This is a genomic window from Erwinia sp. HDF1-3R (assembly GCF_039621855.1).
Lineage (GTDB): Bacteria > Pseudomonadota > Gammaproteobacteria > Enterobacterales > Enterobacteriaceae > Erwinia.
The window spans coordinates 2702249-2758049 of record NZ_CP155071.1 but is presented as its reverse complement, the minus strand read 5'-3'; the positions used below and the strand labels follow the sequence as shown (position 1 = coordinate 2758049).

General features: G+C 53.0%; 60 protein-coding genes and 2 pseudogenes (1 of these 62 only partly in view). 24 read left to right on the top strand and 38 right to left on the bottom strand.

Annotation, left to right across the window (positions count from 1 at the left end; all coding sequences use genetic code 11):
* Positions 1-92: 92 nt before the first annotated feature.
* The gene (locus tag AAGR22_RS12640; protein ID WP_345827838.1) at positions 93-902 is read left to right on the top strand and encodes a hypothetical protein; all 810 of its coding nucleotides are present in this window, start codon (positions 93-95) and stop codon (positions 900-902) included.
* Between the two features lie 1117 nt (positions 903-2019).
* Here the strand turns inward: AAGR22_RS12640 and AAGR22_RS12635 are convergent.
* The 6 genes from AAGR22_RS12635 to AAGR22_RS12610 all read right to left on the bottom strand — a co-directional run bounded on the left by AAGR22_RS12635 (position 2020) and on the right by AAGR22_RS12610 (position 7166).
* Complete coding sequence (locus AAGR22_RS12635; protein ID WP_345827836.1) at positions 2020-3117, bottom strand: glycerol dehydrogenase; 1098 nt, start codon at positions 3115-3117, stop codon at positions 2020-2022.
* 248 nt (positions 3118-3365) lie between these two features.
* Positions 3366-4334 carry a tRNA 5-methoxyuridine(34)/uridine 5-oxyacetic acid(34) synthase CmoB gene (cmoB, locus tag AAGR22_RS12630; RefSeq protein ID WP_345831591.1) on the bottom strand — a complete coding sequence of 323 codons (969 nt, stop codon included), beginning with the start codon at positions 4332-4334 and terminating at the stop codon, positions 3366-3368.
* Positions 4331-5071, bottom strand: coding sequence for a carboxy-S-adenosyl-L-methionine synthase CmoA (cmoA, locus tag AAGR22_RS12625; protein ID WP_067701113.1), 741 nt, complete (start codon positions 5069-5071; stop codon positions 4331-4333). The genes cmoB and cmoA overlap by 4 nt, the downstream gene beginning before the upstream one ends.
* 117 nt (positions 5072-5188) lie before the next feature.
* Positions 5189-5584, bottom strand: coding sequence for an MAPEG family protein (locus AAGR22_RS12620; RefSeq protein WP_345827834.1), 396 nt, complete (start codon positions 5582-5584; stop codon positions 5189-5191).
* A 105-nt stretch (positions 5585-5689) separates the two neighbouring features.
* Positions 5690-6514 (bottom strand): DUF72 domain-containing protein, encoded by an 825-nt coding sequence (locus AAGR22_RS12615; protein ID WP_345827832.1) that lies wholly within the window; start codon positions 6512-6514, stop codon positions 5690-5692.
* Between the two features lie 88 nt (positions 6515-6602).
* Positions 6603-7166 carry a hydrolase gene (locus tag AAGR22_RS12610; RefSeq protein ID WP_345827830.1) on the bottom strand — a complete coding sequence of 188 codons (564 nt, stop codon included), beginning with the start codon at positions 7164-7166 and terminating at the stop codon, positions 6603-6605.
* Between the two features lie 282 nt (positions 7167-7448).
* On the opposite strand from AAGR22_RS12610, the gene aspS reads away from it, so the two are divergent.
* The 6 genes from aspS (at position 7449) to ruvB (ending at position 12814) form a co-directional block, all read left to right on the top strand.
* A complete protein-coding gene (aspS, locus tag AAGR22_RS12605) occupies positions 7449-9248 on the top strand; it encodes an aspartate--tRNA ligase (RefSeq protein ID WP_345827828.1) in 1800 nt (599 codons plus the stop codon).
* A complete protein-coding gene (nudB, locus tag AAGR22_RS12600; RefSeq protein WP_345827827.1) occupies positions 9249-9695 on the top strand; it encodes a dihydroneopterin triphosphate diphosphatase in 447 nt (148 codons plus the stop codon).
* Positions 9696-9784: 89 nt separating this feature from the next.
* Positions 9785-10528, top strand: coding sequence for a YebC/PmpR family DNA-binding transcriptional regulator (locus tag AAGR22_RS12595; protein WP_345827825.1), 744 nt, complete (start codon positions 9785-9787; stop codon positions 10526-10528).
* A gap of 43 nt (positions 10529-10571) precedes the next feature.
* Positions 10572-11096 carry a crossover junction endodeoxyribonuclease RuvC gene (gene ruvC, locus AAGR22_RS12590; RefSeq protein ID WP_067701134.1) on the top strand — a complete coding sequence of 175 codons (525 nt, stop codon included), beginning with the start codon at positions 10572-10574 and terminating at the stop codon, positions 11094-11096.
* A gap of 87 nt (positions 11097-11183) precedes the next feature.
* Positions 11184-11801 carry a Holliday junction branch migration protein RuvA gene (ruvA, locus tag AAGR22_RS12585; RefSeq protein WP_067701137.1) on the top strand — a complete coding sequence of 206 codons (618 nt, stop codon included), beginning with the start codon at positions 11184-11186 and terminating at the stop codon, positions 11799-11801.
* 8 nt (positions 11802-11809) lie between these two features.
* Positions 11810-12814 (top strand): Holliday junction branch migration DNA helicase RuvB, encoded by a 1005-nt coding sequence (gene ruvB / locus AAGR22_RS12580; RefSeq protein WP_345827822.1) that lies wholly within the window; start codon positions 11810-11812, stop codon positions 12812-12814.
* Positions 12815-12974: 160 nt separating this feature from the next.
* Here ruvB and znuB read toward each other — a convergent pair whose 3' ends face one another.
* Positions 12975-13760: a zinc ABC transporter permease subunit ZnuB gene (gene znuB, locus AAGR22_RS12575; RefSeq protein WP_067701144.1), complete on the bottom strand. Its 786-nt coding sequence runs from the start codon at positions 13758-13760 to the stop codon at positions 12975-12977.
* Positions 13757-14509: a zinc ABC transporter ATP-binding protein ZnuC gene (gene znuC / locus AAGR22_RS12570; protein WP_067701147.1), complete on the bottom strand. Its 753-nt coding sequence runs from the start codon at positions 14507-14509 to the stop codon at positions 13757-13759. Before znuC ends, znuB begins: the two co-directional genes overlap by 4 nt.
* Before the next feature lie 77 nt (positions 14510-14586).
* Between znuC and znuA the strand changes: the two genes are divergently transcribed.
* The 3 genes from znuA to lpxM all read left to right on the top strand — a co-directional run bounded on the left by znuA (position 14587) and on the right by lpxM (position 17971).
* A complete protein-coding gene (gene znuA, locus AAGR22_RS12565) occupies positions 14587-15534 on the top strand; it encodes a zinc ABC transporter substrate-binding protein ZnuA (RefSeq protein ID WP_067701150.1) in 948 nt (315 codons plus the stop codon).
* A gap of 13 nt (positions 15535-15547) precedes the next feature.
* On the top strand, positions 15548-16873 hold the full coding sequence (gene mepM / locus AAGR22_RS12560; protein ID WP_345827819.1) for a murein DD-endopeptidase MepM: 1326 nt from the start codon (positions 15548-15550) through the stop codon (positions 16871-16873).
* 129 nt (positions 16874-17002) lie between these two features.
* Positions 17003-17971 (top strand): lauroyl-Kdo(2)-lipid IV(A) myristoyltransferase, encoded by a 969-nt coding sequence (lpxM, locus tag AAGR22_RS12555; RefSeq protein ID WP_067701156.1) that lies wholly within the window; start codon positions 17003-17005, stop codon positions 17969-17971.
* Between the two features lie 92 nt (positions 17972-18063).
* Here lpxM and pyk read toward each other — a convergent pair whose 3' ends face one another.
* Positions 18064-19506, bottom strand: a complete 1443-nt coding sequence (gene pyk / locus AAGR22_RS12550) for a pyruvate kinase (protein WP_067701157.1) — start codon at positions 19504-19506, stop codon at positions 18064-18066.
* A 111-nt stretch (positions 19507-19617) separates the two neighbouring features.
* Positions 19618-20478, bottom strand: coding sequence for a MurR/RpiR family transcriptional regulator (locus AAGR22_RS12545; protein WP_067701161.1), 861 nt, complete (start codon positions 20476-20478; stop codon positions 19618-19620).
* 382 nt (positions 20479-20860) lie between these two features.
* Between AAGR22_RS12545 and zwf the strand changes: the two genes are divergently transcribed.
* Positions 20861-22336, top strand: coding sequence for a glucose-6-phosphate dehydrogenase (gene zwf, locus AAGR22_RS12540; protein WP_067701163.1), 1476 nt, complete (start codon positions 20861-20863; stop codon positions 22334-22336).
* Positions 22337-22465: 129 nt separating this feature from the next.
* On the opposite strand, the gene purT is transcribed toward zwf, so the two are convergent.
* Entirely contained in the window at positions 22466-23644 is a 1179-nt protein-coding gene (purT, locus tag AAGR22_RS12535; protein ID WP_345827814.1) for a formate-dependent phosphoribosylglycinamide formyltransferase, read from the bottom strand.
* Positions 23645-23782: 138 nt separating this feature from the next.
* Here purT and AAGR22_RS12530 point away from each other — a divergent pair, with 138 nt between their 5' ends.
* Entirely contained in the window at positions 23783-24208 is a 426-nt protein-coding gene (locus AAGR22_RS12530; protein WP_345827812.1) for a YebG family protein, read from the top strand.
* A gap of 134 nt (positions 24209-24342) precedes the next feature.
* On the opposite strand, the gene AAGR22_RS12525 is transcribed toward AAGR22_RS12530, so the two are convergent.
* A complete protein-coding gene (locus AAGR22_RS12525) occupies positions 24343-25170 on the bottom strand; it encodes a sugar phosphate isomerase/epimerase family protein (protein ID WP_345827810.1) in 828 nt (275 codons plus the stop codon).
* 220 nt (positions 25171-25390) lie between these two features.
* Here AAGR22_RS12525 and AAGR22_RS12520 point away from each other — a divergent pair, with 220 nt between their 5' ends.
* The gene (locus AAGR22_RS12520; protein ID WP_345827808.1) at positions 25391-27457 is read left to right on the top strand and encodes a prolyl oligopeptidase family serine peptidase; all 2067 of its coding nucleotides are present in this window, start codon (positions 25391-25393) and stop codon (positions 27455-27457) included.
* Here AAGR22_RS12520 and exoX read toward each other — a convergent pair.
* The 3 genes from exoX to AAGR22_RS12505 form a co-directional block, all read right to left on the bottom strand.
* Positions 27454-28116 carry an exodeoxyribonuclease X gene (gene exoX / locus AAGR22_RS12515; RefSeq protein WP_345827806.1) on the bottom strand — a complete coding sequence of 221 codons (663 nt, stop codon included), beginning with the start codon at positions 28114-28116 and terminating at the stop codon, positions 27454-27456. The two genes, AAGR22_RS12520 and exoX, sit on opposite strands and share 4 nt — an antisense overlap.
* A gap of 27 nt (positions 28117-28143) precedes the next feature.
* A complete protein-coding gene (locus AAGR22_RS12510) occupies positions 28144-28887 on the bottom strand; it encodes a carbon-nitrogen hydrolase family protein (protein WP_345827805.1) in 744 nt (247 codons plus the stop codon).
* An 84-nt stretch (positions 28888-28971) separates the two neighbouring features.
* The gene (locus tag AAGR22_RS12505; RefSeq protein ID WP_067701181.1) at positions 28972-29202 is read right to left on the bottom strand and encodes a DNA polymerase III subunit theta; all 231 of its coding nucleotides are present in this window, start codon (positions 29200-29202) and stop codon (positions 28972-28974) included.
* A gap of 163 nt (positions 29203-29365) precedes the next feature.
* Between AAGR22_RS12505 and yobA the strand changes: the two genes are divergently transcribed.
* The 3 genes from yobA to AAGR22_RS12490 are packed head-to-tail and all read left to right on the top strand — an operon-like array spanning position 29366 to position 31000.
* On the top strand, positions 29366-29728 hold the full coding sequence (gene yobA / locus AAGR22_RS12500; protein WP_345827802.1) for a CopC domain-containing protein YobA: 363 nt from the start codon (positions 29366-29368) through the stop codon (positions 29726-29728).
* Between the two features lies 1 nt (position 29729).
* Positions 29730-30605 (top strand): copper homeostasis membrane protein CopD, encoded by an 876-nt coding sequence (gene copD, locus AAGR22_RS12495; protein ID WP_345827800.1) that lies wholly within the window; start codon positions 29730-29732, stop codon positions 30603-30605.
* A gap of 56 nt (positions 30606-30661) precedes the next feature.
* The gene (locus AAGR22_RS12490) at positions 30662-31000 is read left to right on the top strand and encodes a YebY family protein (RefSeq protein ID WP_067701190.1); all 339 of its coding nucleotides are present in this window, start codon (positions 30662-30664) and stop codon (positions 30998-31000) included.
* A 400-nt stretch (positions 31001-31400) separates the two neighbouring features.
* Here AAGR22_RS12490 and AAGR22_RS12485 read toward each other — a convergent pair whose 3' ends face one another.
* From AAGR22_RS12485 to AAGR22_RS12435, 11 genes and pseudogenes are all read right to left on the bottom strand, one after another.
* Complete coding sequence (locus AAGR22_RS12485; RefSeq protein ID WP_345827798.1) at positions 31401-32477, bottom strand: tyrosine-type recombinase/integrase; 1077 nt, start codon at positions 32475-32477, stop codon at positions 31401-31403.
* Between the two features lie 105 nt (positions 32478-32582).
* Positions 32583-32801: a DNA-binding transcriptional regulator gene (locus tag AAGR22_RS12480; protein WP_103058276.1), complete on the bottom strand. Its 219-nt coding sequence runs from the start codon at positions 32799-32801 to the stop codon at positions 32583-32585.
* Positions 32802-32882: 81 nt separating this feature from the next.
* Entirely contained in the window at positions 32883-34034 is a 1152-nt protein-coding gene (locus tag AAGR22_RS12475; protein WP_345827795.1) for a phage late control D family protein, read from the bottom strand.
* Complete coding sequence (locus tag AAGR22_RS12470; RefSeq protein WP_345827794.1) at positions 34031-34537, bottom strand: phage tail protein; 507 nt, start codon at positions 34535-34537, stop codon at positions 34031-34033. The genes AAGR22_RS12475 and AAGR22_RS12470 overlap by 4 nt, the downstream gene beginning before the upstream one ends.
* Positions 34538-34539: 2 nt before the next feature.
* On the bottom strand, positions 34540-37002 hold the full coding sequence (locus AAGR22_RS12465) for a phage tail tape measure protein (protein WP_345827793.1): 2463 nt from the start codon (positions 37000-37002) through the stop codon (positions 34540-34542).
* Positions 36995-37117, bottom strand: a complete 123-nt coding sequence (locus tag AAGR22_RS12460) for a GpE family phage tail protein (RefSeq protein ID WP_345827791.1) — start codon at positions 37115-37117, stop codon at positions 36995-36997. The genes AAGR22_RS12465 and AAGR22_RS12460 overlap by 8 nt, the downstream gene beginning before the upstream one ends.
* 32 nt (positions 37118-37149) lie before the next feature.
* A complete protein-coding gene (locus AAGR22_RS12455) occupies positions 37150-37428 on the bottom strand; it encodes a phage tail assembly protein (protein WP_345827790.1) in 279 nt (92 codons plus the stop codon).
* A gap of 60 nt (positions 37429-37488) precedes the next feature.
* Positions 37489-37998 carry a phage major tail tube protein gene (locus AAGR22_RS12450; RefSeq protein WP_345827789.1) on the bottom strand — a complete coding sequence of 170 codons (510 nt, stop codon included), beginning with the start codon at positions 37996-37998 and terminating at the stop codon, positions 37489-37491.
* Positions 37999-38010: 12 nt separating this feature from the next.
* Positions 38011-38154 (bottom strand): annotated as a pseudogene (locus tag AAGR22_RS12445) (phage tail protein); the annotation flags it as partial.
* 4 nt (positions 38155-38158) lie between these two features.
* Positions 38159-38872 (bottom strand): annotated as a pseudogene (locus AAGR22_RS12440) (P2 family phage major capsid protein); the annotation flags it as partial.
* Positions 38873-38929: 57 nt separating this feature from the next.
* The gene (locus AAGR22_RS12435; RefSeq protein WP_345827788.1) at positions 38930-39775 is read right to left on the bottom strand and encodes a GPO family capsid scaffolding protein; all 846 of its coding nucleotides are present in this window, start codon (positions 39773-39775) and stop codon (positions 38930-38932) included.
* A 143-nt stretch (positions 39776-39918) separates the two neighbouring features.
* On the opposite strand from AAGR22_RS12435, the gene AAGR22_RS12430 reads away from it, so the two are divergent.
* Genes AAGR22_RS12430 through AAGR22_RS12420 form a run of 3 tightly spaced genes read left to right on the top strand, consistent with a single transcriptional unit; the run spans position 39919 to position 42888 of the window.
* Positions 39919-41682 carry a terminase ATPase subunit family protein gene (locus tag AAGR22_RS12430; RefSeq protein WP_345827786.1) on the top strand — a complete coding sequence of 588 codons (1764 nt, stop codon included), beginning with the start codon at positions 39919-39921 and terminating at the stop codon, positions 41680-41682.
* Positions 41682-41870 (top strand): hypothetical protein, encoded by a 189-nt coding sequence (locus tag AAGR22_RS12425; protein WP_345827784.1) that lies wholly within the window; start codon positions 41682-41684, stop codon positions 41868-41870. Before AAGR22_RS12430 ends, AAGR22_RS12425 begins: the two co-directional genes overlap by 1 nt.
* On the top strand, positions 41863-42888 hold the full coding sequence (locus AAGR22_RS12420; RefSeq protein WP_345827783.1) for a phage portal protein: 1026 nt from the start codon (positions 41863-41865) through the stop codon (positions 42886-42888). The genes AAGR22_RS12425 and AAGR22_RS12420 overlap by 8 nt, the downstream gene beginning before the upstream one ends.
* A 36-nt stretch (positions 42889-42924) precedes the next feature.
* On the opposite strand, the gene AAGR22_RS12415 is transcribed toward AAGR22_RS12420, so the two are convergent.
* From AAGR22_RS12415 to AAGR22_RS12365, 11 genes are all read right to left on the bottom strand, one after another.
* Positions 42925-43992 (bottom strand): DUF6575 domain-containing protein, encoded by a 1068-nt coding sequence (locus AAGR22_RS12415; protein WP_345827782.1) that lies wholly within the window; start codon positions 43990-43992, stop codon positions 42925-42927.
* A complete protein-coding gene (locus AAGR22_RS12410) occupies positions 43989-44489 on the bottom strand; it encodes a hypothetical protein (RefSeq protein ID WP_345827780.1) in 501 nt (166 codons plus the stop codon). The genes AAGR22_RS12415 and AAGR22_RS12410 overlap by 4 nt, the downstream gene beginning before the upstream one ends.
* A gap of 483 nt (positions 44490-44972) precedes the next feature.
* Complete coding sequence (locus AAGR22_RS12405; RefSeq protein ID WP_345827779.1) at positions 44973-45158, bottom strand: hypothetical protein; 186 nt, start codon at positions 45156-45158, stop codon at positions 44973-44975.
* 190 nt (positions 45159-45348) lie between these two features.
* Positions 45349-47586 (bottom strand): replication endonuclease, encoded by a 2238-nt coding sequence (locus AAGR22_RS12400; RefSeq protein WP_345827777.1) that lies wholly within the window; start codon positions 47584-47586, stop codon positions 45349-45351.
* Entirely contained in the window at positions 47583-48437 is an 855-nt protein-coding gene (locus AAGR22_RS12395; RefSeq protein WP_345827776.1) for a DNA adenine methylase, read from the bottom strand. The genes AAGR22_RS12400 and AAGR22_RS12395 overlap by 4 nt, the downstream gene beginning before the upstream one ends.
* Complete coding sequence (locus tag AAGR22_RS12390) at positions 48434-48661, bottom strand: TraR/DksA family transcriptional regulator (RefSeq protein WP_151038074.1); 228 nt, start codon at positions 48659-48661, stop codon at positions 48434-48436. The genes AAGR22_RS12395 and AAGR22_RS12390 overlap by 4 nt, the downstream gene beginning before the upstream one ends.
* Positions 48661-48885, bottom strand: a complete 225-nt coding sequence (locus AAGR22_RS12385; protein WP_345827774.1) for a DUF2732 family protein — start codon at positions 48883-48885, stop codon at positions 48661-48663. Before AAGR22_RS12385 ends, AAGR22_RS12390 begins: the two co-directional genes overlap by 1 nt.
* A 69-nt stretch (positions 48886-48954) precedes the next feature.
* A complete protein-coding gene (locus AAGR22_RS12380) occupies positions 48955-49206 on the bottom strand; it encodes a hypothetical protein (protein ID WP_345827773.1) in 252 nt (83 codons plus the stop codon).
* Between the two features lie 133 nt (positions 49207-49339).
* Positions 49340-49519 (bottom strand): phage filamentation protein Fil family protein, encoded by a 180-nt coding sequence (locus tag AAGR22_RS12375; RefSeq protein WP_345827772.1) that lies wholly within the window; start codon positions 49517-49519, stop codon positions 49340-49342.
* 10 nt (positions 49520-49529) lie between these two features.
* A complete protein-coding gene (locus AAGR22_RS12370) occupies positions 49530-50039 on the bottom strand; it encodes a phage regulatory CII family protein (RefSeq protein WP_345827771.1) in 510 nt (169 codons plus the stop codon).
* Between the two features lie 31 nt (positions 50040-50070).
* Positions 50071-50472, bottom strand: a complete 402-nt coding sequence (locus AAGR22_RS12365) for a hypothetical protein (protein ID WP_345827770.1) — start codon at positions 50470-50472, stop codon at positions 50071-50073.
* A gap of 115 nt (positions 50473-50587) precedes the next feature.
* Here AAGR22_RS12365 and AAGR22_RS12360 point away from each other — a divergent pair, with 115 nt between their 5' ends.
* The 4 genes from AAGR22_RS12360 (at position 50588) to AAGR22_RS12345 (ending at position 54630) form a co-directional block, all read left to right on the top strand.
* Positions 50588-51430 carry a phage repressor protein CI gene (locus AAGR22_RS12360; RefSeq protein ID WP_345827769.1) on the top strand — a complete coding sequence of 281 codons (843 nt, stop codon included), beginning with the start codon at positions 50588-50590 and terminating at the stop codon, positions 51428-51430.
* Between the two features lie 12 nt (positions 51431-51442).
* Positions 51443-52027 carry a WYL domain-containing protein gene (locus AAGR22_RS12355; RefSeq protein ID WP_345827768.1) on the top strand — a complete coding sequence of 195 codons (585 nt, stop codon included), beginning with the start codon at positions 51443-51445 and terminating at the stop codon, positions 52025-52027.
* A 37-nt stretch (positions 52028-52064) separates the two neighbouring features.
* Positions 52065-53009 carry an HNH endonuclease signature motif containing protein gene (locus tag AAGR22_RS12350; protein WP_345827766.1) on the top strand — a complete coding sequence of 315 codons (945 nt, stop codon included), beginning with the start codon at positions 52065-52067 and terminating at the stop codon, positions 53007-53009.
* Positions 53010-54111: 1102 nt separating this feature from the next.
* On the top strand, positions 54112-54630 hold the full coding sequence (locus AAGR22_RS12345; protein WP_345827765.1) for a DUF2778 domain-containing protein: 519 nt from the start codon (positions 54112-54114) through the stop codon (positions 54628-54630).
* A gap of 247 nt (positions 54631-54877) precedes the next feature.
* Here AAGR22_RS12345 and tssD read toward each other — a convergent pair whose 3' ends face one another.
* Positions 54878-55366, bottom strand: coding sequence for a type VI secretion system tube protein TssD (tssD, locus tag AAGR22_RS12340; protein WP_345827764.1), 489 nt, complete (start codon positions 55364-55366; stop codon positions 54878-54880).
* 394 nt (positions 55367-55760) lie between these two features.
* Between tssD and AAGR22_RS12335 the strand changes: the two genes are divergently transcribed.
* Positions 55761-55801, top strand: the 5' portion of a protein-coding gene (locus AAGR22_RS12335; RefSeq protein WP_345827763.1) for a hypothetical protein. 400 nt of this gene lie beyond the right edge of the window; 41 of the gene's 441 nt are visible here — the first part of the coding sequence; its start codon is at positions 55761-55763; its stop codon lies beyond the right edge, outside the window.

The window sequence follows — 55801 nt, the reverse complement described above, 5'->3', positions numbered from 1 at the left end:
TTTGCAGGGATGCCTGCCTACTGACGAGACCCTGTATGAAACCCCTTCTGCTAAGTGCCTGTTGTGCTGTCCTGCTGCACACGGGTGTTGTAATGGCAACGCCGGGCTGCCCGCCTCATTATCAGCAGATTAACGACAGCAATGCTCTTTTAGTGCTGGGTGGAACCGCAACCGGCCCGGTAAAGCAGGTGGTCGTCGGTGAATTTGGTAAGGACGTGGATCGGCAAAAGCGGATGCTGGCGAAGTTTGACGCCTGCGGCGTGCTGCTTCAGGCGAATATTAGCGTCGATAAAAATGAAGGCAATCTGGTGATGAAGGCGGTGCAGAGCATCACCCGCGTTGAAGATGGCTGGCAAACTGCGTATGACATTTCGGTGTTTGTAATCAGGGCGGGCGAGGCTGAGCCGGTGACGCGCAAGGAGGGCATCATCAGCTATATGACCGGCAGGAATGGCACTATCACCAGTTCTACCGATACTTTCCTGTTGCAGGGAGTGAAAGGTTTTACCGCAACAACGAACAGTTTTGATGCACATTTCCGGTTGATTAAGAGCGTTGCGCGCGGTTCGGACAGTCTGGCGAACGGTGAGAGCATTTATCAGTGGAATAAGAAGAATCAGCTGACGTCTTCCTTTTCGGGTAGCAACCGGATGTTCCTGCGTTATGACAGCCAGGATCGTGAGCTTATGCTGCGTACGCTGACGACATCGCCCTTGAGCCAGCTGCACACAGTTGATGAGTGCCAGCTTTGGGACGATCGCGGCAATTGTACGCTTAGCTATTCACGCGAGACGGAGTTGTTTCCGGCGGGAATGATTCGCCGTGATATCACGACTGCCTATCGCTTTGAGTATTGGGATAAAGCGGGCAGGGCAGAGGAAGACGATCGGACTTTCCCTTGACCGATGCCAGGCTTTGTCTTTGACGCCGACTTCGCGTTGAGGTCTTGTGCGTTGGTCTGCCATGAAGCTGCAATATCTGAGGTGCTGGTAGACAATCCCAGCGTTTGCCGGTTAGTTGTTTGGGCTGCCATACCTGTGGTGTCGGTGGATAATCCCAGCGTTTGTCGGTTAGTTGTTGGGCTGCAATAGCTGTGGTGTCGGTGGATAATCCCAGCGTTTGCCGGACGTCGCAGCTACACGCTTCGCGTGGTGCCTTTGGCTCCGACGCCAGGCCGGACGGCCCGGTCGCGAGCGGGCGTCCTGCCCGCCGCTCCCTGAGTGCAGCATCCCTGCTGCCCTCGCCTGGCCCTCCGTCTCTGCCGCAGCGCTGCGGAATGCCCGTCACCCGCTGGGATTGTCCACCTCTCAGGCTTCTGAGTCGTTTCAGATAAGACCTTTTATCAATACGCAGGGTTCTTTCCACAATAAAACCGGGCAAGGAGTTTCCTGTCACCCCGGAACCGCCCTTAACCGCAGCCAGCACAATGTAGTAAGCCGGCGGGTGGGGCCCGGTGACAGGCAATCCGCAGCGCTGAGCGCAGGGAGGGAGACCCGGATGGGCCAGCAGGGATGCTGGCACAAGGGCATGCCGGGACAGGGATGTCACGTCATGCCCGGTCCGGAAAGTCGACGAGCGAAGCGAAGGCACCGCGCCACGCGCGGCGCGAGGACCGCCAGGCACCGGGCACCACCCGTAGGCGACGGCACCAGACCTGTAGGCGACGGCACCAGACCTGTAGGCGACGGCACCAGACCTGTAGGCGACGGCACCAGACCTGTAGGCGACGGCACCAGACCTGTAGGCGACGGCACCAGACCTGTAGGCGACGGCACCAGACCTGTAGGCGACGGCACCAGACCTGTAGGCGACGGCACCAGACCTGTAGGCGACGGCACCAGACCTGTAGGCGACGGCACCAGACCTGTAGGCGACGGCACCAGACCTGTAGGCGACGGCACCAAACCTGTAGGCGACGGCACCAAACCTTTAGCCAGCCGGGCCCCACCCCCAGGCGACACCTCCAGCTTTTGTAGCACCGGGCCCCGCATGCCAGCAACGGACTTAACCGAAAGGACGCTATTTAACCGTCTGACTGAAGGCATCAACGGCCATAATGGCGCTGGCGATATCCTCTGCGCTGAGATTCGGATTGAGATTCTTAAGCGTATCCCCTTCGTTATTGGCCAGTGCGCCAATCTTCACCAGATTCTCCCAGCTCTCATTTTCCAGATGCAGCTCCTTCAGCGTAACCGGCATCTTAATCGCGCGATAAAAACGAATATAGCGGGCAATCTCCTCATCCGGACGCTGCTCAAGCACCATCTGCGTCAACGTGCCATAGGCTACCTTCTCACCGTGGGTAAGATGATGAATATCGCCTTCGATGGCGGTAAAACCATTATGGATCGCGTGTGCGCCTGCCAGTCCTGCATTCTCAAACCCCAGTCCGGAAAGCAGCGTATTCGCCTCAACCACGGCCTCCACGGCGGGCGTCACCAGCTTTTTCTCGACGGCCTGATAAGCGCTGAACCCATAGGTCAGCAGCGTTTTTTCACAGGCCTCGGCAATAGCCATGCCCGCAATGGTCGGATCGCCATTGACCATCGACTTACTGTGCGAGCGTTTTACCGCCTGCGCCTCAACAAAGGTCGCCAGCCCATCGGCGATACCGGAAGCGAACAATCTGACCGGTGCGCGGGCGCAAACCTGAGTATCTACCAGCACCAGGTCAGGGTTTTTACTGTAGAAACGGTAGCTTTCAAACACGCCGCTATCCGAATAGATCACCGACAGTGCGCTACAGGGGGCATCCGTTGATGCAATCGTCGGAACGATAACCACAGGCTGCTTCAGTTCATCCGCGACGGCTTTCACGGTATCCAGGGTTTTCCCACCGCCGAGACCGACGACCAGGCTGGCTCCGCCGTTTTTTGCCAGTCCTGCTAGGCGGGTAATTTCATTACTGGAGGCTTCACCATTGAACTGCTGATAGTGAAACGCAATGTTGTTCTGCTTCAGTGAGGTTTCGACATCTTTTCCAATCAGCCCCCAGACGATGTCGTCCGCGACCACAAACGCGTTGTTGCCAAGCTCAGCGACGTACTCGCCCAGCTGGGCCAACACGCCTGCACCCTGAACATATTTCCGCGGTGAAGAGAATACGAACTTACTCATGCAAGACTCCTTGTAATGAAATAAAACAGAAGTGTGTCTCCTTTATCCTGGTCTTTTTATCGCGTCGTGGCTTGTTAAAAAACGCTTTTCGGAAAGTTTCACATAAGTTGAAACTGCTGAAAACTACGCCAGGGTGTCGGAGCGAAATCGAACGAGGGTTGAAGGGCAACATTACCCGGAATAGCCTTAATCCGAGGCGGCACAGGGCGTGCCGCCTCGGCGGGTACGGGCAAAACGCGGGCGCGGTCTTAAGGCTTGCGCGCCACCAGTACCGCGCGCAGCGGAGCCGGGTAGCCCTCGACGGTTTTAGAACTGTCATCGGGGTCAAGGAACTCCGCGAGTGAGCCGGTCACCATCCAGTCGGTACGGCGCTGTTCGTCCGTCGTGGTACGCGAATAATCCACAATACGCACATCCTCGAATCCGCACTTCTCCAGCCACCCTTTCAGCGCACCGGTAGAGGGAATGAAATAGACGTTGCGCATCTGCGCATATCGCTCGCCCGGCACCAGGACATCCCGCTCGCCGCCCTCAATCACCAGCGTCTCCAGCACCAGCTCACCGCCGCTCACCAGCTGGTTTCTCAACTGGAGCAGATGATCAAGCGGTGAACGGCGGTGATACAACACGCCCATAGAGAAAACGGTATCAAACGCCTTGAGTTCGGGAAGCTGCTCAATACCTAACGGCAGCAGATGCGCGCGCTGATCGCTGCCCAATAGCTTACGTACCGCCTCGAACTGGCATAAAAACAGCTGCATCGGATCGATGCCCACCGCCAGGCTGGCGCCAGCACCCACCATCCGCCACAGGTGATAGCCGCTGCCGCAGCCCACGTCCAGAATTGTCCTGCCCGCCAGCGGTGAAATGTGCGGCAGCACGCGCGTCCATTTCCAGTCCGAGCGCCACTCGGTATCAATGTTCACGCCGTAGAGCGAAAACGGACCCTTACGCCAGGGCATCAGATTACGCAGCAGTTTCTCAATACCGTCGCGCTGGCGATCGCTCAGCTGGCTGCTGTCAGCGCTGACGCCGTGCAGCAAATCCAGACTCTCGGGCGTCAGCGCGGGCAGGTACTCCACCGATCGATCCCAGTTTTTGAAATGACCGTGCAGCTGCTCGCGTTGCCAGGCGGCAAGCTGGGCAGGGAGCGTTTCCAGCCAGTGGGCCAGTGGACCTTTGGCAATAAGCTGGTAAAAATTTCCAAAATCCATCAGGCAGATCCTGCTTTAAGCGCGATCAGCGAGCCGAAATTAAAACACTGGAACCAGAGTTCAGCATGTTCAAAACCGGCGGTACGCAGCCGCTGTTTATGGGTTTCCACGCTGTCCGTCAGCATAACGTTTTCCAGCATACTGCGCTTCTGGCTGATCTCGAGCTCGCTGTAGCCATTGGCTCGTTTGAAATCGTGATGCATGTTAAACAGCAGCTCACCGACGTCCTGGTCGGCAAAGCTGAACTTCTCCGACAGGACCAACGCGCCGCCGGGACGCAGCCCCTGCCAGACGTTGTTCAACAGCTGCTGCCGCTCGGCAGGCTCCAGAAATTGCAGGGTGAAGTTCAGCACCACCATTGAGGCATTTTCAATGGTGATATCACGGATATCCGCTTCGATAACCTCAACCGGCGTGTCGGCCCGGAAAGCATCGATATGGCGGCGGCAGCGCTCAACCATGGCCGGCGAATTATCAACGGAGATAATCTTACAGCCATTAACATGAATATTACGGCGCACGGAGAGCGTCGCCGCGCCCAGCGAGCAGCCCAGGTCATAGATCTGCGTGTCGGGCTGGACAAAACGTTCGGCCAGCATGCCGATCATCGAAATGATATTCGAATAACCCGGCACCGAGCGCTGGATCATATCGGGAAAAACTTCAGCCACGCGCTCGTCAAACGTCCAGTCACCCAGTTTGGCAATTGGCGCGGAGAACAGCATATCGCGGTTAGACATAGTGGTAAGTCCGAAAGGAAAACGGAAAGGCGGTATTCTGGCAGAAAGCGGCGCAGGCTGCACCCTTTCTGCCACGCGGGGCGATCGGCGGGGCGGTACCGCCTGCCCGTTTTAGCGTTAGCGCAGCGTCAGAACCAGGTCCCAGGGCAGATAAATCAAATTGATAATCACCATTCCCAGCAGCGAAAGGATGGAAATAGTGGTGCCATTTTTGCGCCACAACCGGGTGCTGGTGCGCAGGCCATAGATATGCAGCAGGCGGCCCAGGAAAAAAAACAGCGCGGTAAGGTGCAGCAGCCAGATATCAGCGCCGTTCATTTCCATACTAATTAGCAGCAGGGCAGCGATCGGGATAAATTCCACCGCACCGCTGTGAATGCGCAGCGCGATTTGCAGCTCGTAAAACCCGCCGTCACCCCAGGCAACCCGATACAGCTGGCGCAGTCGTGAAACGTTTAAAGACAGCTTGATAAGAAACAGGGCACCAAGCACAACATACAGGGCGCTGACCATTCCAACTCCATCGTTTTATTAAAAATATCTGGCAACATCATAGCGATGAAAGTGCAATCTGTCAGGGAATGGCGACAAGTTGAGGATGATTTCGGACGTTCAGCGTCAGAACAGCTGCGCCTGCTGCGGCCAGTCCGGCGCTTCTCCGCACTGCGGCAGGATCGCCTGCAGGGTGGGCCAGAGAGCCTGAACCAGGTCGGGTGCAAAGCCAATGTCGGGGGTATGGATGAACAGCCAGGGCTGGCCCTGTTCGGCCCATTGCGGCAGCAGCGCCCGCCAGGATTGAAACCAGGCCAGATTAGCCCCGGGATCGTCACCGCCGATAAATCGAATCATCGGCTGATCGGCGGTCTTCACCGCATGCACCGGCAGTACCGGTTTTTTGCGCTGTGCTTCGATAATGGCTGGATTACTCGGTTTTGCCGAATGTACGCCGCGCGTATCGAGGATCACCCGGTTAACGCTACGATCGTGCAACCCACGGTTAAGCGCCCGTTCAGCGTCTCCCTTGGTGAAAAATGCCGGATGACGGACCTCCACGCCGTAGCGAAAGCCAGAGGGCAGGGTATCCAGAAATGCCCAGAGTACCGGTAGCTCATCCGGGCCGAAAGCCGGGGGCAGCTGCAGCCAGTACTGACCCATGCGCGCATCAAGCGGGGCGAGCAGGCTAAAAAATTCTGCGGTGAGATCCTGACAGTTGCGCAGAGCCGACTGATGGCTGATGGTCGCCGGGAATTTAAAGCAGAAGCGGAAGTCGTCGTGCGTCATGTCGTACCAACGCTGCACGATCTCCGGCCTCGGCAGGGCATAAAGCGTGGTATTACCCTCTACGCAGTTAAAATAGCGGGCATAGTCCGCAAGGGTAGCCATACCCAGCTTCTTCCACTGAGGATGCTGCCACTGCGGCAGTCCAAGATAAAAAGGCTTCACCGGCGTTCCCTCTCGTATCGTCCAGCAGGAAATGTAACGAGGCCAGCAGCGGAGTGCAACCCGTCAGCAGGCGTGACGGGCTGTCAGCTTATAATGCGGCGATAATGTCGGCGGAGTGACGGACACGGCCCAGGCGCGGGAAAATATTTTTCATGCTGCCCTGGTGCTGGTCGGTGCTGCCCGCGCTGCAAACGTCCTCAGCGACGATCAGGTTGAAACCCAGCTCCCAGGCGTTACGCGCGGTGGACTCCACGCCAATATTGGTGGAGATACCGCCCAGCACGATGGTATCAATACCCCGGCGGCGCAGCTGTAACTCCAGGTCGGTGCCGTAGAATGCGCCCCACTGATGCTTGGTTACTTCGATGTCGCTCTCCTCTTTGCCCAGCGCGGCGGGGTAGACCCACCAGTTCCCGGGCAGGGCACCGCCGTGGCTGACATCGACCGGCTGCTTCGGCGCGTCGCCGAAGTCTTTGGCCCAGCCCACGCGTACCAGCACTACCGGGGCATTGACGGCGCGAAACTTCGCGGCAAGCGTTGCGGCGCGGGTGACTACCTCAGATGCGCTGTGTGGTCCACCGGCAAAGGGCAGTATCCCTTCCTGAAGGTCGATTAATACCAGTGCGGTTTTGGCTGCATTTATCTCTAACATCGTCTCTCCGGTGCAAAAGGGAAACCATTGAGAATACAGCTAATCCTGCTTTTTCTGCGATAAGAACAATGTTCGCAAAGGGTGAAATTTGTTAGCGTTTATGAGAGGCGGGGTGTCTGCGGGCTATTTTGCCCGCTTTCGGGGGCGTTGATGCGGTTACGGCTCTTATCGCGCCGGGCTTTTTCAATTATAATGGCCGCCATTTTTCGCGACAGCATCGCCTGCATGGGCAGAGACAACAAAACTGCTGCGTGTGAGCGGCGAAGTTTAAAGGATATCGTTATGCGTACTGATTATTGCGGACAGCTCAATCTGTCCCACGTAGGCCAGCAAGTGACACTGTGCGGTTGGGTCAACCGCCGCCGCGACCTGGGCAGCCTGATCTTTATTGATATGCGCGATCGCGAAGGTATCGTACAGGTATTTTTCGATCCGGACCGTCAGGAAGCTTTCCAGCTGGCCTCTGAACTCCGTAACGAATTTTGCATTCAGCTCACCGGCACCGTCCGCGCTCGCGACGATAAAAATAAAAACAGTGAGATGCCGACCGGTGAGATCGAAGTGTTTGCCACCGACCTGAGCATTATCAACCGCGCCGAGCCGTTGCCGCTCGATTCCAATCAGGTCAACAGCGAGGAAGCCCGTCTTAAGTACCGCTACCTCGATCTGCGCCGCCCGGATATGGCTCAGCGCCTGAAGGCGCGCGCTAAAATCACCAGCTTCGTCCGTCGCTTTATGGATGACAACGGCTTTCTGGATATCGAAACGCCGATGTTGACCAAGGCCACGCCGGAAGGCGCGCGCGACTACCTGGTACCCAGCCGCGTGCATAAAGGCAAGTTCTATGCTCTGCCGCAGTCGCCTCAGCTGTTTAAACAGCTGCTGATGATGTCGGGCTTCGACCGCTACTATCAGGTGGTCAAATGCTTCCGCGATGAAGATTTACGCGCCGATCGCCAGCCTGAATTTACCCAGATCGATGTTGAAACCTCGTTTATGACCGCCCCGCAGGTGCGTGAGATCATGGAACGTCTGGTGCGCGAGCTGTGGCAGGACGTGAAGGGCGTTGATCTGGGTGATTTCCCCACAATGACCTTCGAAGAGGCGATGCGTCGTTACGGCTCTGACAAGCCGGACCTGCGCAATCCGATGGAGCTGGTGGACGTTGCTGACCTGCTGAATACCGTTGAGTTTAAGGTGTTCTCCGGGCCGGCTAATGACCCTAAAGGTCGCGTGGCGGCGCTTCGTGTGCCGGGCGGCGCTCAGCTCAGTCGTAAACAGATTGACGAATACGGCAAGTTTATTGAAATCTACGGCGCGAAAGGCCTGGCTTATATCAAGGTCAATGAGCGCGCGAAAGGCCTGGAAGGCATCACCAGCCCGGTGGCCAAGTTCCTGAATGCGGACATCGTTGAGTCCATTCTGGCCCGGACCGACGCCGCCGACGGCGATATGATCTTCTTCGGCGCTGACAGGGCGAAAGTGGTGGCTGATGCGCTGGGTGCGCTGCGCCTGAAGCTGGGCCGCGACCTGGCCATCACCGATGCTGCCGCCTGGAAGCCGCTGTGGGTTATCGACTTCCCGATGTTTGAGGATGACGGTGAAGAGGGTCTGACCGCGATGCACCATCCGTTCACCGCGCCGAAAGAGCTGACGCCGGACGAGCTGAAAGCGGCTCCCGAAGCGGCTATTGCCAACGCGTACGATATGGTCATTAACGGCTATGAAGTCGGCGGCGGCTCCGTGCGTATTCATAATGGGCAGATGCAGCAGACGGTGTTTGGCATTCTCGGCATTACCGGGCAGGAACAGCGTGAGAAATTTGGCTTCCTGCTGGATGCGCTCAAATACGGTACGCCGCCGCATGCGGGTCTGGCATTTGGCCTCGACCGTCTGGTGATGCTGCTGACCGGTACGGATAACATCCGTGACGTGATCGCGTTCCCGAAAACGACGGCGGCAGCCTGCCTGATGACCGAGGCCCCAAGCTTCGCGAACCCGGCATCGCTGGGCGAACTGGGCATTGAAGTCGTGAAAAAACAGCAGGCCCGCGCGTCTGATTCGTCATCAGAGAGCGAGTAAATGGCTTTTAAGCATCCGGTATCGGTGCTGGTGGTGATTTACGCCAGTGATACCCGGCGGGTGCTAATGCTGCAGCGGCGGGATGACAGCAGCTTCTGGCAGTCGGTTACCGGCAGTCAGGAGCCCGCGGAAACGCTGGCTGAAACCGCCGTGCGCGAAGTGTGGGAGGAGACGGGAATTGACGTCAACGCTGAGCAGCTCACAGTCAGCGACTGCCAGCGTCAGATAGAATTCGAAATCTTCGCGCATTTCCGCCACCGCTATGCGCCTGATATCACGCATAACGCCGAGCACTGGTTCAGTCTTGCTCTGCCAGCGGAGCGGGATATCATGCTGAGCGAGCACCTGGCGTTTTGCTGGCTGCCCGCCGAAGAGGCCGCGCAGCTGACGAAATCCTGGAGTAACCGCCAGGCAATTGAAGAATTTGTTGTATCACTTTTGGCTTAACTTTCTGACCGCAAGACGGTTTTAAATTATCTGACTATCCAGGCGTTATCATTGAGGTAGCCTGTGAGGGATCGAGGAGAGAGGAATTAATGGCTGGTCACAGTAAATGGGCAAATACCAAACACCGCAAAGCGGCTCAGGATGCCAAACGCGGTAAGATTTTCACCAAAATTATCCGCGAGCTGGTCACGGCGGCCAAGCTGGGCGGCGGCGATGCCGCCTCCAACCCGCGCCTGCGTGCGGCAATGGATAAGGCGCTGTCAAACAACATGACGCGCGACACCATGAATCGTGCGATTGCGCGCGGCGTGGGCGGTGAAGATGACAGCAACATGGAAACCATCATCTATGAAGGTTACGGCCCCGGCGGCACGGCTGTGATGGTCGAGTGCCTGAGTGATAACCGTAACCGTACCGTTTCCGAAGTGCGTCACGCGTTTACCAAAACCGGCGGCAACCTCGGCACGGACGGCTCCGTCGCCTACCTGTTTACCCGTAAAGGTGTGGTGTCATTTGCGCCGGGTCTGGAAGAAGACAGCGTAATGGACGCAGCGCTGGAAGCGGGTGCGGAAGATGTGGTGACCTATGATGACGGTGCCATTGACGTGTTCACCGCCTGGGAGTCGCTGGGTGAGGTGAAGGATGCGCTGGAAGCGGCGGGACTGCCCGTGGAATCCGCCGAGGTCACCATGATCCCATCAATGAAGGCCGATATGGATGCTGAAACGGCACCTAAACTGCTGCGCCTGATTGATATGCTGGAAGACTGTGACGATGTGCAGGAAGTCTACCATAACGGTGACATCTCTGATGAGGTGGCGGCAACCCTTTAATGGCGTTGCACTCACTTAAAATCCCTCTGGCCGGAGACGCGTGATGGCGATCATTTTAGGTATCGATCCAGGTTCACGCATAACCGGCTATGGCGTTATTCGTCAGGTCGGACGGCAGCTGACCTATCTGGGCAGCGGCTGTATACGCACCTCGGTGACTGATTTACCCACCCGCCTGAAGCTGATTTATGCAGGCGTCAGCGAGATTATTACCCAGTTCCAGCCGGAATATTTTGCTATTGAGCAGGTGTTTATGGCGAAGAATGCGGACTCCGCGCTAAAGCTTGGTCAGGCGCGCGGTGCGGCAATCGTGGCGGCGGTAAATCAGGACCTGCCGGTGTTTGAATACGCCGCCCGGCAGGTGAAACAGACCGTGGTCGGCACGGGCAGCGCGGAAAAAAGCCAGGTGCAGCATATGGTCAGAACGCTGCTTAAGCTGGCCGCAAACCCCCAGGCAGATGCCGCCGATGCGCTGGCCATCGCCATCACCCACTGTCACGTTAGCCAGAATGCTAACCGCATGGGAGAAGGGCAGCTTAACCTGGCGCGTGGTCGCCTGCGTTCCTGAGAGGCTGGATATCCATCCAGCTTTTTTTATGCTATAACCCCGCACTGATGCTCATCAGCAGGTAGCCTAAAAGATAAGGGGTAAGATGTGATTGGTCGTTTACGAGGCATTATTCTTGAGAAGCAGCCGCCGCAGGTATTGCTGGAAGCCAACGGCGTGGGCTATGAAGTACATATGCCGATGACCTGCTTTTATGAGCTTCCCGAACTGAACCACGAAGCGGTGATCTTCACCCACTTTGTGGTGCGCGAAGATGCCCAGCTGCTGTTTGGTTTTAACAGCAAGCAGGAGCGCGCGCTGTTTCGCGAGCTGATCAAAGTGAACGGCGTGGGGCCTAAGCTTGCGCTGGCTATCCTCTCCGGCATGTCTGCCCAGCAGTTTGTGACCGCCGTAGAACGGGAAGAGATTGCCGCACTGGTTAAACTGCCAGGCGTGGGCAAAAAAACCGCCGAGCGGCTGGTGGTGGAAATGAAAGATCGCTTCAAAGGTATGCATGGCGATCTGTTTGCTGCTGATGCACCTTTCGCACTGACCAGCGAAGTGCAAAACGCCGCAGTATCCAATGATGCGGAAAGTGAAGCGGTTGCTGCGCTGGTATCGCTGGGGTATAAACCTCAGGAAGCCAGCCGGATGATCGCAAAAGTGGATCGCCCGAATGCCGACTGCGAAACGCTTATTCGCGAAGCCCTGCGCGCAGCTATCTGAGGTAAAGCATGATTGAAGCCGACCGCCTGGTCTCGCCGGGAACCATCACTGAAGAAGAGGTCATTGATCGGGCTATTCGCCCCAAACTGCTTGAGGAGTATATCGGCCAGCCGGTCGTTCGCGAGCAGATGGAGATTTTTATCCAGGCAGCCAAAATGCGCGGCGATGCGCTCGATCACCTGCTGATTTTTGGCCCGCCGGGGCTGGGTAAAACCACGCTGGCGAATATCGTTGCCAACGAGATGGGCGTAAACCTGCGCACGACCTCCGGGCCGGTGCTGGAGAAGGCAGGCGATCTGGCGGCCATGCTGACCAACCTTGAACCGCACGACGTGCTGTTTATTGACGAAATCCACCGGCTGTCACCGGTTGTGGAAGAGGTGCTCTATCCGGCGATGGAGGACTACCAGCTGGATATTATGATTGGCGAAGGCCCTGCCGCGCGCTCAATCAAGCTGGATCTGCCGCCCTTCACCCTGATTGGCGCCACCACGCGGGCGGGATCGCTGACCTCACCCCTGCGCGATCGCTTCGGCATCGTGCAGCGGCTGGAGTTCTACCGCGTTGAGGATCTCCAGTATATCGTGGCGCGCAGCGCGGCCTGCCTGGGTCTGCCGCTCAGCGAGGAGGGGGCGCTGGAAATTGCCCGTCGCGCCCGCGGCACACCGCGTATCGCAAATCGACTGCTGCGGCGCGTACGGGATTTCTCGGAGGTGCGCGCCGCGGGCAGCCTGAGTGGCGAGGTGGCATCCCGCGCGCTGGATATGCTGAGCGTCGATACCGAGGGGTTTGACTATATGGACCGCAAGCTGCTGCTGGCGATCATTGACAAATTTACCGGTGGTCCGGTGGGGCTGGATAACCTTGCTGCGGCAATTGGTGAGGAACGCGAAACCATCGAAGACGTACTGGAGCCTTATCTGATCCAGCAGGGATTTATTCAGCGCACCCCGCGCGGGCGCATCGCAACTCAGCACGCTTATAAGCATTTTGGCATCACCCGGGAAGAGTAGATCCCGGTTCCGGAGAGTGCGAGAGAGGGCGCGACGGCGATAGGCCGACCGTCGGGCGCATCAACGTGGAGCGGTATTGCGCGCATGCCCGGGTCAGATGAGACCGAAAAAAAACACCCTGACAGCATAACGCTGGCAGGGTGTTTTTTTGTGTGTTATCTCAGACGCGGGGTTTGACCGCCATGCTGAGTAAAAACATCAGTGAGGCCCCAAGAACCACCGACGGCCCCGCCGGAGTATCCCAGGTAGCAGAGAAGCTCAGGCCCGCCGACACGGCCACTATCCCCACCAGCACGGCAACGCCGGCCATCTGTTCCGGCGAACGCGCAAAGCGCCGGGCGGTGGCCGCCGGGATGATCAGCAGCGACGTGATGATCAGCGCGCCGACAAACTTCATTGCCACGCCGATGGTCAGCGCGGTCACCAGCATTAACACCATTTTGCTGCGCTGGATATTCACGCCATCCACCTGCGCCAGTTCCGGGCTAATGGTCATTGACAGCAGCGAACGCCAGTTAAATGCCAGTACCGTAAGCACCACGGCCACGCCCGCCGCAATGCTGTAGAGATCGGTTGGGGTCACCGACAGCAGATCGCCAAACAGATAGGCCATCAAATCCACCCGCACGTTTGACATCAGGCTGACCACCACCAGCCCCAGCGACAGCGCGCTGTGCGCCATAATGCCCAGAAGCGTATCGATCGCCAGGTGGGGACGACGCTCCAGCCAGACCAGCACCATCGCCAGTAACAGCGTGACCGCGATAACCGCATAAAACGGACTGACGTTAAGCAACAGGCCAAACGCGACGCCCAGAAGGGAGGCGTGGGCCAAGGTATCGCCAAAATAGGACATACGACGCCAGACCACAAATGACCCCAGCGGGCCAGCCGCCAGCGCCAGTAACACTCCAGCCAGCCAGCCGGGTAAAAGCAGTTCAATCACTGACCTGTTCCTCTGCGTAGAACGATACGTCCCTGGAGATCGTGCCGATGGTTATGATGGTGGCGATAAATTGCCAGCTGCTGGGCTCCCTGAGAGCCAAACATGGCGATAAATTCAGGATGCTGCGACACGGCTTCCGGCGTGCCGGAGCAGCAAATATGCTGATTCACGCACAGCACCTCGTCGGTCTTGGCCATCACCAGATGCAGATCGTGCGATACCATCAGTACGCCGCAGTTCAGCTCATGACGCAGCTGGTCTATCAGATCGTAAAGGGCGACCTGACCATTAACGTCAACGCCCTGAGTCGGCTCATCCAGCACCAGCAGCTGCGGATCGTTAAGCAGGGCGCGGGCAAGCAGTACGCGCTGCATCTCCCCACCAGAGAGTTTTTGCAGCGGGTAGTTCAGCAGCTGGGCGGCCTGGACACGGCTAAGCGCCGGGACGATATCCGCGCGCCGCACACCGCCGCGCAGCAGCATAAAGCGCTCAACCGTCAGCGGTAGCGTGGAATCCAGATGGATCTTTTGTGGAACGTAACCGATACGGAGCTGGGCAGGGCGGTGGATGCTACCCTGGTCGGGTTTTATTAACCCCAGCACTACGCGAACCAGGGTAGATTTCCCTGCCCCGTTAGGGCCGAGCAGCGTCAGAATACGCCCCGGCTTAAGCGTAAGCGACACATCGGAGAGGACGCGACGAGCACCAAAGCTGACCGAAATTTTTTCAAGACTTATCAGTGAGGTCATAGTGATTACAGGTTGCAGAAGTTTTAGAATGTTATAATATCACATTCCATCGACCCCTCACGATGGAATGACGCATTATGTTACATAAAATTAAGCCCGCCTTCGCCTCCCTTGCGGGGCTTGCTTTTGCCGCTTCGCTGACCCTGCCTGCCCAGGCGGCGGTTGTCGCCTCGGTTAAACCCCTTGGCTTCATTGCTGCTGCCATTGCTGACGGCGTGACGCCTGTCCAGGTTTTGCTGCCTGATGGCGCATCCGAGCATGATTATGCCCTGCGGCCTTCTGATGTCAAACGCCTGCGCAGCGCGGATTTGGTGGTGTGGGTGGGGCCGGAAATGGAGGCGTTTATGCCGAAAGCGGTGGGACAACTGCCCGCCGGGAAATCCATTGAACTGGCCGCGCTGCCGGCGGTAAAACCCCTGCTTATTCGCGGTGCCGATGATGACGATAGCGGGCATGAAGAGGGGTCACAAGCCCATGAAGAGTCGGGGCATTCTCATCATCATGGCGAGTACAATATGCACCTGTGGATGTCCCCAGAAATCGCAAGGCAATCTGCGGTTGCAATCCACGCAAAATTGTTGGAACTTATGCCGCAAAGCAGAGACAAACTAGACGCGAACCTGCAGCATTTTGAGGCAGAATTGGCTACCGCCGATTCGCAAATCCAGTCTCAGCTTGCTCCGGTGAAAGGAAAGGGTTATTTCGTTTTTCACGATGCCTACAGCTACTTTGAAAAACATTTCGGATTGACCCAAACGGGACATTTTACCGTTAACCCTGAGATCCAACCCGGCGCGCAGCGACTACATCAAATACGAACAGAGCTGGTTGAGCGTAAGGCCGTTTGCGTCTTTGCTGAACCACAGTTCAGGCCAGCCGTGATTGAGGCCGTTGCCCGCGGGACTGACGTACGTTCTGGTACGCTGGACCCACTGGGCACCGCCATCACTCCGGGCAGAGACAGCTATGTGAAATTCCTCTCACAGCTGTCCACCCAGTACGCGAGCTGCCTGAAAGGAGACTAGAGGAATATAATACGTGCAGCAGATTGCCCGCGCTGTCGCCATGGCGTTCAACACATTGCCAAGAACCCACCGCATTATGCTGGGTTCACTTACCGCTGTTACTCTGGCCGTCTCTGTCTGGCGGCCTTATGTCCATCATCCCGCTGATGAAAATCCCATCGTAAAAACGATTGAGATGGATAAAAATCAGCTGCGTAAGCTGCTGCCGGAGGCCAGTGAACCTCTCGATCAGGATACGCCCGCCCCTGAAGATGACGTACCTAAAGATGAAATAGATGAAGACGTGCAGAATGAAACCGGTACGCACGACTATGTCGTGTCCTCCGGCGATACCCTGAGCAGCGTTCTGAATCAGTACGGCATTGATATGGGCGACATCGCTCAGCTGGTTAAAGCCGATAAAGACCTGCGTAATTTACAGGTAGGCCAGCAAATTTCCTGGACGCTGACCGATGACGGCCAGCTACAGCGCCTCACCTGGGAAGCCTCCCATCGCGAAACCCGCACCTACGATCGCTCGGGCGATACCTTTAAAGTCAGTTCTGAAATGCTGAAAGGCGAGTGGAAAAGCAGCGTACTTTCCGGCACGGTTGAAGGCAGCTTTGTCACCAGCGCCAAACAGGCAGGGCTGAGCAGTGGTGAAATCAGTGCGGTGATCAAAGCCCTCCAGTGGCAGATGGACTTTCGCAAGCTGCGCCACGGTGACAAATTTTCGGTATTGATATCCCGCGAGATGATGGATGGCAAGACCCAGCAGAGTCAGCTCAAAGGGGTACGCCTGGAGAGCGGCGGCAAGGATTATTATGCCATTCGTGCCGATGACGGTAAGTTCTACGATCGCAGCGGCGCCGGGCTTGCCCGCGGCTTTATGCGCTTCCCTACGGTTAAACAGTATCGCATCTCCTCAAACTATAACCCCCGTCGTCTGAACCCGGTAACGGGGCGCATTGCGCCGCATAAAGGCGTTGATTTCGCGGTGCCAATCGGCACGCCAGTGCTGGCGGTGGGCGATGGTGAAGTTATCGTCTCTAAGCGCAGCGGCGCGGCAGGGAACTACGTTGCCATCCGTCACGGTCGCCAGTATATGACCCGCTATATGCACCTGAAAACGCTGCTGGTGAAGCCGGGTCAGAAGGTCAAGCGCGGCGATCGTATCGCCTTAACCGGCAACACCGGACGCTCAACCGGCCCCCATCTGCATTATGAAATCTGGATCAATAATCAGGCGGTCAATCCACTGACGGCGAAGCTGCCAATGATGGAAGGCCTGACCGGCAGTGAGCGCAGTGCTTATCTGGCCCAGGTCCGGGAAGTGATGCCGCAGCTGCGCTTCAAATAGGCTTAGCGGATTTTTCTTAAGCCGACGGGATGCTCCCGCCTGCTTTTTCGTTTTATCCGTAAAATGATGGGGCATTGCATTATCGCCCGTCGGCACTATCATAGGCCGGTTATTGTTTGAGGCGAGTGCATGGAAAAGAGCAAAAAAAGCAGCATTGAATTTATCCCCGTTTTTCAGAAATCCTTTCTGATGCCGCGCTACTGGGGCAACTGGCTGGCGATTGGCTGCTGTGCCGGACTGGCCTGGGTGCCAGCCCGCCTTCGCGATCCGCTGCTGGGCGCGCTGGGGCGGCTGGCGGGAAAATTTGCGAAAAGCGCACGACGTCGGGCACAGATTAATCTGTATTACTGCCTGCCTGAGCTTCCTGAAGCAGAAAGGGAAAAAATCATCGACGATATGTTCGCCACTGCACCACAGTCAATGGTGATGATGGCAGAGCTGGCGTTGCGTCCTGCGCATACCCGTCCGCGCATTAAGTGGCATAACCGCGAAATCATTGACAGCTGTCGCGATGCGGGGGAGAACGTGATTTTCCTTGTCCCGCACGGCTGGGCGGTCGATATTCCGGCTATGGTGCTGGCCTCGGAAGGGCAGAAAATGGCGGCGATGTTCCATAACCAGCGCAATCCGCTGATGGACTACGTCTGGAACGCGATCCGCCGTCGCTTTGGTGGCAGAATGCATGCCCGTAATGACGGCATCAAACCCTTTATCAGCTCGGTCCGTCAGGGATACTGGGGCTACTATCTGCCCGATCAGGATCACGGTGCTGAACACAGTGAGTTTGTCGATTTCTTTGCCACCTACAAGGCGACGCTGCCTGCCGTAGGGCGGCTGATGAAGGTATGCCGTGCCAGAGTGGTGCCGCTGTTTCCGGTTTATAACAGCAAAACGCACCAGCTGGACGTCCTGCTGCGGCCACCGATGGATGACCTGCTGGAGGCCGACGATACCACGCTGGCCCGGAGGATGAACGAAGAGGTGGAAGTGTTCGTACGCCCGCATCCCGAGCAGTACACCTGGATCCTCAAGCTGCTGAAAACGCGTAAAGAGGGGGATATCGAACCTTACCGGCGTAAGGACCTCTATCCTAAGTAGTGCGCAGTAAAAAGGGCGGAAATTCCGCCCTTAATCGTCTCCAGCGCCGTGCGGGTTAAAGCTGCACGACATCGCCTGAGGCTATCGCGCCGCTACTCCACGCGCAGCACACGGCTGGTATTGGTGGTACCGGTCGTGCTCATCACGTCGCCCTGGGTAATAATCACCAGATCCCCGGACATCAGAAAGCCCTTATCGCGCAGCAGGTCGGTGGCGTCATGCGCTGCGGCGACGCCATCCTTGTCACTGTCGAAAAACACCGGCGTCACGCCGCGATACAGTGCGGTCAGATTCAGCGTGCGTTCATGGCGGGACATGGCGAATATCGGCAGGCCGGAGGTAATGCGTGAGGTCATCAGCGCGGTACGCCCCGACTCGGTCATGGTGATAATGGCCGTAACGCCCTGGAGATGGTTAGCGGCATACATCGCCGACATGGCGATGGCTTCTTCAATATTATCAAACTGCACGTCGAGCCGGTGTTTGGACACGTTGATGCTCGGGATCTTTTCCGCCCCCAGGCACACTTTTGCCATTGCGGAGACGGTTTCCGCCGGATACTGTCCGGCAGCCGTTTCGGCGGAGAGCATCACCGCATCGGTGCCATCAAGCACGGCGTTGGCCACATCCATTACCTCTGCGCGGGTCGGCATCGGGTTGGTGATCATCGACTCCATCATCTGGGTGGCGGTAATCACCGAGCGGTTAAGCTGACGGGCGCGGCGGATCAGGGCTTTCTGGATACCGACCAGCTCGGGATCGCCGATTTCTACCCCTAAATCGCCACGGGCAACCATCACCACGTCAGAGGCCAGAATGATATCGTCCATCGCCTCCTGGCTGGCAACGGCTTCGGCACGCTCCACTTTGGAGACGATTTTTGCATCACAACCGGCATCACGCGCCAGGCGGCGGGCATAGTTGAGGTCTTCACCACAGCGCGGGAAGGAGACGGCCAGGTAGTCACAGCCGATTTTGGCCGCGGTCAGGATGTCCGCTTTGTCTTTTTCGGTGAGGGCTTCCGCTGACAGGCCGCCGCCCAGCTTATTGATCCCCTTGTTATTGGAAAGGGGGCCGCCCACCGTCACTTCGGTAAAGACCTTCATGCCCTGGACCTCGCGCACTTTAAGCTGCACGCGGCCGTCGTCCAGTAGCAGAATATCCCCCGGCACGACGTCGGCGGGCAGACCTTTATAGTCGATACCCACCTTCTCGCTGTCGCCTTCACCTTTCCCCAGGCTGGCGTCGAGCAGGAAGCGATCGCCAATGCTCAGGAACACCTTGCCCTCTTTGAAGGTGGAGACGCGAATTTTTGGCCCCTGCAGGTCGCCGAGGATCGCCACATGACGCCCCAGCTTCGCGGCGATTTCACGCACTTTATTCGCCCGGAGAAGATGATCTTCAGCCGTACCATGCGAGAAGTTCAGACGGACAACGTTGGCACCCGCGGCGATGACTTTTTCGAGGTTATTATCGCGATCGGTAGCGGGACCCAGCGTGGTAACGATCTTGGTTCTTCTGAGACGTCTTGACATGTATAACTCCATTGACGTTATAAGGGGGTGTTGCAGCAGCAACCCCGGTAAAGGTGAGCGCTTGTTATCGGGCGGGCCACGGATGATTAACCTCTGTGCCTCTTCGGGCGGTTAACCCGGCGTGAGCGGCTCTTTTTCAAAACGTGACTCTTTTAGCGCCGACTTTACCCGTTTGAGGTTATCACGAAAACTGGCTCCCCGACGCAGCGTAAACCCCGTTGCCAGCACGTCCACCACCGTGAGCTGTGCCAGCCTGGAGACCATCGGCATATAGATGTCGGTGTCCTCCGGCACGTCCAGCGTCAGTGCCAGCGTGGCTGCCAGCGCTAAGGGCGACCCCGGCGAGGTAATAGCCAGCGCGGTAGCATCATTTTCCCGCGCAAGCTGCGCCAGTTCGACTAAATTTTTAGTACGCCCGGTGTGCGAGATAAGCACAATCACGTCGCCTTCCGCACTGTTAATGCAGCACATGCGCTGCATCACAATATCATCGGAATAGATCACCGGTACATTGAAGCGGAAAAATTTATTCATGGCATCGTGAGCCACGGCGGCGGACGCGCCAAGACCAAAAAAGGCGATCTTTTTCGACTGCGTAAGCAGGTCGACGGCGCGATTGACGGCCACGGCGTCAAGGCTGTTTTTCGCTCTGTCGAGACCGGCCATGGCCGATTCAAAAATCTTTTGCAGATACGCTCCGGCGCTATCATGTTCTTCGACATGCCGGCTGACATAGGGGGTACCGTTCGCCAGGCTTTGCGCCAGTACCAGTTTGAAGTCGGGAAAGCCTTTGGTACCCATTCTGTGACAAAAGCGGTTCACAGTCGGTTCACTTACCGCCGCCTCGCGGGCCAGCAGGGCAATACTGACATGGATGGCCGATTCCGGGGCGGCCAGAATCACCTCCGCGACCTTACGTTCGGATTTGCTCAGGTGGAGGAGAGTGACCTGAATTTTTTCCAGCATATTCATGGCGTGCTTCGCTCATCTTTTCTGACGATTTCATTCAAAGGAGAAATCGATGTCAATTTGTAGAGAATATACAATGGGCTAAACAGGCAGCGGCAGCATTGAGACGGCAATCGCAGTTTATTTTGTCAGAGTTTGAGCTACATCGTATTTTTAGCGCGGACATCAGACACAAAACCGTTGAAAAGAACGAATGAACTAACCGACCTGAGGGCGGTATCGTCGATATAATCGGCTTAAATGGCATACTCTGTGCTGTTACAGAGCGGTCAGGTTTACGTGGACCGGCCAAAAGCAGTACATTGTATTGAAAGAGAATGATAATAAGAGCCTGGATGTTTATGGAATCAGCAGGTCAGGCTCGTCCTGCAACGAGGAGATTATAATGGCGGTTACACAAACGGCTCAGGCATGCGATCTGGTTATTTTCGGTGCCAAAGGCGATCTCGCGCGCCGGAAACTATTGCCTTCCCTGTATCAGCTGGAAAAAGCCGGCCAGATCCACGAGGAGTCGCGCATTATTGGCGTGGGTCGCGCTGACTGGGATAAGGCCGCTTATACCAAGGTGGTTCGCGAAGCGCTTGAAACCTTCATGAAGGAGAAGATTGACGAGGCGCTGTGGGACAAGCTCAGCAATCGTCTGGACTTCTGCAACCTCGACGTTAATGACTCTTCGCATTTTCCTAAACTGGGTAAAATGCTCGACCAGAAAAACCGCGTCACCATCAACTACTTCGCCATGCCGCCAAGTACCTTTGGGGCGATTTGTAAAGGCCTGGGCACCGCGAAGCTCAACGCCCAGCCCGCTCGCGTAGTAATGGAAAAACCGCTGGGGACGTCGCTGGATACCTCACGCGAAATTAACGACCAGGTTGGCGAATATTTCGAGGAAAACCAGGTGTTCCGTATTGACCACTACCTGGGCAAAGAGACGGTTTTAAACCTGCTGGCGCTGCGCTTTGCCAACTCGCTGTTCGCGTCTAACTGGGACAACCGCACCATCGATCACGTGCAGATCACCGTGGCGGAGGAAGTGGGAATAGAAGGGCGCTGGGGCTATTTCGACAAAGCTGGCCAGATGCGGGATATGATCCAGAACCACCTGCTACAGGTTCTGACGATGATTGCCATGTCGCCGCCGGCCGATCTCTCGGCTGACCGCATTCGTGACGAGAAAGTGAAAGTTCTGCGCTCGCTGCGCCGCATCGATCATACTAACGTGCGTGAGAAAACCGTGCGGGGCCAGTATACCTCCGGCTTTGTGCAGGGCAAAAAAGTGCCTGGCTACCTGGAAGAAGAGGATGCTAACAAATCCAGCAGCACCGAAACCTTCGTTTCTATCCGCGTGGATATCGACGACTGGCGCTGGGCAGGCGTGCCTTTCTACCTGCGTACCGGTAAGCGTCTGCCGACCAAGTGCTCTGAAGTGGTGGTCTATTTTAAAAACCCCGCGCTGAACCTGTTCAAAGAGTCCTGGCAGGAGCTGCCGCAGAACAAGCTGACCATCCGTTTGCAGCCCGATGAGGGCGTGGATATTCAGATCCTCAACAAGGTGCCAGGGCTTGATCATAAGCATAACCTGCAAACCACCAAGCTGGACCTGAGCTTCTCGGAAACCTTTAACCAGTCGCACCTGGCAGATGCCTATGAGCGGCTGTTACTGGAAACCATGCGGGGTATTCAGGCGCTGTTCGTGCGCCGTGATGAGGTGGAAGAGGCCTGGAAATGGGTTGACTCCATCATGGACGCATGGGCAGCCGATAAAGAAGCACCTAAGCCGTATCAGGCAGGAACCTGGGGGCCCGTTGCTTCTGTCGCGATGATCACCCGCGACGGACGCTCCTGGAACGAGTTCGAGTAGCGCCTCTTCGCGCAGCGTCATGGCACGCTGCGCGAGTTTTACGGGGCAGGCCCTTTATGGGGGCTATCCGACTGGCTCCACCAACGGCTATCAGGGACTGCCCTGCGCCGCCGGAATCTGTTCGATGTATCAGCCGCTAACCTTAATGCCTGCCGCACAGGCGACAGCGCGCTGAACGGCATCGTCGCAATCCTGACCCGTCGCCAGCGCGACGCCCAGCCTGCGCTTACCCTGAATCTCAGGCTTACCGAACAGGCGGATCTGCAAACCGGCCCCCAGTACCGCGCCGAGATTTGCAAACCGCACATTATCGCTCTCCAGCTCGGGAAGGATCACCGCAGAGGCCGCGCAGCCATACTGGCGGATCCCGCCAATCGGCAGGCCGAGGAAGGCGCGAACGTGCAGGGCAAATTCGGAGAGATCCTGAGAAATCAACGTCACCATGCCGGTATCGTGTGGCCGCGGTGACACTTCGCTGAATACCACCTCATCGCCGCACACAAACAGCTCCACGCCAAACAGGCCGTGGCCGCCAAGGGCGCTAACCACTTTTTCGGCTATCTGCTGCGCGCGCTGCAAGGCCAGATCGCTCATCTGCTGCGGCTGCCAGGACTCACGGTAGTCGCCGTCTTCCTGACGGTGGCCAATGGGGGCGCAAAAATGGATGCCGTCAACCGCGCTCACGGTCAAAAGGGTGATTTCAAAATCGAACTTAACCACGCCCTCCACGATGACGCGTCCGGCACCCGCCCGTCCACCCTGTTGAGCATACTGCCAGGCAGCGCTCAATTGTGAGGCATCGCGGATAAAACTCTGACCTTTACCCGATGAGCTCATTACCGGCTTAATGATGCACGGGAAGCCAATTTCATCGGCGGCCTGCAAAAAAGCGGCTTCACTGTCGGCAAAACGATAGGAAGAGGTGGGTAAGCTGAGCTCTTCCGCAGCCAGGCGACGAATACCTTCACGATTCATCGTCAGACGCGCCGCGCGGGCGGTTGGCACCACATGCTGACCCTGTTTCTCCAGCTCAACCAGCATATCCGTGGCGATGGCTTCAATTTCCGGCACGATATAGTCAGGGCGCTCCAGCGCAACGAGTGATTTTAGCGCCTCGCCGTCCAGCATATTGATCACATGGCTACGATGGGCCACGTGCATTGCGGGCGCATCGGCATAGCGATCGACGGCAATCACCTCGACGCCAAGACGCTGGCATTCCAGCGCGACTTCCTTACCCAGTTCACCTGATCCTAACAGCATTACGCGGGTTGCGGCAGGGCGCAGCGCGGTTCCGAGAGTGGTCATAGTTGCTACCTGATTGGAGGAAAAAAACGCGCGCAGTATAAACGAAAACGTTTGCGTATTCATCTGCTTTTCCGGGCTTGAGCTAAAAAAAGCCTGCTGCTATACTGTATAAAAATACAGTTAAATGAGGTGAGCGGAATGGCTGTTGAGATAAAATACGTTGTCGTTAGAAAAGGTGAGGAAAAGATGACATTCGCCAGTAAAAAAGACGCGGACGCCTACGATAAAATGCTTGATATGGCTGAAGTCTTCAGCGACTGGCTGAGTGAAGGGCCGGTGGCGCTTGATGAGCAGCAGCGTGAAGCCTTTGGCCTGTTCCTGGCAGAGAACAAGGATGCCGTACAGCATATTGTGAAGACCAGCAAAATGCCGGAAGGGGCAAAAGCAGAGGCGAATCACGCTTCTGCCCGCGCAGAGGCTGATAGCGCTGACCCTGTTGAAGTGAGTGAGCAGCAGCCTACAGACGTGCAGGCATCCGCGGATGAATTGGATGAAGAAACCGCTGAGGGTGCATCCGCTAACGCGAGCAAACGTAAGTCTGCCCGTACGCCAAAAGCGGCATAACGGTCAGTCGCCCCAGCGGCAGGCCGGGGCGAATAATCATACGAGGTCGTGCGGCGAACCAACCGGCATAGGAAGGGGTTTGCAGCCGTTATGCTACCCTAAGCGGTTACGCGACCCGCCGGGCTGAGCGGGTTTTACTGGCCCCGCTGGGCAATACAGCGTTTCAGGGCGTGCATCGCCTCTTTCGCAACTTCATCAGGAGCCTGCTGGTGGTAGCTGTCGTTAAAGACCTCCAGTCCAAGCGGGCCTGCATAACCCTGAGTTTCCAGGTAGTCCAGCAGCGTGTAGAGCGGGAAATTTCCCTGGCCAGGCAGCAGTCGGCTGTGGCGGGCGGTATCTATCAGCTGGTCCTGCCCGGGTAGGGTGCTAAGATCTGAAAGCTGGACGAGGAAAATCTTTTCCATCGGGATCCCCGCAAGATCGGCAATGGTACGGTTGCGGGCAAAGATATGAAACGCATCGACGACCAGCCCGAGGTTGGGCGCATTGATTCGCTGCACCATCTGCCATGCCTGAACGGTGGTATTGATATGCGTGCTCCACGCCATCGCTTCAAACGCCACGCGCAGCCCACGTTTATCTGCCTCCTTCACCAGCCAGCGCAGGTCATCTTCTTCCCGATGGGCCACGCAGGCATGATGCGTAGATGCCGGGGTGAGTAGCGTGGTTGCGCCCAGGCTTACGGCCGTATCCAGCATCTTAAGGGCCAGCTTACGCTTATCTTCACGCTCGCCATCCGGCGCACCGTCAAAATCCAGCAGCACCTGGTAATCCGTCAGAGAAAGTTTTTGTTCCCGGGTAAACGTCCCTACGTCCTGTGCATTGCCTTTCGCGTTTTCCACGTCCTGACGCCAAAGCTCAACCTGCTGAAAGCCAGCTTTAGACGCAGCAATCAGCTTCTCTTCAGGCGTGCCACCCAGCAAAACGGTGTTGATAAACAGTGGGTTATTACTAAAGCGCATATCTGCTCCCTTTTAAAAATGTGCAGTAAAATCTGCGGGCCGTCGTCAGGCCTCACATCTGCCTGATATCGCCCTGGCGAGGGTCTGAGGTTGCTGGCAGAGTAATGAGTATAGTCATCGCTTCAGAACGTGCTTCAGATCACACTTTATCGTTACCTGGCATTCATCGCAGCAACATGCCACCCTTAGTGCATATGTTTTAGTGAGCGGGACAGATGTGATGAAAACACCACCGATAGCCAGAAAAAAACCTTTCGAGATGACGCTGCATGGCGATACGCGAACAGATAATTATTACTGGCTGCGCGATGACCAGCGTGACGATCCCGACGTGCTGGACTATCTTCATGCCGAAAATGATTACGGCAGGGCGGTGATGCAGTCGCAGCAGGCGCTTCAGGACCGGCTGTTAAAAGAAATTGTCGATCGCATTCCACAGCGCGATCGCTCGGTGCCCTATATCAAAAACGGCTACCGCTACCAGCGCCGCTATGAAGAGGGGAATGAGTACGCTATCTATACCCGCCAGCCTGAAAATACTGATGCGCCCGACGTATGGCAGACGTTGATAGACGGTAACCACCGCGCCGCACGCAGTGAATTTTACACGCTGGGCGGGCTGGGTATTTCTCCGGACAACACCATTATGGCGCTGGCTGAAGACTTTCTTTCCCGCCGCCAGTACGGCATTCGCTTCTGCAATCTGGAAACGGGGCACTGGTACGATGAAGTGCTGGAAAATGTGTCATCAAGCTTTGTCTGGGCCAACGACAGCACGACGCTTTACTATGTCCTGAAGGACAAGCAAACCCTGCTGCCCTGGCAGGTATGGCGACACAGGCTGGGCACCCCGCAGCAGGAAGATGAGCTGGTGTATGAAGAGAAAGATGACACGTTTTACGTCAGCGTGCATAAGACCACCTCCGAGCACTTTATCCTTATTGCGCTGAACAGTAGTACCACCAGTGAAATTCTGCTGCTGGATGCCGAATATGCGGACACCGCACCTCAGGTGTTCAGCCCGCGCCGCAAAGATCACGAATATACCCTCGACCATTATCAGCATCACTTCTATGTGCGGTCGAATCGTGAAGGAAAAAACTTCGGGCTCTACCGCACCGATCACTTCCGTGAAAATAGCTGGGAAACGCTGATCCCCGCACGCGAACACATTGTGCTGGAGGATTTCAGCCTGTTTCGCGACTGGCTGGTGGTGGAAGAGCGGCAGCGCGGCCTAACCAGCCTGCGGCAGATCGACAGGAAAAGCGGCGAGTCCTTTGGTATCGCCTATGACGATCCGGCCTATGTGACCTGGCTGGCCTACAACCCCAACCCCGAGACTAACAGGCTGCGCTACGGCTACTCCTCGATGACCACGCCAGACACCCTGTTTGAGATGGACATGGACAGCGGCGAGCGTCGGGTGCTTAAGCAGGCTGAAGTGAAAGGGTTCGATGCCAGCCACTATAAAAGCGAGCACCAGTGGATCAAGGGGCGCGACGGCGTGGAGGTGCCGGTTTCGCTGGTCTACCACCGGGAGCATTTCCGTCCCGGTAAAAACCCGATGCTGGTTTATGGCTATGGCTCCTACGGCAGCAGTATGGATGCCGACTTTAGCGCCAGCCGCCTGAGCCTGCTCGATCGCGGCTTTGTGTTTGTACTGGCGCATGTTCGCGGCGGCGGCGAATTGGGGCAGCAGTGGTATGACGATGGCCGGCTACTGAATAAGTTGAATACCTTCCACGACTTTATTGATGTCACCAACGCGCTGGTGGAACGCGGCTATGGCGATCCACAAAAGCTCTATGCCATGGGCGGTAGCGCGGGTGGCCTGCTGATGGGGGCCGTTATCAATATGGTGCCGGACCGTTTCCACGGCGTTGTGGCGCAGGTCCCTTTTGTCGATGTCGTCACCACCATGCTGGACGAGTCCATTCCGCTCACCACCGGTGAATATGACGAGTGGGGCAACCCAGCGGAGGAGCAGTACTATCGCTACATATCTCAGTACAGCCCCTACGACTGCGTTAGCCGTCAGGCCTATCCGCATATGCTGGTGACCACCGGTCTGCACGACTCACAGGTTCAGTACTGGGAGCCTGCTAAATGGGTGGCGAAGCTGCGCGAGCTGAAAACGGATGACAACCTGCTGCTGCTGTGCACGGATATGGATGCCGGACACGGCGGGAAATCAGGCAGGTTCAAATCTTATGAAGGGGTGGCAATGGAGTATGCCTTTATCATTGCGCTGGCGCAGGAGACGCTCAGCGCGGGTAATGCACACTAGTCTGCTGACAACGCCCGTTCCATCGCACCGCGAAGGTCGGGCTTCAGGTCGGGGATGTTTTTCAGCATCCATTTAAGATAGCCGGGGTCGCGCTTTGCCACCTCGTCGATTTTACTGCCGCGATATTTGCCAAAAGGGAAGGTGCTGCTGGAGCCGCGAACGTTCATCCGGCGAACCAGTTCCGCCTCATCCCAGCCGGAAAAATCCATGATGCGGATCAGCAGTGCCGCCGTTACATAGCAGTCATACAGCGCCCGGTGGGCATGCAGGCCCGGCGGCGTCTCCACCTCCAGCTGCAACGATTCGCGCAGTGCCTGATTACCATACTTACGCCCCGGCCACAGGCCGCGTGCCAGCGTCATGGTGCAAATCCATTCTCCGTGCATCTCCGGCAGCATTCTGCGGTCAAAGCTGGCGTTATGCGCTACGTAAAACGCGCTGCCGTGATAGCGGCTGATAACCTGCTCAATGGGTGGTTTATCGGCAACCATCGCTTCCGTAATGCGATGAATCGCCATCGCCTGGCGGCCGATGGGGCGATCCGGACACACCAAATCGCTCATGGGATTGATAATGGTTCCACCCACCACATCCACGGAGGCTATTTCAACAATCCCGCCCTGCAATCCACAGGTTTCAGTATCTATTACGCGCAGCATAATGCGTCCCTTTTGAAAATCTGACCGTTAGCCTACAGAATGCACTTCGCCTTGCCAATCTTTACCCTGTCTGCGGGCAATGACCAGCTCTTCGCCGCTGCCCCCCAGCACAATCTGTTGTCCGGTTTCATCCCACAGCGCACTCTGACCGGCGCTCTGGTAGCCACCAGTGGGCAGGGCGTGGTTAGCCATTAAGACCGCCATTTTGTATTCGCGCGACCAGCGGGCAAGAAAGTCACAGTCCTTCTGGTAGCCCTGCTTAGAGACCAGCACCCCGGTGGCATATAAATTTGCCCCGCGCTGTGCCGCCTCGCGGGCGAAGGCCTCCACGCTGATGTCGGCACAGATTGCCATCGCCACCTGATGCCGGGGATAACCGAACAGGGGGATGCTCTCACCGATCTGAAATATCTGCTTCTCATCGCCAAACAGATTGCGCTTACCGTAGGCGATGCGTGTTCCTTCCGGTAAAAAAGTGATGGCGGCAAGCAGCGTACGATTTTCGTCCCTGAGCGGCAGGCCGACGATAATCGTCATGTGGTATTGGCTGGCCGCATCGGCAAAAACCTGCAGGCGGGGATCGTCCAGCGACATCGCCAGGGTTGCTGCCAGCGCTAACTCGTAGCCAGTGAGAGAGAGTTCAGGGAAGATCAGGACGTCGACGTTAAGTCGGGCGGCCTGATGTATAAATTCAAGATGGCGCGAAATGTTCCACTCGGTTTGACCGGGACGCGATCCTGACTGTGCAGCGGCAATACTCCACACGGACATAGGCTTTCCTGCTGGGGCTGTGATGAAGCGCTATATCAACCGAAGCGACCGGGAAAAACAAGCGGGGAAGCCATAAATTTAACGCTATTTTAGTTTGGGTTCATAGGGCAGACGGGAAAGGCTGAGCGATGCCTGCCGGTACTGCACCAGTCGCTGACGAAACCAGTCACGCAGCGCTTCTGGCTGTTCGCGCTCAACCATTTCAGCAATGACCGGCATATTATACCGCTCTTTAAAGGCCACACCTGCGGCGGCAAGGTCCACGTTAACCTTATCTTTCTCTTCCTGGGACACTTCAGCCAGATTGTATTTCATGGGGATCTCCTGATATCCGCGCCAAAAGTAAAGCAGTTGCGCGACTTTCGCAAGCCTCACGGCGGGAATCGCCCTTATCGGCTCGACACCTTATTTTAAGCGGAGTATTCTTTCGGCCTTAGCGCAGCCAACAGGTTGCCAGGCAAAGGATAATAGGATGATTATGCGTAAGTTCTCAATGGTTTTTACGCTGGCACTCGCGGCCGCGTTCTCGCAGCAGGCTTCTGCTCATGCCCACCTGAAAAGCCAGTATCCGGCAGCGAACGCCAACGTAGAGGCTTCTCCGCAGGCCCTGACGCTGACCTTCTCTGAGGATATCGAACCCGCCTTTAGCGGCGTAGACGTGCTCAATGCCAGCCAGCAGGCCGTGCCGCTGGAAAAGGCCGAACGCGCGCCAAAACAGCACAACCAGCTGATTGTCCCCCTGAAGCAGCCACTGCCAGGCGGCCAGTACCAGGTCAACTGGCACGTGCTGTCGGTTGACGGGCACAAAACCAATGGGAACTACACCTTTAGCGTGAAGTAATATGTCTGTCAGCCTGTGCTGGGTGCTGTGCCGCTGGCTGCACTTTATGGCGCTGCTCACGCTAACCGGCGCCAGCGCCTTTACTGTCTTCCTGGCGCCCGCCCAATTCAGGGCGCATATGTCGGTGCGACTCTCTCCACTGCTTAAGTCAGGCGCTATCGCCTCGCTGCTAACGGCGGTGCTACTGCTGGTGATTCAAACCGGCATGATGGGCAACGGCTGGCAGGACGTGAGCAATGTCGACGTCTGGCGCCTGGTGCTGCAAACCCGCTTTGGCGTGGCCTGGCAGTGGCAGCTTATCGCCGGCGTGGTCGGTGTCGCAGCGCTGGGGCTAAAGGGCAGGGGGCAACAGTGCCTGCTGCTGCTAAGTGGTATTGGACAGCTTGCCGGTCTGGCATTTACTGGCCACGCCGCCATGCTGGACGGCGCGCTCGGGTTTTTACAGCGCAGTAATCACGCCGTGCATTTGATTTCCGCTGCCTTCTGGGCGGGCGGGCTGCTGCCGGTACTGCTGCTGATGGCGGATGTGCGACAGCCCGCCCGCAATGACGCGATCCATACGCTGATGCGCTTCTCACGCTATGGGCATCTTGCCGTGGCGCTGGTGCTGCTGAGTGGGGTGGTTAACGCGTGGCTGCTGCTCGGCTGGCCGCCGGGCCATTTTCAACTCTACAGCCGGCTGCTGCTGCTAAAAATTGCGCTGGTGGGACTAATGTGCGGCATCGCGCTGTTTAATCGCTACTGGCTGGTCCCACGCTTCCAGCACAGCGGGGAGCAGGGCCAGCGCCGGTTTATACAGGCGACGCTGGCTGAACTGCTGCTGGCGGCCATGGTGCTTCTGCTGGTAAGCCTGTTTGCCACGCTTGAACCCGCCTGATTATCATTTTCTACCGTCTGCGCGGCAGATGTTTTCTTAAGAGGAATTGAACCACCATGAAGAAGTTAGCCAGTCTGATGATTGCGTTGAGTTTTTGTTCCAGTGCGATGGCGGCAGAGATTATTACCGTCAGTCGTTTCCAGGTCGGCAAAGACAAATGGATGTTCGATCGTGAAGAAGTGATGCTGACCTGCACTAAGGGCAACGCGCTGTTCGCCATCAACCCCAGCACGCTGATGCAGTATCCGCTCAATGACAAAGCCGAGGCGCTGGTAAAAAGTGGCAGCGCTAAAGGCCAGCCGATTAGCGTTATCCAGATTGACGACCCGCAGCATCCGGGCCAGAAGAAAAGTCTGCAGCCGATTATCGATCGCGCCCAGAAGCTCTGTGATTAAATACGATTAAAGGCTTTGTGACGAAATAACGCTTTGTAACAGCTATTTAGAAATCTATATAACGCACTCAGACGGCGCTGGTATCGGGTTTTCACTTTATGCCAGCGCGTTAACTGTTTTTCCCGCCCCTTTTTCAGATCCATTTGCAATTGTTCCGTTACGATCACAAAGCGAACATCTTCTTTATGCTCGGTTTACAACTGGCTGGATTATCCCCGCGCCTGTACTACCTTTTAAAGTGCAAGGCGACATAGCCTGCATTAATGCCAACTTTTAGCGCAAGGCTCCGTTAAAAGAGCCATTTCCCTGGACCGAAGACAGGAATCGTCTTCGGTCTTTTTTTTTAATGTATTTAAAAACAGTAACTTAGTGTTAAATCAATCAGTTAGACACCCTGCTGTTATACCGTGTTACCCCCTGTAGGAACCTCTGTAGACACTTTGTAGTCATTTTTACCTGTGATTTTCGCCAATGGATTATTGGTAACAGCTTCCTCCAAATGGTCAGGAGCGAAGTGAGCGTAACGCATAGTTACGCGGATATCTGAGTGCCCGAGGATGCGTTGTAGAACGACAATGTTGCCACCGGCCATCATAAAGTGACTGGCGAAGCTGTGGCGTAAGACGTGGCTCATCTGACCCTCTGGCAACTCTATCGCGGCAAGGCGAATAACCCGGTAGAACTGGCGATAGCATTCAGAAAAAAAAGAGCCTTCTTTATCTTTAAGATCGTTATAAAGCTGGTCCCCTATTGGAACCGTACGGTTTTTCTTACCCTTGGTATTTATGAAGGTGATTTTATTCGGGGATATCTGACTTGCCTTGAGTCCAGCAGCTTCGCTCCAGCGTGCGCCAGTGGATAAGCAGATTCTGACTATGAGGGTTAATTCGGGGTTGCCGTGTAAATCACAAGCTGCGAGGAGTCGTAATATCTGCGCGTCCGTGAGCCAGGACATTTCCTTTTCAGGTTCGTCAAACTCACGAATATTTTTGAGCGGGTTAGGGTAGGTGATCTCACCCAGGCGTTCCAGTTCGTTAAAGACTGCACGTAAAAAACAATGCTCACGATTTACCGTACCCACTTTGACCTTGAGAGATTTCTCACTGGTTTTATAGCCGTTCTCAATCTGGCCGCTTAGACGCCTTTCTCTGTAATGCGCCCAATCCTTTGCGGTGATGGTGGTTGCAACTGGATCACCCAATCCCCTACAAATTATATTGAGCTTGCCGAGCCGGCCTTTTTTATCACCCAGAGAGCAGCCATGTAATTTGTACCACAGGGTTATAAGTTCGCTGAGTTTACGGCGATCTTCTTTCTCGCCAAGCCAGGGTTTAGCTTTGGACTCCTCGACCTGATAACGTTCAAATGCTATTGCCTCAGCGCGAGTCTTGAAGCTCTTTCTGATGCGCTTACCCTCACGGCCATTTGGATAGAAATCGCAAAGCCATTTGCCGTCTGATTGTTTTCTGATAGCCATGATAAAACCTGAGTGTAAAAAACATAAAAATACTGTATGTAAATACAGTATTCAATGTTTGTTTTTCAGAATTCATACATGAAAAACCCGCCGAAGCGGGATAGTTTAAAGCCAGGGTAATTGCGATTGGCCACGCTCAGGGTGGGGTGGTGCTTTGGTTACTTGTCCTGGGTGCATGATGATACCTGCAATGCTTTCATGTGATTTAAAAGTGCAGCCGCAGTTAATATTTTGACATTGATGATACCGTTCTTTTGTCTCTTTTGAGATGTAACGGCTAGATCTGGCATGAGAAGCGTTCTGGCACAAAGGGCAATGCATCATGTGTTCACCAACCTGAATGTATTAAGCGCAACGGGATTAAGCGCATTTTGCATAATCAAGTTTGTGTTTGCAATTTATAGTTTAAGAATCTTCCTCTTCATATTCTACGTTCGACAAAAGCACCTCAAATTCAAGACTCGTTGTGTAGCCATTATCCCCTAAGTTATGAATCACCTTGCTGATTATCCACGGCTGCGCATCGATCACCGATTTGAACCCCCTCACTGCAACAGGCGTTTCCGGGTATAGGTCCGCGCGGCCCATGGCCAGGGTTATCGAAAACTCCGCAACGCCGCGCTGCAACTTTTCCCACTTAGCCTGTGCTGCCCGCATTGCCGCCGCTTTAGTGCTGTAAACAGTGGTAATGGCAAAGACATTATCCTCAGACCCTGCCAGATAATCTCCCTCTTTTGCTTCAGGCACTTTTGTTGAAGCGGCTTTGGATTTAACTGCCTTTGGATGTTGCAGCGCACGCAGGTGCTGCTCTTTTTTCTTTCTCTGCAGCTTCACCTTTTTTGGCTTTGGATCTTTCGTATGCAGCCAGCTTGCAGTTACGCCCGTATAAGCCCCGCGATCTGCAATGCTGAAACTGTGCCGGTCGCCGTCCTGACGCGTTATAGTCATTTGAGGGATGGGCTTGCCGCTGGCAGTTAATCCGTTTCCCGGCTTGATAAAAAGCAGTTTACCCGCCTTAATGGCGGCAACCGCACCGTTCAGCGTTGCAAGTCGGGTCAGGAATTTCGCATCATTTTCCTGAGTCTGATCGATATGGCTGATTTTGATTTTCGCCAGCCCGTCAGCAACCGTCGCCTTGAGCTGATTGCGTTCTGCAATCTGGCTGACAATTTCGCCCAGGGTAATATCGTGATAAGAGTTTTCACGACGGGAGTTAAGCGTGCCGCGAAAATCCACGCTCCGCGCCCTGATGGTCAGCGTATCGGGTGCGCCGTGGTGCTCCACCTCATCAACGGTAAAACTGCCTTTACCGATCAGCGCCGAGCTTTCCCAGCCAAGCGCCAGAGTTATGACCGCCCCCCGAGCCGGTAGCTGCATTTGGCCGTCCGCATCATCCAGTTCAATATCAAGCTGATCGGCTTCAAATCCCCGATTATCCGTCAGTGAGAGTGAGATCAGGCGAGGCCGGATATTTGCCGTTATATCTTGATTGCCAATAGTCAGCAGGAAATCAGGGGTCAGTTGAGCGCCAGCCCCTACAGGTAAACCGGTTATCATCCGAGAATCCCTCCCAGCCCTGACAGCGCGCTGCTGGCTGCAGAATTAATCTGGCTCTGCAGATTGCCAACACCGCTAATCAGCCCGTCAGCCTGCTTTTTCAGATCCCCAAACATTGAGATAAGCGATTCATCAACCCGCTTCAGATTGACGGTAAAGCTGATGTTCCTGGCTAAGCCATCCGAAAAGAAATCACGGTGAGTCTCTGAAAAGTCCTCGACCACATACATGCCGTAAATCGTGCCGTTCCCGCCAATTAGGGGCCATGCCCGCCCCTCATCAGCCATTACCTTTAAGACCAGAAGGGAAACCGTGCCGCCGGTAATTTCAGGGCGTAGCTCTCCCGACAACGTTATTTTTTCATCACCAACGCCAATAAACTGCGAAGATGGGCGCAGGCCAACGCGGCTGTTAGAGGGCCAGCGGTAATTAACCCTGCGCTGCATTTCCTGATAGGGTAGGGTCTGACGCATAAACACCATCATGCCAAATACCATCATCATGATTAATCCTCCCATCCCATGCGGCTACGTTGTTGAGCCTGAGTCTTTCGCTGCTGCCGCTCCTGATGTTGCGCCATAAGAGCCAGGGCATCATCTTTGGACATACCCGGATGCATGTGAATATCGTACTGATAGCTGTTTTGACTCTGATCGCTATACCCGGCATTGGCAGCAGGTGCCGTGACTGGCCGGTAAGCTGCGCCGCCCAGTGCGATATTACGCTGCAACCCGTCAGCCACCATTCCCGCGCCGCCGGTCGCCACTGTGTCAGGTGACGGTACTTTGTCTTTCAGTCCGTCTGATTTAGTATCAATAATGCCCAGCTTTTCCAGCACCCAGTCAATACCGCTTCTCAGCTGATCGAGCGCCTGTCCTGGAATTTTCAGACCTTCTGCCAGCATGTTGCCAAACTTTTTACCCATATCCCCGGCAGTGGCAAGCTCTGCCTGCGTTGACTTCACCGGCTCCAGCAACTTTCCAAACCAGTCCCAAAGCTCTTTAACTTTATCCGTCACCCAACTGAATACAGGCTTCAGACTGCTGAATGAATCACTGATTGGCCCGGCAGCGGCAGTAAATCCTTCAGCCACACCCCCAATGAAAGCCTTTATCGGTTCCCAGTATTTACGGATAAGCAGCGCCCCGGCCACCACGGCGGCAACAACGGCGATAACAGGGAAAGTGATTGCACCCAGAGCGCCCGTTATCAGCCCTCCAACAACCGTGAACGCGGTACCCAACAGGCCAGTCCCGGCGATCAGGGCATTGATTCCCAACATAACCGGCCATGCCGCCAGCGCAAGTGCACCAAAAGCGCCGACCAGGATAAGGCCAACCGTTGCCGCTTTTGCAATGCCTCCCGCCAGAGCCGGGTTTTTCTGTATCCAGTTATCTACCTTCAGCAGAAACTTGGTCGTGTCCTGAGTCAGTGCACGCAGACTGGTGTCAAGCTCATCAAACAGATCGGTACCAATTGCCTCACTGGCTGACTGAAACTCCTTAAAGTCGCCGCCGAGGTTGTCCTGCTGTACCTTGACCAGTTTCTCAGTGCTCCCATTTGAGCCCTGGAAGGTTTTGGTCAGACCGTCGAGCATGCCGTTTGATGCTGCGCGCATCAGCGTGGCCGCAGACGCAGATGCTTCCTCACCAAAGATGGTTTTCATGTACTCGGCGCGCTGTGCGGTGCCGAGTTTATTTTTATCAAAGGATCCCTGCATTTCCTTCAGAATGGTGAAGAAGGGCCGCATATTTCCTTTGCTGTCGGCTGTCTTTACGCCCAGCTCTTTAATTGCGCTGTATGCCTGACCGGTGGGTGCCTGCAGGCGTGACAACATCGCCCTGGCTCCGGTTCCCGCCATGCTGCCGGTAATACCATCTTTAGCCAGGGCGCCAATGATTGCCGTGGTCTGCTCAACGCTCACGCCCGCATTTTTCGCTACTGGCGCAATATACGTAAGGGCATCACTCAGCCCGTCAAAGTCTGCTGCGGTTTTGTTCAGCGTTGATGAAATCACATCGCCCAGGTGCGCGACTTCACTGTTAGCCATACCAAAGGCGCTTTTGGTACTCATCAGCAGCTTGGCACTTTCTTCCATCGTGCGGTTGTTGGCGAGTGACATATTCAGCGTGACCGGCGTCGCCGCTTTAATGTCGTCAACGTTGCCGCCAGCTTTGGCGATGATGATTTGTGCATTAGCCGCGTCGCCAGCCGAGGCGGCGGTATTATCCCCAATCTGTCTGGCCTGAGTTCTCAGTGACTGAAACTCGGGCGAGGTCTTATCAAGACCAAGCGTTGCCTGCAGGGTCGAGTTGGACAGCGCAAAGTCATAACCTGGTCTTAGCAGTGCCGTACCAGCCACGCCGCCCACGGTTGCGGCACCGACTGCAGCCGCGCCGGAATTGCGCACCTTACCCGCGAGTTCCTGCCCGGAACGGTATCGTTCGCTGATACGGTTAAGCTTTTCCTGTTGCTGGCTGAGTCGCTGCAGCTCCATCTTCTGACGGCTGAGTGATACGGTGGCCTGCGCTGAGTTTGTTTTGAGGCGTTGCTGTTCACTGCTCAGGTTTTTGGTAGATATGCCAGCCGCATTGAGCGCTTCGCGCTGCTGCTGCACGGACAGGCGCAGGCTGTTTGATTTAGTCTGCAGTTCGGCGGCAGCGCGTTTTGCGGCTTCCAGTGCGCGGGCCTGCGCAGTTGTTGGACGCTCCGTGTTTTTGAATGCCAGCGCCAGCGCGGCCGCTTCGTCTTTTGCATCCTTCAGTGCGCGCTGAGTGACGGCAAGCTGCGCACTGGCCTTTCTGAAACCGTCAATTTTCGCAGCCTGCTGATCGAGTGCCTTGATGTTCGCCTGCGTTTCACGAATTGAGCCGGAAAGGGATTTTGTTGCGGTCTGTATTGCCTTAAAAGGCCGGGTCGCCTGGTCCACGGCCTTGAGCAGCACCTGCAGCTTCAGGTTATTACTCATCGGGGGTTACTCCGCTACGGATCATCGCTTTATGCCGCCAGTCGAGAAGCTCAGCCAGCGGCAGGTCGTACAGTTCAGAGGGGGGCCAGTGGAATATCGTGGCAATGTCGGCCATCAGGTCATTGACCGTCAGGCCGGCAGGCCAGTTTACTCGTCCGATTTCGGCGACAAAAAACCAATCACCTTGCCTGCGATCACAATCAAATCAACCGGGTCCAGTGCGGCGCAGTCGGATTTGGTCAGGGGGGGAATGGTGATGCGGGGCAGCACGGTGATCAGCGCGTCCACGTCCGAGCCCGCAAGGTCAGCAAGGCGCGTGCCACGCAGTGCGCCGGAGTTGGGCTTAATAAGCTCAATGCTTGAAATAACCTGATCGCCACGGGTAATCGGGGTCTCCAGGGTAACGACGTTTTCTTTGTTTTCCATTTCAGTTCTCAGATTTGTTGTTCAGAAAAAAGGACCAGCACCGCAGCGCCGGTGCCGGGATTAAACGAGGCCGATGTTTTTGCGGTGCTGCTCCAGCCGGTCAGTGCCGTTTACCTTCTCAATCATGTTCACGGTATCGATCTCGATCAGCTCTTTACCGTTCCAGGTTATTTTGTAATAGGTGCACTTGGTGGTGATTTTGGTTTCGGTATCCTCGCCCTGTTTGGCTTCGCCAAAATCAAACTGCTGATGCTTGCCGCGCATCTCCACTTCAACAGCCACCGTCTCGGCGGTGTCGTCCCGCTGGTAAGAGCCTGCGAAGCGCAGCGGCACGTCACCGGCTCCCCATTGCGTCAGCACCAGGTCATCAATGCCGCCAATCGTCCATTCCAGATCGAGGGCGTCATCTTCCAGGCCGTTATCAATATGCGCCGCGCCGTTCATGCCGCCGCCCCGGAACGGGTCCAGCTTGCGGGCGAGCTTTGGCAAAGTGAGCGAGGTCACAACGCCCTGGTAGCTGTTCGCATCGTTGAAAAGATTCAGGTACTTCAGTTTCTTTGGCAGTGCCATGGGTCAGGCTCCTTAGCTGTTAACGGCGGCAGCGAAGTTCACCAGATAGCTGTCGGTGATGCGCTGGCGCAGGGTGAGGTCTTCCAGCGGCGGCACTGGCGTGTAGTCATAGTCAATAAAGAGCTTGCCCGCTTTGAGGGTGTCCTTATCGTTGGCGGTGACGTCCGCAGATAACAACCAGCTCCGGGTCTTCCTGGTACCACGGCTCGATCATGCTGTTGGTTGCGTCCATCACCAGTGCGTCAAGGTTGGCATAGTCACCGGCTTTGCCGACGCGGACTTTAGCGGAGATAACCTCTCCGTCTTCACCGGTGATTTTGCTCATTACACGCTTTGGTGCGTTGGCGCGGTACTTTTGCAGCCAGCCCACGGCGACATCCTGCAGCAGCGGGTTAGCTGCACGGTTAGAGGTTTTGGCGCGGGCAATCCCGTTGAAACCAGCCATGATGCGATCCAGCGCCTGACGCTTGATAATCGCGTCACGCAGGCGGGCCTGAAAATCTTCATAGCGCGCCCACAGATCAAGCTGGTTGTAACGAATGTGGAAGTCGTAGTTGGTCTGGGTACATTCGTAACCGTCGGCGGTCAGGTCTGAAAAGTCAGCCGTTTCACGCTCGTCACCGCCTGCGGTGTCCGTGGTGCTGGCAATCGAACCGGTCACGCCGATGCCGATTTTTTCCCCTTTCATATCCACAACTGGGGTGATGTTGATGCGGGTCAGGAAATCAGAAGACTCCTGCACGCGGGTCATCAGCGTCTGACTGACGGACGGCTCTACGGAAAATTTCTTGTCCATATCGCCGGTGTCCACGCCGTTCAGCTCGGCCAGGCGGGTCAGAAAGGCGTTAAATTTAAAGCGGGTGTTCTGGCGCATTGTTATTCCTGTAATCAGAGATTGGGTAAGCCGTTCTTTGCTGCCATAGGGCAGCGGTTAGCAGTCGGTTTCCACGGACATTTTGCCGTCGCCACCGCTGGCACGCGGACGGCGGTTAAAGTTACCGTCGGTCTTCTCAAGCTGCTGGGTCAGCGCGTTGACTTCACTGCGGCCGGTCGTGGTTTCCTGCTCCAGCGCGTCGAGACGGTCAGAAAGTTTCTTTTCAAGCGCGGAGAACTGAGATTCAACTTTTTCACCGGCGCCCTGTACCTGCTCGGCAATCAGGGTGACGGCGGCGTGCACGTCGGCAGACTGTGCGTCACTTCCTTTTTTATTCGCAGAGAACATCGCACTGATGCGGGCCATAAGGGACGGCGCGGGATCGGCTTCCTCATAGAACTCAATCGGGGTTTCTTCGGCGGCAGTAAAGAGATTGCCTTTAGCCTGTTTGCGGGAGGTCAGCGGGTTTACTGCAGCACTCGCGCTGAAGCTCAGAATTTCCGTGCCGAGACTTGCCGGATCGTCGGTCACAGCAAGGCCAACCAGATAGGCCTCACCGGTGTCAGCAAATTCGGGATTCACTTCAACGGAGGTGTAGATTTTCTGGCGTGCTTTCGACATAGCGATCAGCTCGTCGGTGGGGTCGATGTAGCCATAAAGTGCCAGCTTACCTTTCAGTGGACCGTCCGCGATTTCTTCCGCTTCAACAGACGTCACATCGCCAAATCGACGAAAAGCGCTGTCGGCAGAGTAACCACGGATGTGCTCCATATTGATGCGGGCACCGTACATTTCCGGGTTGTAGTTTTTCGCCATCTGCGAAATCCAGTCGCGGGAAATTACGCGTCCGTCGGTGGTTGCGCCTTCAGTTGCGATGCGAAAACGCTTTGCTTTAGTTGCCATTAATCAGGCTCCGGTGAGTGGTTGGTTCAGGTCACGGCCAGTTTCACCACGAACACAACGCCACTCAACGAAAGCCGGTTTGCTCACTTCTGGCACAACAGAGAGAGCGCGCAAGGCAGGGCGGGCCTCGGTAGCCTGATGCCATGAAAACGACACCGACAACCATCATCAGCGATCCCCGCCGACAGGCCGCACTGCTTTACTGGCAGGGATTCTCCGTGCGTCAGATAGCGGAAACGCTGGGCCAGAAAACGCCAACCGTGCAGAGCTGGAAGCTGCGCGACGCATGGGAAGACGTTGCGCCCATCAGTCGCGTTGAAAACAGCATGGAAGCCCGGTTGATTCAGCTCATCATGAAAGAGGTGAAAGGAAATGGTGATTACAAAGAAATAGATGCGCTGGGGCGGCAGATTGAACGGCTTGCCCGCGTCGAACGGTACCGCCAGACCGGCAGCGAGGCCGATCTCAATCCTAACGTGCGCAACCGCAACCGGGGCGAGCGCCAGCCGGTGATTAAAAACGAGTTCAGCGAAGAGGCCACGGACAAACTGACTTCGCTGTTTATGGATAACTGTTTTGAGTATCAGCTGCACTGGCACAAGGCCGGGCTGGCTCACCGTATCCGCAACATCCTCAAATTCCGCCAGATTGGCGCGACGTTCTACTTCGCCCGCGAGGCGCTGATTGATGCTCTGGTGACGGGCCGCAACCAGATTTTCCTCTCAGCCAGCAAGGCGCAGGCCCACGTTTTCAAAAACTACATCATCGACTTTGCTCGGCAGGTTGATGTTGATCTGAAGGGCGATCCGATTGTGCTGCCAAATGGCGCACGCCTGATTTTCCTGGGGACCAACGTGCGCACGGCGCAGAGCTACACCGGCAACCTGTATCTGGATGAATATTTCTGGATACCGAAATTCCAGGAGCTACGCAAAGTTGCCAGCGGTATGTCGCTGCACAAGAAATGGCGAACCACGTACTTTTCCACGCCGTCGAGCCTTTCCCACAGCGCCTATCCGTTCTGGTCCGGCGAGCTTTTTAACAAAGGCCGGCGCAATAAGTCAGACCGGGTTGAGCTGGATCTCAGTCACTCGCATCTTGCAGGCGGCGCGCTGTGCGCTGACGGTCAGTGGCGGCAGATTGTTACCGTTGAGGATGCGCTGACCGGCGGCTGCAATCTGTTTGACCTGGACCAGCTCTCGCTTGAATACAGCCCGTCTGAATACCAGAACCTGCTGATGTGCGAGTTTGTGGATGATGAGGCCAGCGTGTTCCCGTTCGCTGAGCTGCAGACCTGCATGATCGACAGTCTGGAAGAGTGGACCGATTTTAACCCCTACGCGCTGCGCCCATTTGATTACCGTCCGGTCTGGATTGGCTATGACCCGTCCCACACCGGCGACAGCGCTGGCTGTGCTGTTCTGGCCCCGCCGCTGGTTGCGGGCGGCAAGTTCCGCGTGCTTGAGCGCCATCAGTGGCGGGGCATGGACTTTGCCGCGCAGGCCAAATCCATTAAAGAGCTGACGGAGAAATATACCGTTGAATATATCGGTATCGACGCCACCGGCATCGGCCAGGGTGTGTTTCAGCTTGTCAGGCAGTTTTTCCCGGCAGCGCGGGAAATTCGGTATTCGCCCGAGGTGAAAACCGTGATGGTGCTGAAAGCCAAAGACACCATCAGCAGCGGGCGCCTGGAATATGACGCGGGCAACACCGATATCACGCAGTCATTTATGGCTATCCGCAAAACGATGACCGCCAGCGGGAACCGTTCTACCTATGAGGCCAGCCGCAGTGAAGAGGCCAGCCATGCTGATGTTGCCTGGGCAATTATGCACGCGCTATTAAACGAACCACTCACCGCCGCCGATGGCGGCCAGAGTCCAAACTTTGTGGAGTTTTACTGATGATGAATACCAGACACGGCGCGCCGGAAATAACAGGGCTGAACCCTTTTTTCCCTGAGCTGACTGAGAGCGAAATAAAAGAGCTCTCAGTCAGGCTGAAAGGGAAGCTTTCACCGGAAAGCTTCCGGAAAGTTTTTGTATGCACTTTCAGTGGTGAAGTTTCTGATTCAGGTGGCAAAGATGAGTAAGCGCAGGGGTCACAGGGCATTTGAAAATCAGTCTCAGCAGGTACAACCTGCCCCGCAGCACGCCGAGGCATTTAGCTTTGGCGAACCGATCCCGGTGCTGGATAAGCGCGATATTCTGGATTATGCCGAGTGCATCAACAACGGGCGCTGGTACGAGCCGCCGGTCAGCTTTCACGGACTGGCAAAGAGCCTGCGCGCCGCCGTTCATCACAGCTCGCCCATTTACGTTAAGCGCAATATTTTATTGTCCACTTACATACCGCACCCGATGCTTAGCCAGCAGGAGTTCAGCCGCATTATTCTGGACTATCTGACGTTTGGAAATGCCTTCCCTGAGCTGCGTAAAAATGCGCTGGGCAACGGGTTCAGGCTAGAGTGCTCACCGGCGAAATATACCCGGCGCGGGGTTGAGGATGAGGTTTACTGGTTTATTAACGACTGGCAGGACGCGCACCGGTTTGAACCCGGCAGCATTTTCCAGTTGCTGGAGCCGGACATTAATCAGGAAATATATGGTTTGCCTGAGTATCTCAGCGCGCTTAACTCAGCGTGGCTGAATGAAGCGGCAACGCTTTACCGCCGCAAGTACTACCAGAACGGCGCGCACGCGGGTTATATCCTGTATATGACTGACGCCGCTCAAAGCAGCAGCGATATTGAGCAAATGCGCAAGGCGATGCGCGATACGAAAGGTGTGGGCAACTTCCGCAACCTGTTCATGTACGCACCCAACGGCAAGCCCGACGGGATTAAGATCCTGCCGCTAAGTGAAGTTGCAACGAAAGATGATTTTTTCAATATCAAAAAGGCAAGTCGAGATGATCTATTGGCGGCGCACCGTGTTCCACCACAGATGATGGGGATTATTCCTGATAATGCTGGCGGATTTGGTGACGTTGTGAAAGCGTCGCAGGTGTTTGTAAGAAATGAGCTGAGTCCGCTGCAAGAACGCATGAAAGAAATTAACATATGGCTTGATGAAGACATAGTAAGATTTAAAGATTATAACTTGGAGTAAACGGAGATAAGGTGGCTGAATTTAGCCACCTTATTATTACGGATTAACTGTCAATCTCGAATGACCTAAATATAGTTTCTCATCCAATATGTAATTTCTTAGTATTTTTAATCTTCTATAATAAGCCATTATTGCTCGCAACTGTTGTAATGGATGCGAACCAATTTCATCAAACTTCTCTTGATATTCTTTCCACCCAAAGAAAAGAATGAATAGCCTAACTAACTTAGATAATATTAATGTAACTTCATTAGGGATATTGCTTAGATCGATGCCGCCATCCTCATCAAACCCTGATAAACCTTGAAGTTTGAGATAGTCTTTGGTCACCTTATAAAGCTTTTCCAATCGATTGAAAATATGTTCATTTTCAACTCTAGATGAAACTTCCTCAACGCTCTGGGCTAATGCGGGAAGTAGGCTTAATTCGATGTGTCCCGGTGAACTAAATTGTAGAGATTCTATTTCAGGTTGGTGGATGACAGGGATTGTATTTTTTAATCCTGTAAAAATATTCACAGCAGATATTCCGCCAGTCCAACTCCCAAATAATTTTTTCATTGTTTCTCGAACGTGACTTCTATCTAAGTGAGCCAGTCCATAATGGAAAGAATAAAGTTGGTCATAGACTTTAGGGATAATTGATAAATCATTTATAAATAATTGATTATCTAATCCCAACATATAACTAGACGTTCTTTCATTTTTCAATGATAAGGCTTCAGGAGTGCAAATTTCTTCATAAAGATATGAGTCTTCATCTGGCATGTAGTCAGCCGGGAAGTCAGATACTAGTATCTTATTTATTACCTTTCTTCCGCTTTCTGCAAAGTGATTACATATATATATGTAATGGTTTGAAGTAATCGTCTCTCTCAAAGAAGTTTGTTGTGTTAAATAGTCATCAAGCATCTCTCGCGAAACCGGAACTAAACACCAACGATTAGCTCTTTCCGAGTTATCTAACCAAACATACAATGCATCTTTGTAACCAGCTCCACGAAATAACGATAATAGTGGACCATCGAAATCAATCAAATCGGCATACCAAGAAAACTCACTAATCTCAGATGCATAGACTCTTTTGCTATTTAATTTAATCATGGTAATTTACTGGTAATATTAAAGTTATTGGGAAAAGCAGAGCTAACATAAGGATGAAAATCAAAGTGTCCGGCATGATTAGGCGGAGTACATTCCCCATCATTTGTTGTTACAAAACCGTGTGATAAATGATCACCTATAGCTTTTTCAATGTTTTTTATACTTTTCTTCAACTTACTATAGGCTTCAGTTGCCTCTGGCTCAGACTCATACATTGATAAAGCCCACATTGCACAGGCTTCATAGTCGTTCTTTGCCACTCTCATTGGACTCCTACGTGCTGGAGGCCAAAAGCAGTTAGGTGTATGCGGATTCAATGTGAATCTCCAGCAATCTTTGTTGAGCGGCTGCGCGCAAGCTGGAGGACATTGAGGAAGATTACTGATACTTGAATCATACTCGAAGGCAACGACGCCTGATGGAACAACAGGACTACTAACACTTGCGTTTATAGAGGTATTCATATGATTTTGTTGATTATTATTTGGATTAAACATGCCTGCTGCTCCTTCAGACCCATTTGGAAAATTGCTGATTTATTGTAATTTACACAAATAATATATTTAAAATAAAATTTGGCTAGTTTTTTTAATATTCTAAAAAACTAATTTTGTGATTATGAAAGACTCACCATTTTTATGATTAAATTTTAACCTGGCTAATGTATGACGTTCAGTCAAGCGCGCAATGCTATCCCCGCCACGCCTGCCCGCTTTAGTGACCTCATTTCATGCAACTGCACGATCCTCTGAAAGCAGCGTCGTACATGGCGTGGGGGAGGGTATAGATCCAAGTTTCCCGCATGCAGATCCATGCAGTGTACGCATGCATGGCTATAGGCCACCACTTCGGGTGGCCAAAAGCGGGTCATAAAGTAAAGCGGAGGAGGCGGAAACCGGTAAGGCCTTTAACTGTTCCTAGGCTTAGTTTGTGTTGATGGTAGAGGGTGAATTCAACTTGCATTGCAATCCCCACCTAGGCTAATTAGCCGAGTAAAAAAGGCCATCACTATCTTCATTGCATGGCTGCGAATTAGTCAGGTCAGCAATGATGGTTAGTGCCAGCTCATAATCGGTTGGTTTGCAGTTCGCTATCAACGAAACCTCGGCAATAAAACGTACGCACGCCATTTTTTTATGCATGGCGTTTACTTCGTCCAGCTGCATATTCCCTCCCTATAAAAACACTGTGTTTATATACAGTATCATGCCGCTTTAGTGGATTGAAAGGATTTTGTTAAGATGATCCTTAACTTTTACCCTTATGATTATCCTGATAAATATTGTTCTACCACAATATGTTAGCTCGCAGCCCTTGATATGCCTTAACCTGTGCTAGTTGAGAATGCCCATGATTTCATGTTGCGGCCATTACACGCAGATCATGAAGTCTGGCTAACAGTTCTGTGAATGAAATCGGTCTTGGTGCGCGGAACAGCTCTCCATTACTGGCGCTTCGACACCATTCCCCTGCGATTTTAGTTTCTACGCCGCTGATAAGACGCGTAGCTAACCCACGGCTGATGGTTTCACCCGTCAATTCTCTGATTTGGTCGATTACCCTGGCGCATGCAGCTTCCACTTTGTCGGAGCGCCTGAAGGTTTTTGCCGCTTTCTCCGGTCGTTCACTAGCCAATCTCCTCAATAAACGGCGCCGTTCTATCCGGGGCAGATGGTCAAAGTCCATATTTAGCATAACGTCCGGCTGCGTCAGATCCTCACATCCCGATCTCCCCGTACAGTTATTGACAGAACTCCGAGAGGGCGCATTCGCACCCTTAAGGTCAACCGCCAAATCAATGGCCCGCTTCGCTACAATCTTCCATTGCGCGAGACGAGTTAAAATTGGTGTGTCCTCCCCTACGGATGTTGCATACACGCCTTTGATACGCAGAGTTTCCTCGCCGTATTCGTTGCGGTCTTGAGATGCCTGATACCATGTGCGCACAGCCAGATCGTCATGACGAACAAATGGCCCGCCCTGAGCATTAACGTATTCGGCCCAGTCACCATCATCGGCAGCATCATGAGCGGCAGCAAATTCAACACTGAGGCCGTGAGCGGTTTCGCTGTCTTTCATACGGCGTAATTCGCGGTAAACCGTGACCGGCGCACCGCCAACAAACTGAAACTGGCGAATGTGCCACCGTGCCGCCCAGGCTGAAACGGCTGGCGCAGTCTCTTTCAGCTCTTTGCCACTCTCATCATCCAGCTCACCATCAAGGGCGTATCCGTCGATGTTTTTGGAAATATATTTAGCCACATAGCCCGTCGCACTGCCTTTATCGGGATCGATGGCTTCCGCGTGAAAGCGGGCCTTGCGGGCTTTATCCGTAGTCAGTTCATCACTCTCTTCCTGATAGGCGTAATCACGCAGGATTTGACGTACGCGGTCCACATTTTCTGGAAGCATAAACATCAGCATGTGCCAGTGAGGCGTAGCGTCATGATGCGGCTCAGCCACGCGAATGCCGAAGATGCGAATATCTTCACGATGCAGTTTTGCGCGGACTTTCTGCCAGACATTGCAAAGATAGCGCTGGGTCTCTGCCGGGCTGGCGCCATTCCATTTACGGTTGCGATAGCCGGTTTTGATAGTGGCGTGATACCGCGATGGTGCAGTGATGGTATAAAACTCCCCCACAAAACCCATCTCGTTACAGATATCCTCAAAGCCACGAATTCGGGTCATCAGCTCACAACGGCGGATCGCGGGGTTAGCAACGCTGCCATCATATTTCTCAATCAGGCTGATGCGGTTGCCTTCCTCGTCTTCCAGCTCCATTCCTTTAAGAAATTCACGGGTGCGGCGTTTCTGTTCACGCCATTCGATAATGGTCATGCTGCTGGCATAAGGGGTGTGTTTTTTGCTGACGTTAGCCAGGGCAATCTGGAGATGTTCCCGCCACGATGCAGCGATACGGCGTAGCCGGCCTTTCCACCATTTTTCCATCTGCATACGCATAATTGCGGGGGTAACCTCTTCAGGGTCAAAGAGTCGAGACGTAACTTTCTCCCAAAGTGGAGGCGTCTGCTTAAACTCCCTGGTGATGGTTGCTGCCATCATGAAGATACGGTGAGTGTATTTGTATTCTGATTCATCGCTCTCCAGGCCATGTGCCTGAACTATTTCAGCCAGAATGAAGCTGGCAACATCACCGGCCAGCAGATCAACATCCGCACGGGCCATTTCTGGAAGACGGTTGAATCTTCTCATCAACTCCCAGAGAGTACCGGCGGCGGTTACTGCCCGGCTGTTATCGCCGGCGTTCTCGGTGAGCGTCATAAACGTACCCTGTTTCATTTCCCCCAGACGATACTGCGCGTTCACCAGCTCAAGGCGTGGCAATGTCCGCTCTACGAAGGTTTTCGTTAAGTAAACATTGGCCCGCTGAACACCATGTTCTTTTTCCAGCTCATTCAGACGGCGGTTAACATCGATACGGACAAGGGCGGGCTGCGCTTCCAGTAATTCCCGCGCATGCGAAACAGCCGCAATCAGTTGATCGCGGCGTTGGATTTGGTCATAGGTGAGATAAGGACTACTAATAGCCTGCCGTGGTGCGTTCCACGGCCAGGCGTATTCTTGAGTCATGCAAACTCCCCGTTCACAGGACCGGGGTATACAGCAGGATTAGCATGTTGAATCTGCGTTCCTGCGGGACGGCTGACACAGATAAGTTCTTCAGCGCTCTTACCTTTACCAGCGGCTACACCAATGCTGCGCGGGGCTGTGATCTGATGAAGGTCAAACTGGCGATACAGGCTTTTAACCAGGCGGGTGTGGCTGTTGGAAGCGATGACCGGATGGCGGTTAGCCACATCACTCAGGACAGATGCCAGCTCATACTGTTTATCTTTTCCAAAGCCTCCACTGTGATAATCCGCAAAGGTGTCATCGTATGGAGGATCGCAATAAACCACATCGCCAGCTTTAAGCATGTTCAGCGTTTCAGTAAAATCAGCACAAATGAACGTTGCCCGTTTTGCTTTTTCTGCAAAGGCTTTGATTTCTTCCAGTGGAAAGTAAGGCTCGGGGTAATTACCAAAGGGGATATTGAAATTGCCCTTATGGTTATAGCGACACATGCCGCGATAGCCATTGCGGTTCAGATAAAGGAAATAGGCAGCGCGTTCCAGCAATGGCAACCCAAGATGATGATTAAATGCTTCGCGGATTGAGTAATAACTTTCCTGCGTGCGATTTTCCGCAAATGCCCGGAATGCCAAAATAATGAACTGCCGAGAGTTATCTTTAATTTGACGATAGAGGTTAATCAGGTCTGGATTAACGTCCGCCAACAGATACGCCGGATAATCAGTGTTCATCATCACAGCACATGAACCCGCGAAAGGCTCAACGAGGCGCTCACCCGCCGGCAAGTGTTTAGTAATCTCAGCAATGATGCGTGACTTACTGCCAGCCCACTTCAAAACGGTGTTCATACTGACGCCCCTCTGAAATGAGAAGCGTGCAGCTCCTCGACTTGTTTACAGGTCACACACAGCGTCACACCAGTGAGTGCCTTGCGGCGTTCTTCGGGGATCGGTGCTTCGCATTCTTCACAGAAGAACGCGCTAATCTGCACAGGGCGATTGATCACATTTGCCAGGCTGCGGGCCAGATTCTCAGCCTCGCGCTGCTGCGCTAAATCCATTGAATCAGCCATTAGTGCAGCTCCTGCGATTCGTGCTCAAAACGCAGAGCCTCTTGACGAAGGAGTTCGGCCACATCTTTGTGGTTCATCTCCTTGCGGGTAATAACAATTGCCAGCGCCTCAAGACGGATTGAAACGGCCAGCGCTTTATCCTTTCTTTCTTCAGAACGGGCTTCTGTCAGTAACTGATTCAGGTGCAAATCATTGGCTGACGGCATGACTTCTGATTTATTCATTGCGCTTCTCCTGATTGCGGGCAAAAGAATGCCCGGCGTGTTTACGCCATTGATTTTGAGATTCGTTATTTATTCAGATAAAAGACTGTCTGCGACTGAAAAATGACGGGGAAGAATACGGCCCCAGCGACACATTTTATTCATTGCCCTGATAATCATTTCGCGCTGCGATTCAGTGAAACTTTCGAATGGTCTGCCTATTTCATCCTGCTTGAATGTTGCCGGGCGCTCGCGATTAGCCAGGGTCATTACGCAGAATTTAAACTCTTCATTCTGGCGGTTGAAATAACGCAGCGCCGGGTTGTCATTGTTCTTACGCATTCTGCGCCACGCCTGCTGAAACTCGCTGAAAGACATTCTCTCAACGGTATCAACACGGGCATGCACAAGGTGAATCTGTGTGAATGGTTTTGCAGGTTGCTCGGTTTTTATTGCCAGTCCGGTGCGCCCCATATTATGCCCCTACCTTAAGAATGAATTTGAACGATGGCTTTTGTTTCTTTGTCAGCCCACGCAGCAGAGCTTTCTGCTCATTACTTGGATGCCAGCGCTTTCCGTCTTTCCCCATAATCCAGCCGTGTCCGTAAGCAGGTGACGGATTCTGGCGCTTAAGCAATGATGCAAAGGAAATCATATTGTTCACCTCAGCTCAGGCCAATTGACGCGCCTATCCCGCTGATTGCATCAACGGTGCTTGCAAGAGTCGGGTTTGACTGGACACGCGCATGAACGGTTAAGCCGATAAGCGACAGGCAGCGAATGCCTGCGTTAACGTTTTCCATGAAAGCGCTTGTGCGTGAGGCTGTCATTCTTTCGCCAGATACTGCGGCGGCTGCAACTTTCCCCAACTCGGCAGTTGCCTGCATAACGTAGTGCGTCATGCGCTCGGCTTTTACTTCATTCATTGGTACGGCTGGCAGGCATTTCATCTGCGCCAACAGGCCATCGATCAGCGTGGCATCTTCAGTAACGTCGGTCAGCATTGCGATTTCTGGTGCAGTAAGCTGATGCGCTTGATCGGGGTTCAGCTTGTTACGTAAAGTCTGCTGATTCATGCCTACCTTGTCGGCCAGCTCACGGATGTTGTGGCGGGAGACAAAAGCCCGGCAGGCATTTTCATAGTGCGATTGTTGGGAAACCTGAAAATCAAACATGGAGTTCGCTCCTTTAGCTTGCATAATCAAGTTAAGGCTTGATGTAGCGGCAGTTAAGAGCGTGTTGGCGATTTTTCTCGCGCCACGCAGCCACGTTAATCAGGGGGTTGCCATGTTTTGTCATGGTGGTTTCCTTAACTTCGCCTGTTTTCTTATTCTTGCGGTTTTGCGTGTAAGTCGTTGAAGGAGTGGGAGCGAGTAACACAACGCCATTGGCAATCCATTTTTCTAATACTGACTTGCTTATCCCGTTTGCTGCAGCAAAATCCTCTTTGGACATCGTTGCAGAGGTGTTTAATACCATTGCCTTTTCAACAGCGGCATTCACAGCTGCACTGAGCACAGGCATTAGCGCAGATGTAATATTAGCGATCAGTTCAGGTGATTGTTTTAAGTCAAATGCGTTCTGGCTGTTTGCATTTTGAGTATGCATATCGCAGTATCTCCTTTGGGGCGTTTCGTTCTATGGTGTTTCATGTGGTGTGAGTGCACTTTAGATCGTAAAAGCGATTAGGTAAATGATTATTTATCACCTAGTGGTGTTTTTTATGATTGATGAGATGGGTAAAAGTACCGAAGTGCTTGAAAGATTGATGTCTTCTTATGGGGTCAAAACGCAAAAAGAGTTGGCTCTGGCATTAGGTATACCTGCCAATAATATCAGTGGTTGGACTCAGCGTGACAGTGTTCCGGGTAACTCGATCATTAAGTGCGCCCTGGATACAGGGGCCGATTTGCAATGGTTAGTAAGTGGCGAACTTGCAAAAGCAAACTCTGATGCTCCGCATTCACTTGGTCAAGGTAAAGCTTTATACGAAGAAATAATGTCCAACGGCGGTAAGCCAGTTCTTCGCAGAATTCTGGATGCATATGGCTTTACACTGCAAAAACAGCTTTGTGATCTTCTCAAAATATCATCTGGCACCGTAAGCACTTGGGTACGGCGTGATTACTTCCCTGGCGATGTTGTAGTTACATGTGCGCTTGATACTGGTGTTCCTTTGTTATGGCTTGCCACAGGAAAGGGGATTAATGTTGAAAGTAACGATAAAACCATTACCGCCTCTTTCATTCCTCGTAAAAACTTAACGGCGGGGGTTCTTCAGGATGCCGCCAGTTGGAATATTGACTTAAGTTTTATCCCACACGCGATGATCGAACCGCTATATGTTTTCAGCAATGTCGGATCATGGATTGTTGACACTGGGGTCACGGAAATTAGCAATGGTCGCTGGCTACTGGGTATTGATAATAAATTCGACGTTTATGATGTTGCAATGTTACCTGGGCGAAAAATTAGCGTATCTAACAAAGCGTCAAGTTTCACTTGCGGTGCTGAAGAGGTCAGTGCTGCAGGTAAAATTGTTTTAACAATGGATTATAATTTCTAAGAGGGTAGGGATATGCCAACAATATTAGCACTGTTAGGTTTGATTTTAGGTGCGTGGTCTGTACGCAGTATATGTATAAAGCAGCAGAGCAATTCTAATAAATTCTTTAAGTCGTTATTAGCTGGTTTTTACTTCTTAGCTACTGGCGGTTCAGCAGCTAATGATGATAACCAATTTCCTGCGATAATAATAATGCTCATAATTGGCGGCGTTATACAGCTGTATTGCAATTACAGATATATAGAACCAAAGGAAAGCTATATTGATGCTGCAAATGGGCATAAAAACAGTCTAGGTTTCTTTAATGATCAAGTTCAAGACGAAGCTCAGCAGTCTTATCGCTCCAAAAACTATGCAAAAGCTTCAAAATCAAAAGGCTTAAATGATGTTGCTTTCAACTATGTTAACGCTGAAGGTGTAAGTCGCTTCCGTGAGGTTGATGTCAAAAGTTTTGATGGTCAGTACCTTGAAGGTTACTGTCATGCTGCCCGAAAATTCAGGACGTTCCGTCTTGATCGCATTGAGGGTGACATTATTTTGCGGGGTACTGGCCAGTCGATGGATCCTTATGAATGGGCAACAGAGATTGAGGCCTGAAATAGATTAGCGGAATTTACTTTTAATAGGAAATATGATGTCGCAACAAGCATGGTCTTTTAAGACAATCAAACACGAAGATTTGAGATATCATGGTAATAATGGTTATGATGATGACTACTCTAAAAATTATCGCTACGATAATGATGTAGGTAATCATAAAAATGTAAAAGTCGGTGATTTAGTGATTATTACCGATAGAGATGTAGTTTTGGGAGTATCATTAATTACGGAATTAAAAACGAGTCCAAAAGTGAAATCTAGGAATAAATGTCCATTTCCGGGGTGTGACGCAAAAAAACTGGTTCCTCGAAAAAAATTACTTCCCCTATGGAGATGTAGTAACAATCACAAATTTGATAAACCTCTAATTTTGAATGTCAATGCTACTGAGTTTACAGCGGAGTATGGTACAAATTTCAAAAAAATAGATTTCATTTCTATGGATCTACTTAAAGAAAATACTCTTAGATATAATGGTCAAAGCTCAATCCAAGAAATTAATTTTGAATGGATTGATACGTTGCTAAATCTGAATAAAGTTATAGATCCCACAATTGGTAAGCACGATGCCGACGACAATGTTGAGCGTAATTGTAATGATGAAAGAAAAATTTTAGAAAGAAGCATAAAGCAGAGGCGAGGTCAAAGAAAATTTCGCGAAACTCTCCTTTCAAAAAATCCACGTTGTGCTATTACAGGATGTGAGCTGGTTGATATTCTCGAAGCTGCTCATATTGATGCTTATAGGAATAATACACATAATCACATCAGCAATGGAATACTCTTGAGATCTGACCTTCATACTCTATTTGATTTGAATTTAATGGCTATTGATCCAACAAGTCTGACGGTGCACTTTTCTAAACTGGTGAAAGAAAAATACTACATGACATTCGAAGATAATAAGATAGAAATCAAACATTCTTTATCTACTGCAGCTTTAGAAGAAAGATGGGCATCCTTCATTTTGATGCTGTAGCCATTCAATCGCCATTGTTTAATATAATCTTTCGAACTAAATGACTGAGTTTAGTATGGACATCTGAATGAAAATGAAACAACATAAAATGACCACATTTTCTCATAAAACATCATTATTTTACGGCAGATTAAATAACTCGCAGAAAACGCTAGTTAATCTAATTGCTTTAATTTTGATCTGCACAATATTCAACCATATTCTATCACTCGAAACCATGAGAGCCTTACTCCTAATAACAATGACATATTGGACTTATGCCGTTTCAGCTGACGCGATAAGAATTCATAAATATCTATATGAAACGACGTTAGGTAAAGCTACCCTATTACTAGGGTTAACTATATGTACGAATTTCGCCGTATGTATAGCAGGACTATTAATAAACCAGATCACCAGCGTATCACCAACAAACTTTCCGCATGCACTAATATTATCCTCTATTGCATTCATACCAGCCTTAATATCAATCGTACTTTTCTCTCTATCCCTTATAGCTATAATTAGCTTACCCATTTGGTCCTGGTTTTTTATATACAATGATAAACTTAAATCAATAATATTCCCGGGATACAAAATAAATGAAGAGAACTTCCTATTTAAGACAACAATATTCTTGAAAATAATATCATTGGTAATGTATGGCTCGTTTGCATATCATTTTTCATCATTGATTTATATAAAGTCTGAAAATTCAATTAAAAGCACAATCACCAATTTTATTTACCAATATGAAATGTTCGATAAGAACCCTTGTTTAAATGTTACTGATGGAAAAGTTTCTTTTATTAGCGATGACAAGGTTCTATATTCAGTTAAATATGAAGATGATTACAAATTTATAGTTCGAACTTGTGACTATGGAGATAAGAAATAAGTTACATAATTGTCTAGTCCGTCAATGTGACATCGTAGTCATTTTGTAGCAATCTCACCATCTAAGTGATTGATATTTATAACCATGATTAGTATTCGGTCTGTTCTTCTGCCATAAGGCTCTTTCGAGCAAGCAGAATAATGAAAAATTCCTTGCTGTAGTTCAATCTATTGAGTCGTAGTTGGCGCTACCATAGGCGAATATAAAAAATATCAAGGAACTTCAGTGGCTTTAAATGGAAAGTTTTTACTCAACGGAGCAGATATAGCGCCATTATCTTTTCCCGGGGTAGGTACATTGATGGCATTCTCCGGCAATGGTGCTTATAAAAACCGGGGCGGTTGTGGGAAACATCCGGGAGATGGTCCAATCCCCGAGGGGCGATATTGGATCGTAGGACGAGGCAGCGGTGGCCCCGTTTCGAAAATAATTGCTTTTTTTAAAGACACTTACAACAAATACCATAGCGGCGCGGAGTTCGCCCGTTCAGAATGGTTCGCGCTTTACCCTAATGACTGGAGTATTGATGATTCTACATGGATAGAAGGAGTCAAACGCGAGCATTTCAGGCTACATCCGGGCGTTTTATCAGACGGCTGTATAACACTTGTTAGTAACGCTGATTTCCGCACACTCCGCAATGCCCTGATCAATACCCCGCAGATTCATGTCCCGTGCATGAAAGACCTTATGGCCTACGGCAAGATCGAGGTTGTCTGTAATGGCTATAACATTTGCTCGTAGAATTGCCCATCTGGTTTGGTTTGTGCTGTTGTGCTACATCGGGGCGAGATTAATAGATCCTGCTAAGTTTATCAGCCTCGAAACTACACAACATTTTGCAGAGTGGCTGGATGGGAATGTAAGCCAGGAAAACTTTGATGATTTATGGGCCCTGGCTTGGGTTATTTGCTCGCTAGCATTCGCCATGGTCTGCTACATAGCCACAATTCGAATAATCAGAAAAATACGCCGATAGCTGCATGTTTTTTCAAACAGTTTTTCGCTCGTTCCACGCATCGGCAAATTTCACGTTACCGTCTACGTAGTGCCAGGTGATTTTTTCGTAATTGAGGCTGACGTGTTCTACATGGTTTAGCTGTGAACTGGATAGCTTCGTGTTAGGAATAGAGCTGTTTACACTCGTTACCTTAACGTTTTCCAGAAGTATGATGTAATAGCAAACCTCTTGCCCCGCATCATTGATTTTATAAAAACGGATTTCAGCGATTTGCAGCGCCTGCCCTGTAGCAGCTGCACGATTGAGATATGGAGAAGAACTATCAATTTCTTTTTCAAGCATCATAGATGAATGCTGGCGGGTACCGGTGATTTTACCGCTCGCAGCATCAACTGGCAGCGTTAAGCCGTGGGATAAACCGATAATTTCAATGCTGCCTTCACGATCCTGAACATCAACAGACCCTTTAATGTCTGCACCGCCGTCGTCCTTGAGCCACATGTTAGCAGGGATTGGCATCTATATATCCTTTTGTTTGATAAAGATCGTATTTTATTCTGATTAAGTGAACCTGACGTTGGCTTAGATCATTCAAACCGTCAAAATAAAAGGAAATTGTTATATATCAGTAATTTAATTCACAAGCGTAGTTTTATACATGATTGGACCTCAAACCCTGAGTGAAAATTAGTCTGGCTCCAGAGGGGAAAGTTATTCGTTATGGTAAGCGTACGGCAGATCCCCGTGAAGGAAAGGGGATGTTCCGCTATGAAACGGATATTTATAAACTACGCTACGATAGGCAGCGTCGTGAATACGTCCATCAGAAATACAAATTTGAAGTAATAGTCAGGGAATCAGACTGGACCATATCTCATTTTAAATATTTTCATTAGCTGACAGGGAAATTTCCATGTTTGATATCAGGAATGAAGAGTTTACATTCGCTATCGA

What these genes read in the sequence shown, in the direction of transcription:
- AAGR22_RS12640 (WP_345827838.1), top strand. Translation starts at nt 93, where the DNA reads ATGGCAACGCCGGGCTGCCCGCCTCATTATCAGCAGATTAACGACAGC.
- AAGR22_RS12635 (WP_345827836.1), bottom strand. Translation starts at nt 3,117, where the DNA reads ATGAGTAAGTTCGTATTCTCTTCACCGCGGAAATATGTTCAGGGTGCA.
- cmoA (WP_067701113.1), bottom strand. Translation starts at nt 5,071, where the DNA reads ATGTCTAACCGCGATATGCTGTTCTCCGCGCCAATTGCCAAACTGGGT.
- AAGR22_RS12620 (WP_345827834.1), bottom strand. Translation starts at nt 5,584, where the DNA reads ATGGTCAGCGCCCTGTATGTTGTGCTTGGTGCCCTGTTTCTTATCAAG.
- AAGR22_RS12610 (WP_345827830.1), bottom strand. Translation starts at nt 7,166, where the DNA reads ATGTTAGAGATAAATGCAGCCAAAACCGCACTGGTATTAATCGACCTT.
- aspS (WP_345827828.1), top strand. Translation starts at nt 7,449, where the DNA reads ATGCGTACTGATTATTGCGGACAGCTCAATCTGTCCCACGTAGGCCAG.
- nudB (WP_345827827.1), top strand. Translation starts at nt 9,249, where the DNA reads ATGGCTTTTAAGCATCCGGTATCGGTGCTGGTGGTGATTTACGCCAGT.
- AAGR22_RS12595 (WP_345827825.1), top strand. Translation starts at nt 9,785, where the DNA reads ATGGCTGGTCACAGTAAATGGGCAAATACCAAACACCGCAAAGCGGCT.
- ruvC (WP_067701134.1), top strand. Translation starts at nt 10,572, where the DNA reads ATGGCGATCATTTTAGGTATCGATCCAGGTTCACGCATAACCGGCTAT.
- ruvB (WP_345827822.1), top strand. Translation starts at nt 11,810, where the DNA reads ATGATTGAAGCCGACCGCCTGGTCTCGCCGGGAACCATCACTGAAGAA.
- znuC (WP_067701147.1), bottom strand. Translation starts at nt 14,509, where the DNA reads ATGACCTCACTGATAAGTCTTGAAAAAATTTCGGTCAGCTTTGGTGCT.
- znuA (WP_067701150.1), top strand. Translation starts at nt 14,587, where the DNA reads ATGTTACATAAAATTAAGCCCGCCTTCGCCTCCCTTGCGGGGCTTGCT.
- lpxM (WP_067701156.1), top strand. Translation starts at nt 17,003, where the DNA reads ATGGAAAAGAGCAAAAAAAGCAGCATTGAATTTATCCCCGTTTTTCAG.
- pyk (WP_067701157.1), bottom strand. Translation starts at nt 19,506, where the DNA reads ATGTCAAGACGTCTCAGAAGAACCAAGATCGTTACCACGCTGGGTCCC.
- AAGR22_RS12545 (WP_067701161.1), bottom strand. Translation starts at nt 20,478, where the DNA reads ATGAATATGCTGGAAAAAATTCAGGTCACTCTCCTCCACCTGAGCAAA.
- zwf (WP_067701163.1), top strand. Translation starts at nt 20,861, where the DNA reads ATGGCGGTTACACAAACGGCTCAGGCATGCGATCTGGTTATTTTCGGT.
- purT (WP_345827814.1), bottom strand. Translation starts at nt 23,644, where the DNA reads ATGACCACTCTCGGAACCGCGCTGCGCCCTGCCGCAACCCGCGTAATG.
- AAGR22_RS12530 (WP_345827812.1), top strand. Translation starts at nt 23,783, where the DNA reads ATGGCTGTTGAGATAAAATACGTTGTCGTTAGAAAAGGTGAGGAAAAG.
- AAGR22_RS12525 (WP_345827810.1), bottom strand. Translation starts at nt 25,170, where the DNA reads ATGCGCTTTAGTAATAACCCACTGTTTATCAACACCGTTTTGCTGGGT.
- AAGR22_RS12520 (WP_345827808.1), top strand. Translation starts at nt 25,391, where the DNA reads ATGAAAACACCACCGATAGCCAGAAAAAAACCTTTCGAGATGACGCTG.
- exoX (WP_345827806.1), bottom strand. Translation starts at nt 28,116, where the DNA reads ATGCTGCGCGTAATAGATACTGAAACCTGTGGATTGCAGGGCGGGATT.
- AAGR22_RS12510 (WP_345827805.1), bottom strand. Translation starts at nt 28,887, where the DNA reads ATGTCCGTGTGGAGTATTGCCGCTGCACAGTCAGGATCGCGTCCCGGT.
- AAGR22_RS12505 (WP_067701181.1), bottom strand. Translation starts at nt 29,202, where the DNA reads ATGAAATACAATCTGGCTGAAGTGTCCCAGGAAGAGAAAGATAAGGTT.
- yobA (WP_345827802.1), top strand. Translation starts at nt 29,366, where the DNA reads ATGCGTAAGTTCTCAATGGTTTTTACGCTGGCACTCGCGGCCGCGTTC.
- copD (WP_345827800.1), top strand. Translation starts at nt 29,730, where the DNA reads ATGTCTGTCAGCCTGTGCTGGGTGCTGTGCCGCTGGCTGCACTTTATG.
- AAGR22_RS12490 (WP_067701190.1), top strand. Translation starts at nt 30,662, where the DNA reads ATGAAGAAGTTAGCCAGTCTGATGATTGCGTTGAGTTTTTGTTCCAGT.
- AAGR22_RS12485 (WP_345827798.1), bottom strand. Translation starts at nt 32,477, where the DNA reads ATGGCTATCAGAAAACAATCAGACGGCAAATGGCTTTGCGATTTCTAT.
- AAGR22_RS12480 (WP_103058276.1), bottom strand. Translation starts at nt 32,801, where the DNA reads ATGATGCATTGCCCTTTGTGCCAGAACGCTTCTCATGCCAGATCTAGC.
- AAGR22_RS12475 (WP_345827795.1), bottom strand. Translation starts at nt 34,034, where the DNA reads ATGATAACCGGTTTACCTGTAGGGGCTGGCGCTCAACTGACCCCTGAT.
- AAGR22_RS12470 (WP_345827794.1), bottom strand. Translation starts at nt 34,537, where the DNA reads ATGATGATGGTATTTGGCATGATGGTGTTTATGCGTCAGACCCTACCC.
- AAGR22_RS12465 (WP_345827793.1), bottom strand. Translation starts at nt 37,002, where the DNA reads ATGAGTAATAACCTGAAGCTGCAGGTGCTGCTCAAGGCCGTGGACCAG.
- AAGR22_RS12460 (WP_345827791.1), bottom strand. Translation starts at nt 37,117, where the DNA reads ATGGCCGACATTGCCACGATATTCCACTGGCCCCCCTCTGAACTGTAC.
- AAGR22_RS12455 (WP_345827790.1), bottom strand. Translation starts at nt 37,428, where the DNA reads ATGGAAAACAAAGAAAACGTCGTTACCCTGGAGACCCCGATTACCCGT.
- AAGR22_RS12450 (WP_345827789.1), bottom strand. Translation starts at nt 37,998, where the DNA reads ATGGCACTGCCAAAGAAACTGAAGTACCTGAATCTTTTCAACGATGCG.
- AAGR22_RS12435 (WP_345827788.1), bottom strand. Translation starts at nt 39,775, where the DNA reads ATGGCAACTAAAGCAAAGCGTTTTCGCATCGCAACTGAAGGCGCAACC.
- AAGR22_RS12430 (WP_345827786.1), top strand. Translation starts at nt 39,919, where the DNA reads ATGAAAACGACACCGACAACCATCATCAGCGATCCCCGCCGACAGGCC.
- AAGR22_RS12425 (WP_345827784.1), top strand. Translation starts at nt 41,682, where the DNA reads ATGATGAATACCAGACACGGCGCGCCGGAAATAACAGGGCTGAACCCT.
- AAGR22_RS12420 (WP_345827783.1), top strand. Translation starts at nt 41,863, where the DNA reads ATGAGTAAGCGCAGGGGTCACAGGGCATTTGAAAATCAGTCTCAGCAG.
- AAGR22_RS12415 (WP_345827782.1), bottom strand. Translation starts at nt 43,992, where the DNA reads ATGATTAAATTAAATAGCAAAAGAGTCTATGCATCTGAGATTAGTGAG.
- AAGR22_RS12410 (WP_345827780.1), bottom strand. Translation starts at nt 44,489, where the DNA reads ATGTTTAATCCAAATAATAATCAACAAAATCATATGAATACCTCTATA.
- AAGR22_RS12405 (WP_345827779.1), bottom strand. Translation starts at nt 45,158, where the DNA reads ATGCAGCTGGACGAAGTAAACGCCATGCATAAAAAAATGGCGTGCGTA.
- AAGR22_RS12400 (WP_345827777.1), bottom strand. Translation starts at nt 47,586, where the DNA reads ATGACTCAAGAATACGCCTGGCCGTGGAACGCACCACGGCAGGCTATT.
- AAGR22_RS12395 (WP_345827776.1), bottom strand. Translation starts at nt 48,437, where the DNA reads ATGAACACCGTTTTGAAGTGGGCTGGCAGTAAGTCACGCATCATTGCT.
- AAGR22_RS12390 (WP_151038074.1), bottom strand. Translation starts at nt 48,661, where the DNA reads ATGGCTGATTCAATGGATTTAGCGCAGCAGCGCGAGGCTGAGAATCTG.
- AAGR22_RS12385 (WP_345827774.1), bottom strand. Translation starts at nt 48,885, where the DNA reads ATGAATAAATCAGAAGTCATGCCGTCAGCCAATGATTTGCACCTGAAT.
- AAGR22_RS12380 (WP_345827773.1), bottom strand. Translation starts at nt 49,206, where the DNA reads ATGCGTAAGAACAATGACAACCCGGCGCTGCGTTATTTCAACCGCCAG.
- AAGR22_RS12375 (WP_345827772.1), bottom strand. Translation starts at nt 49,519, where the DNA reads ATGATTTCCTTTGCATCATTGCTTAAGCGCCAGAATCCGTCACCTGCT.
- AAGR22_RS12370 (WP_345827771.1), bottom strand. Translation starts at nt 50,039, where the DNA reads ATGTTTGATTTTCAGGTTTCCCAACAATCGCACTATGAAAATGCCTGC.
- AAGR22_RS12365 (WP_345827770.1), bottom strand. Translation starts at nt 50,472, where the DNA reads ATGCATACTCAAAATGCAAACAGCCAGAACGCATTTGACTTAAAACAA.
- AAGR22_RS12360 (WP_345827769.1), top strand. Translation starts at nt 50,588, where the DNA reads ATGATTGATGAGATGGGTAAAAGTACCGAAGTGCTTGAAAGATTGATG.
- AAGR22_RS12355 (WP_345827768.1), top strand. Translation starts at nt 51,443, where the DNA reads ATGCCAACAATATTAGCACTGTTAGGTTTGATTTTAGGTGCGTGGTCT.
- AAGR22_RS12350 (WP_345827766.1), top strand. Translation starts at nt 52,065, where the DNA reads ATGTCGCAACAAGCATGGTCTTTTAAGACAATCAAACACGAAGATTTG.
- tssD (WP_345827764.1), bottom strand. Translation starts at nt 55,366, where the DNA reads ATGCCAATCCCTGCTAACATGTGGCTCAAGGACGACGGCGGTGCAGAC.